This is a genomic window from Shinella lacus, from assembly GCF_010994755.1.
GTDB classification, from domain to species: domain Bacteria; phylum Pseudomonadota; class Alphaproteobacteria; order Rhizobiales; family Rhizobiaceae; genus Shinella; species Shinella lacus.
In genome coordinates, this window is sequence record NZ_WHSB02000008.1 from 57,178 (window position 1) to 114,000 (window position 56,823).

Annotated in this window: 53 protein-coding genes (1 of these 53 only partly in view); 23 read left to right on the forward strand and 30 right to left on the reverse strand. The window is 66.0% G+C overall.

The genetic code is table 11. The features are described from left to right. The first annotated feature begins 93 nt into the window (after window positions 1-93). A complete protein-coding gene (locus tag GB927_RS20850; protein WP_256119136.1) occupies window positions 94-675 on the forward strand; it encodes an amino acid synthesis family protein in 582 nt (193 codons plus the stop codon). Between the two features lie 44 nt (window positions 676-719). Next, window positions 720-2,150 (forward strand): aldehyde dehydrogenase family protein, encoded by a 1,431-nt coding sequence (locus tag GB927_RS20855; RefSeq protein ID WP_256119137.1) that lies wholly within the window; start codon window positions 720-722, stop codon window positions 2,148-2,150. A 62-nt stretch (window positions 2,151-2,212) separates the two neighbouring features. Here GB927_RS20855 and GB927_RS20860 read toward each other — a convergent pair whose 3' ends face one another. Together GB927_RS20860 and alr are read right to left on the reverse strand one after the other, a co-directional pair. Continuing rightward, entirely contained in the window at window positions 2,213-3,463 is a 1,251-nt protein-coding gene (locus GB927_RS20860; RefSeq protein ID WP_256119138.1) for a D-amino acid dehydrogenase, read from the reverse strand. Window positions 3,464-3,487: 24 nt separating this feature from the next. Further along, window positions 3,488-4,621: an alanine racemase gene (gene alr, locus GB927_RS20865; protein ID WP_256119139.1), complete on the reverse strand. Its 1,134-nt coding sequence runs from the start codon at window positions 4,619-4,621 to the stop codon at window positions 3,488-3,490. 124 nt (window positions 4,622-4,745) lie between these two features. Here alr and GB927_RS20870 point away from each other — a divergent pair, with 124 nt between their 5' ends. From GB927_RS20870 to repC, 4 genes are all read left to right on the forward strand, one after another. Then, a complete protein-coding gene (locus GB927_RS20870; protein ID WP_256119140.1) occupies window positions 4,746-5,219 on the forward strand; it encodes an Lrp/AsnC family transcriptional regulator in 474 nt (157 codons plus the stop codon). Between the two features lie 560 nt (window positions 5,220-5,779). Further along, window positions 5,780-7,030, forward strand: a complete 1,251-nt coding sequence (gene repA / locus GB927_RS20875) for a plasmid partitioning protein RepA (RefSeq protein ID WP_256119141.1) — start codon at window positions 5,780-5,782, stop codon at window positions 7,028-7,030. Then, window positions 7,030-8,097 carry a plasmid partitioning protein RepB gene (gene repB / locus GB927_RS20880; RefSeq protein ID WP_256119359.1) on the forward strand — a complete coding sequence of 356 codons (1,068 nt, stop codon included), beginning with the start codon at window positions 7,030-7,032 and terminating at the stop codon, window positions 8,095-8,097. Before repA ends, repB begins: the two co-directional genes overlap by 1 nt. 261 nt (window positions 8,098-8,358) lie before the next feature. Then, on the forward strand, window positions 8,359-9,567 hold the full coding sequence (gene repC / locus GB927_RS20885) for a plasmid replication protein RepC (protein ID WP_256119142.1): 1,209 nt from the start codon (window positions 8,359-8,361) through the stop codon (window positions 9,565-9,567). 225 nt (window positions 9,568-9,792) lie between these two features. Here repC and GB927_RS20890 read toward each other — a convergent pair whose 3' ends face one another. Both GB927_RS20890 and GB927_RS20895 read right to left on the reverse strand, forming a co-directional pair. Beyond that, window positions 9,793-10,392, reverse strand: a complete 600-nt coding sequence (locus GB927_RS20890) for a pentapeptide repeat-containing protein (RefSeq protein WP_256119143.1) — start codon at window positions 10,390-10,392, stop codon at window positions 9,793-9,795. After that, window positions 10,389-11,231 carry a MurR/RpiR family transcriptional regulator gene (locus GB927_RS20895; protein ID WP_256119144.1) on the reverse strand — a complete coding sequence of 281 codons (843 nt, stop codon included), beginning with the start codon at window positions 11,229-11,231 and terminating at the stop codon, window positions 10,389-10,391. The genes GB927_RS20890 and GB927_RS20895 overlap by 4 nt, the downstream gene beginning before the upstream one ends. Window positions 11,232-11,385: 154 nt before the next feature. Here GB927_RS20895 and GB927_RS20900 point away from each other — a divergent pair, with 154 nt between their 5' ends. Together GB927_RS20900 and GB927_RS20905 are read left to right on the forward strand one after the other, a co-directional pair. Beyond that, window positions 11,386-12,843 carry an MFS transporter gene (locus tag GB927_RS20900; RefSeq protein WP_256119145.1) on the forward strand — a complete coding sequence of 486 codons (1,458 nt, stop codon included), beginning with the start codon at window positions 11,386-11,388 and terminating at the stop codon, window positions 12,841-12,843. A gap of 7 nt (window positions 12,844-12,850) precedes the next feature. Then, window positions 12,851-13,528, forward strand: a complete 678-nt coding sequence (locus tag GB927_RS20905; protein ID WP_256119146.1) for an aspartate/glutamate racemase family protein — start codon at window positions 12,851-12,853, stop codon at window positions 13,526-13,528. Here GB927_RS20905 and GB927_RS20910 read toward each other — a convergent pair. Beyond that, the gene (locus tag GB927_RS20910; protein ID WP_256119147.1) at window positions 13,525-14,109 is read right to left on the reverse strand and encodes a tyrosine phosphatase family protein; all 585 of its coding nucleotides are present in this window, start codon (window positions 14,107-14,109) and stop codon (window positions 13,525-13,527) included. The two genes, GB927_RS20905 and GB927_RS20910, sit on opposite strands and share 4 nt — an antisense overlap. Window positions 14,110-14,243: 134 nt before the next feature. On the opposite strand from GB927_RS20910, the gene GB927_RS20915 reads away from it, so the two are divergent. Next, window positions 14,244-15,104, forward strand: coding sequence for an NmrA family NAD(P)-binding protein (locus GB927_RS20915; RefSeq protein WP_256119148.1), 861 nt, complete (start codon window positions 14,244-14,246; stop codon window positions 15,102-15,104). Between the two features lie 18 nt (window positions 15,105-15,122). Here the strand turns inward: GB927_RS20915 and GB927_RS20920 are convergent, their stop codons facing one another. The 12 genes from GB927_RS20920 to GB927_RS20975 form a co-directional block, all read right to left on the reverse strand. Next, window positions 15,123-15,917: an ABC transporter permease gene (locus GB927_RS20920; protein WP_369431696.1), complete on the reverse strand. Its 795-nt coding sequence runs from the start codon at window positions 15,915-15,917 to the stop codon at window positions 15,123-15,125. Between the two features lie 11 nt (window positions 15,918-15,928). Next, window positions 15,929-16,810 carry an ABC transporter permease gene (locus tag GB927_RS20925; RefSeq protein WP_256119150.1) on the reverse strand — a complete coding sequence of 294 codons (882 nt, stop codon included), beginning with the start codon at window positions 16,808-16,810 and terminating at the stop codon, window positions 15,929-15,931. Next, the gene (locus GB927_RS20930; RefSeq protein WP_256119151.1) at window positions 16,807-17,874 is read right to left on the reverse strand and encodes an ABC transporter ATP-binding protein; all 1,068 of its coding nucleotides are present in this window, start codon (window positions 17,872-17,874) and stop codon (window positions 16,807-16,809) included. Before GB927_RS20930 ends, GB927_RS20925 begins: the two co-directional genes overlap by 4 nt. 16 nt (window positions 17,875-17,890) lie before the next feature. After that, window positions 17,891-18,946, reverse strand: a complete 1,056-nt coding sequence (locus GB927_RS20935) for an ABC transporter substrate-binding protein (RefSeq protein WP_256119152.1) — start codon at window positions 18,944-18,946, stop codon at window positions 17,891-17,893. Window positions 18,947-19,004: 58 nt separating this feature from the next. Then, window positions 19,005-19,667, reverse strand: a complete 663-nt coding sequence (locus tag GB927_RS20940) for an RraA family protein (RefSeq protein ID WP_256119153.1) — start codon at window positions 19,665-19,667, stop codon at window positions 19,005-19,007. Window positions 19,668-19,678: 11 nt separating this feature from the next. Continuing rightward, on the reverse strand, window positions 19,679-20,482 hold the full coding sequence (locus GB927_RS20945; RefSeq protein WP_256119154.1) for a carbon-nitrogen hydrolase family protein: 804 nt from the start codon (window positions 20,480-20,482) through the stop codon (window positions 19,679-19,681). A 105-nt stretch (window positions 20,483-20,587) separates the two neighbouring features. Continuing rightward, window positions 20,588-21,484 carry a LysR family transcriptional regulator gene (locus GB927_RS20950; protein WP_256119155.1) on the reverse strand — a complete coding sequence of 299 codons (897 nt, stop codon included), beginning with the start codon at window positions 21,482-21,484 and terminating at the stop codon, window positions 20,588-20,590. A 60-nt stretch (window positions 21,485-21,544) separates the two neighbouring features. Continuing rightward, complete coding sequence (locus tag GB927_RS20955) at window positions 21,545-23,041, reverse strand: amino acid permease (RefSeq protein ID WP_256119156.1); 1,497 nt, start codon at window positions 23,039-23,041, stop codon at window positions 21,545-21,547. Window positions 23,042-23,066: 25 nt separating this feature from the next. Beyond that, a complete protein-coding gene (locus GB927_RS20960; RefSeq protein WP_256119157.1) occupies window positions 23,067-23,426 on the reverse strand; it encodes a DUF1937 family protein in 360 nt (119 codons plus the stop codon). 38 nt (window positions 23,427-23,464) lie between these two features. After that, window positions 23,465-24,856: an FGGY family carbohydrate kinase gene (locus GB927_RS20965; protein ID WP_256119158.1), complete on the reverse strand. Its 1,392-nt coding sequence runs from the start codon at window positions 24,854-24,856 to the stop codon at window positions 23,465-23,467. Next, entirely contained in the window at window positions 24,857-26,077 is a 1,221-nt protein-coding gene (locus GB927_RS20970; protein ID WP_256119159.1) for an NAD(P)/FAD-dependent oxidoreductase, read from the reverse strand. A gap of 190 nt (window positions 26,078-26,267) precedes the next feature. Next, window positions 26,268-27,671: an NAD(P)/FAD-dependent oxidoreductase gene (locus tag GB927_RS20975; RefSeq protein WP_256119160.1), complete on the reverse strand. Its 1,404-nt coding sequence runs from the start codon at window positions 27,669-27,671 to the stop codon at window positions 26,268-26,270. Window positions 27,672-27,932: 261 nt separating this feature from the next. Here GB927_RS20975 and GB927_RS20980 point away from each other — a divergent pair, with 261 nt between their 5' ends. Then, window positions 27,933-28,703, forward strand: a complete 771-nt coding sequence (locus GB927_RS20980) for a DeoR/GlpR family DNA-binding transcription regulator (RefSeq protein WP_256119161.1) — start codon at window positions 27,933-27,935, stop codon at window positions 28,701-28,703. 31 nt (window positions 28,704-28,734) lie between these two features. On the opposite strand, the gene zwf is transcribed toward GB927_RS20980, so the two are convergent. Beyond that, window positions 28,735-30,192, reverse strand: coding sequence for a glucose-6-phosphate dehydrogenase (gene zwf, locus GB927_RS20985; protein ID WP_256119162.1), 1,458 nt, complete (start codon window positions 30,190-30,192; stop codon window positions 28,735-28,737). 201 nt (window positions 30,193-30,393) lie between these two features. Continuing rightward, entirely contained in the window at window positions 30,394-31,182 is a 789-nt protein-coding gene (locus tag GB927_RS20990; protein WP_256119163.1) for a DUF4394 domain-containing protein, read from the reverse strand. 239 nt (window positions 31,183-31,421) lie between these two features. On the opposite strand from GB927_RS20990, the gene GB927_RS20995 reads away from it, so the two are divergent. Together GB927_RS20995 and GB927_RS21000 are read left to right on the forward strand one after the other, a co-directional pair. Further along, complete coding sequence (locus GB927_RS20995) at window positions 31,422-31,976, forward strand: sigma-70 family RNA polymerase sigma factor (protein ID WP_256119164.1); 555 nt, start codon at window positions 31,422-31,424, stop codon at window positions 31,974-31,976. Then, window positions 31,973-32,671: an anti-sigma factor gene (locus GB927_RS21000; protein ID WP_256119165.1), complete on the forward strand. Its 699-nt coding sequence runs from the start codon at window positions 31,973-31,975 to the stop codon at window positions 32,669-32,671. The genes GB927_RS20995 and GB927_RS21000 overlap by 4 nt, the downstream gene beginning before the upstream one ends. Window positions 32,672-32,679: 8 nt before the next feature. Here GB927_RS21000 and GB927_RS21005 read toward each other — a convergent pair whose 3' ends face one another. From GB927_RS21005 to GB927_RS21015, 3 genes are all read right to left on the reverse strand, one after another. Then, the gene (locus GB927_RS21005) at window positions 32,680-33,579 is read right to left on the reverse strand and encodes a DMT family transporter (protein ID WP_256119166.1); all 900 of its coding nucleotides are present in this window, start codon (window positions 33,577-33,579) and stop codon (window positions 32,680-32,682) included. Window positions 33,580-33,611: 32 nt separating this feature from the next. After that, window positions 33,612-34,958 carry an NAD(P)/FAD-dependent oxidoreductase gene (locus GB927_RS21010; RefSeq protein ID WP_256119167.1) on the reverse strand — a complete coding sequence of 449 codons (1,347 nt, stop codon included), beginning with the start codon at window positions 34,956-34,958 and terminating at the stop codon, window positions 33,612-33,614. 122 nt (window positions 34,959-35,080) lie between these two features. Beyond that, on the reverse strand, window positions 35,081-36,016 hold the full coding sequence (locus tag GB927_RS21015; protein WP_256119168.1) for an AraC family transcriptional regulator: 936 nt from the start codon (window positions 36,014-36,016) through the stop codon (window positions 35,081-35,083). 152 nt (window positions 36,017-36,168) lie between these two features. On the opposite strand from GB927_RS21015, the gene GB927_RS21020 reads away from it, so the two are divergent. Then, a complete protein-coding gene (locus tag GB927_RS21020) occupies window positions 36,169-37,227 on the forward strand; it encodes an NAD(P)-dependent alcohol dehydrogenase (RefSeq protein WP_256119169.1) in 1,059 nt (352 codons plus the stop codon). Between the two features lie 13 nt (window positions 37,228-37,240). Here GB927_RS21020 and GB927_RS21025 read toward each other — a convergent pair whose 3' ends face one another. The 4 genes from GB927_RS21025 to GB927_RS21040 form a co-directional block, all read right to left on the reverse strand. Continuing rightward, window positions 37,241-38,224 carry a Gfo/Idh/MocA family protein gene (locus GB927_RS21025; protein WP_256119170.1) on the reverse strand — a complete coding sequence of 328 codons (984 nt, stop codon included), beginning with the start codon at window positions 38,222-38,224 and terminating at the stop codon, window positions 37,241-37,243. An 8-nt stretch (window positions 38,225-38,232) separates the two neighbouring features. After that, complete coding sequence (locus tag GB927_RS21030) at window positions 38,233-39,396, reverse strand: adenosylhomocysteinase (RefSeq protein ID WP_256119171.1); 1,164 nt, start codon at window positions 39,394-39,396, stop codon at window positions 38,233-38,235. A gap of 66 nt (window positions 39,397-39,462) precedes the next feature. Beyond that, a complete protein-coding gene (locus GB927_RS21035) occupies window positions 39,463-40,416 on the reverse strand; it encodes a LysR family transcriptional regulator (RefSeq protein ID WP_256119172.1) in 954 nt (317 codons plus the stop codon). 69 nt (window positions 40,417-40,485) lie between these two features. Then, window positions 40,486-40,995, reverse strand: a complete 510-nt coding sequence (locus GB927_RS21040; protein WP_256119173.1) for a hypothetical protein — start codon at window positions 40,993-40,995, stop codon at window positions 40,486-40,488. Window positions 40,996-41,133: 138 nt separating this feature from the next. Here GB927_RS21040 and GB927_RS21045 point away from each other — a divergent pair, with 138 nt between their 5' ends. From GB927_RS21045 to GB927_RS21070, 6 genes are all read left to right on the forward strand, one after another. After that, a complete protein-coding gene (locus GB927_RS21045) occupies window positions 41,134-41,796 on the forward strand; it encodes a TetR/AcrR family transcriptional regulator (RefSeq protein ID WP_256119174.1) in 663 nt (220 codons plus the stop codon). 251 nt (window positions 41,797-42,047) lie between these two features. Then, a complete protein-coding gene (locus GB927_RS21050; RefSeq protein ID WP_256119175.1) occupies window positions 42,048-43,301 on the forward strand; it encodes a sarcosine oxidase subunit beta family protein in 1,254 nt (417 codons plus the stop codon). Between the two features lie 99 nt (window positions 43,302-43,400). Further along, window positions 43,401-43,685: a sarcosine oxidase subunit delta gene (locus tag GB927_RS21055; protein WP_256119176.1), complete on the forward strand. Its 285-nt coding sequence runs from the start codon at window positions 43,401-43,403 to the stop codon at window positions 43,683-43,685. Beyond that, window positions 43,666-46,473 carry a 2Fe-2S iron-sulfur cluster-binding protein gene (locus GB927_RS21060; protein WP_256119177.1) on the forward strand — a complete coding sequence of 936 codons (2,808 nt, stop codon included), beginning with the start codon at window positions 43,666-43,668 and terminating at the stop codon, window positions 46,471-46,473. The genes GB927_RS21055 and GB927_RS21060 overlap by 20 nt, the downstream gene beginning before the upstream one ends. Beyond that, window positions 46,466-46,987, forward strand: coding sequence for an aminomethyltransferase family protein (locus GB927_RS21065; protein WP_256119178.1), 522 nt, complete (start codon window positions 46,466-46,468; stop codon window positions 46,985-46,987). The genes GB927_RS21060 and GB927_RS21065 overlap by 8 nt, the downstream gene beginning before the upstream one ends. Window positions 46,988-47,041: 54 nt before the next feature. After that, window positions 47,042-48,157, forward strand: coding sequence for a branched-chain amino acid ABC transporter substrate-binding protein (locus GB927_RS21070; protein ID WP_256119179.1), 1,116 nt, complete (start codon window positions 47,042-47,044; stop codon window positions 48,155-48,157). A 110-nt stretch (window positions 48,158-48,267) separates the two neighbouring features. Here GB927_RS21070 and GB927_RS21075 read toward each other — a convergent pair whose 3' ends face one another. Both GB927_RS21075 and GB927_RS21080 read right to left on the reverse strand, forming a co-directional pair. Further along, window positions 48,268-49,443, reverse strand: coding sequence for a M20 metallopeptidase family protein (locus GB927_RS21075; protein WP_256119180.1), 1,176 nt, complete (start codon window positions 49,441-49,443; stop codon window positions 48,268-48,270). Further along, window positions 49,443-50,402 carry a threonine/serine dehydratase gene (locus GB927_RS21080; protein WP_256119181.1) on the reverse strand — a complete coding sequence of 320 codons (960 nt, stop codon included), beginning with the start codon at window positions 50,400-50,402 and terminating at the stop codon, window positions 49,443-49,445. Before GB927_RS21080 ends, GB927_RS21075 begins: the two co-directional genes overlap by 1 nt. Before the next feature lie 164 nt (window positions 50,403-50,566). Between GB927_RS21080 and GB927_RS21085 the strand changes: the two genes are divergently transcribed. Continuing rightward, a complete protein-coding gene (locus tag GB927_RS21085) occupies window positions 50,567-51,175 on the forward strand; it encodes a helix-turn-helix transcriptional regulator (RefSeq protein ID WP_256119182.1) in 609 nt (202 codons plus the stop codon). After that, window positions 51,172-52,134, forward strand: a complete 963-nt coding sequence (locus GB927_RS21090) for an ornithine cyclodeaminase family protein (protein WP_256119183.1) — start codon at window positions 51,172-51,174, stop codon at window positions 52,132-52,134. The genes GB927_RS21085 and GB927_RS21090 overlap by 4 nt, the downstream gene beginning before the upstream one ends. Before the next feature lie 6 nt (window positions 52,135-52,140). Here the strand turns inward: GB927_RS21090 and GB927_RS21095 are convergent, their stop codons facing one another. Both GB927_RS21095 and GB927_RS21100 read right to left on the reverse strand, forming a co-directional pair. After that, complete coding sequence (locus tag GB927_RS21095; RefSeq protein WP_256119184.1) at window positions 52,141-52,860, reverse strand: YopT-type cysteine protease domain-containing protein; 720 nt, start codon at window positions 52,858-52,860, stop codon at window positions 52,141-52,143. A 208-nt stretch (window positions 52,861-53,068) separates the two neighbouring features. Then, window positions 53,069-54,103 carry a helix-turn-helix transcriptional regulator gene (locus GB927_RS21100; protein WP_256119185.1) on the reverse strand — a complete coding sequence of 345 codons (1,035 nt, stop codon included), beginning with the start codon at window positions 54,101-54,103 and terminating at the stop codon, window positions 53,069-53,071. Between the two features lie 354 nt (window positions 54,104-54,457). On the opposite strand from GB927_RS21100, the gene GB927_RS21105 reads away from it, so the two are divergent. Then, window positions 54,458-56,011, forward strand: coding sequence for an ABC transporter substrate-binding protein (locus tag GB927_RS21105; RefSeq protein WP_256119186.1), 1,554 nt, complete (start codon window positions 54,458-54,460; stop codon window positions 56,009-56,011). A 99-nt stretch (window positions 56,012-56,110) separates the two neighbouring features. Continuing rightward, window positions 56,111-56,823: the 5' portion of an ABC transporter permease gene (locus GB927_RS21110; protein WP_130520143.1), read on the forward strand. 277 nt of this gene lie beyond the right edge of the window; only the first 713 of its 990 coding nucleotides appear in the window; the start codon lies at window positions 56,111-56,113; its stop codon lies off the right edge, out of view.

Below are 56,823 nucleotides of genomic sequence, written 5' to 3' on the forward strand. Positions count from 1 at the left end.
ACGTCATCGCAAGCTTCCTCTTTTTTGAGGAAGATCATGCGCCCTGTTTCCCTAGTCTTTGGCCATCCGAAAGCCAGGCATGGAGGTTGTGTGATGGCGCCCGCAATTCGAAAGTTCGTGACGTTTATCGAGGAGACCTTCATTGAAGGGGGACGACATTCAGACCGGCCCGTCACCGCCGTCGGCGTCGTCGCCATTCTGGAAAACCCCTGGGCGAACCAGCCCTTCGTCGACGATCTCACCCCGATCATCAATGCCTATGCGCCTATTCTCGGCGAGGAGATGACACGTCGTCTCGTTGCCCTGCTGCCGGCGGAGCGCATCGAGGCCTATGGCAAATGCGCGGCCGTGGGGCTGAATGGCGAGGTCGAGCACGGCTCGGCGCTCATCCACACCCTGCGGTTCGGCAATATCTTCCGTCACGCGGCGCAGGGCACCAGCTATTTGAGCTTTGCCAACACGCGCAATGCTGCCGGCGCGCTGCTCTCGCTGCCGATGACGCACAAAAGCGTTACGGGCACCCGCTCGCACTTCCTGACCCTGAACCTGCAGGTGGCGGATGCGCCTCGGGAAAACGAAATCCTCATCGCGATCGGCGCGTCCGATGGCGGCAGGCCGCATGCACGCATCGGCGACCGCTTTCGCGACATGGAGGAGATGGGGATCAAGGCGTGACCTTGAACCCCGCAAACGGCAAGTGCACGGAGAGGGCGGACGGGATGCTGGACAGAAGACAATTCTATATCGACGGAAAATGGTGTGCGCCTGCGCAGGAAAGGACGATGGAGGTGCTCAATCCGGCGACGGACGAGCCCTTTGCCGTCATTTCCTCCGGCTCGGAGCAGGATGTCGACCGGGCCGTCGCCGCTGCCCGGTCCGCCTTTGCGTTCTGGAGCAAGGTCGGACTGACGGAAAGGCTCGGCTATATCCGCCGGATCGTCGATATCTACCAGTCCCGTCTCGCCGAAATGGGGAAGGCCATCTCGCAGGAAATGGGCGCGCCGATCGACTTCGCGACCCACTCCCAGGCTGAAGCCGGCCTCTACCACGCAAGGGCCTTTCTGGCGGCGCTCGACGAGTATCGTTTTGAAGAGCTCTTGCGGCCGGACCTGCCCGACCAGAGGATTCTTCACGAACCCATTGGCGTCTGCGGCCTCATCACGCCGTGGAACTGGCCCATGAACCAGCTGGCGCTGAAAGTCATACCGGCAATCGCGACGGGCTGCACCGTTGTTTTGAAGCCCTCCGAAATCGCGCCGATTTCCTCCATGCTGTTTGCCGAATTCGTCGACGCAGCCGGGCTTCCCGCCGGCGTCTTCAACCTCGTCAACGGGGAGGGGGCGATCGTCGGCGAGGCGCTGAGCCGCCATCGCGACGTCGACATGATATCGTTCACGGGCTCCACCCGTGGTGGCGCGGCAGTGTCGCGCGCCGCTGCGGCAACCGTGAAGCGTGTGTCGCTGGAACTCGGAGGCAAGTCGCCGTTCATCGTCTTTGCCGACGCGGATGTGCAGACCGCCGTGGCACGCGGCGTCATGCAATGTTTCAACAATACCGGGCAATCCTGCAACGCCCCGACGAGGATGCTCGTCGACAAAACGGTGTATGACGAAGCCGTCGCGGTCGCAAAGGCGACAGCCGAGGCCGTTGCCATCGGCCAGCCGGACGAACCGGGCGATCATCTAGGCCCACTAGCCTCGCACGGCCACTATGCACGGGTCCAGGACCTGATCGACGTCGGCATAAAGGAAGGCGCGCGCGTCGTCGTCGGGGGGCTTGGCCGTCCCGATGGTTTCGAGAAGGGAAGCTTTGTCCGGCCGACGGTCTTTGCCGATGTGGACAATACCATGACGATCGCCCAGGAGGAGGTGTTCGGCCCGGTCCTCACGATCATTCCGTTTTCCGGCGAAGACGAGGCTATCGCCATAGCCAATGACACTCGCTTCGGCCTTGCCGCATTCGTCGAAACCGCGGACCTCGACCGGGCGCAGCGGGTGGCGCGACAATTGCGCGTCGGCATGGTCCAGATCAACGGCACGCCCAAGGCGGCCGGCAGCCCGTTCGGTGGCTACAAGCAATCCGGAAACGGGCGCGAAGGCGGCAGATGGGGCCTTGAGGACTACCTTGAGGTCAAGCTCATCAGCGGTTGAACCAACGGCTGATCGCGACATGGAAATGGTCGCGATCGGCGTTCACTCCGTTCCAGCAGCCGTCAGGCGTATCGCGCAACGGCAAGGTCAGTGGCATCAATATCCGGTTTTCTGCCAGAGACGATGTCGGCAATGACGCGGGCGGAACCCGAGCTCATCGTCCAGCCGAGCGTGCCGTGGCCGGTGTTGAGGAAGAGGCCGGCGATCTTCGTCGCGCCGATGACCGGCGTGCCGTCCGGCGTCATAGGCCGAAGGCCCGACCAGAAGGTGGCTTTGCCGGTGTCCCCGCCAGGGAACAGATCCATGACGGAATGCTCAAGTGTGCGGCGACGGGTAAGGCCGAGGTCATTAGTGTAGCCTGATATTTCTGCCATGCCGCCGACGCGGATGCGATCGCCGAGGCGGGTGATCGCGATCTTGTAGGTCTCGTCCATCACGGTCGATTCCGGCGCACGCGCCGCGTCGGTGATCGGGATGGTCAGCGAATAGCCCTTGACCGGATAGACCGGCAGGCGAATGCCGAGGGGACGAACCAGCAGCGGCGAATAGCTGCCGAGCGCCACAACCACCGCGTCGGCCGAAAGCTTTCCCGTGCCGGTCGTGACGCCACGCACCCTTCCTGCATCAACGTCGAGGGCATTGATTGCAGTGTTCCACATAAAGCGAACGCCGAGCGCCTCTGCATTCGCCGCCAACGCATTGGCGAACTTGAAGCAATCGCCGGTCTCGTCCTTCGGCGTCAGCAGGCCGCCGACAATTTTTTCGCGCACATGCCTGAGCGCCGGCTCCACGCGGATGCAGCCCTCGGGGTCGAGCACCTCATAGGGAATGCCGTCGGCGGCGAGCGCCTTGACGTCCTTGGCGGAGGCGTCGAGCTGTGCCTCGGTGCGGAAGAGCTGCAGCGTACCCTGCATGCGCTCGTTATAGGCGATGCCGGTTTCCTCGCGCAGGGCGGCGAGCGCGATGCGGCTGTAGTCGGCCAGCCGCAACATGCGGCTCTTGTTGATGGCGTAGCGCCGCGAGGTGCAGTTGGCGAGCATCTGCGCCATCCAGGAAAGCATGGTGGCATCGATCTTGGGCCGCAGGATGAGCGGCGCGTGCTGCATGAACAGCCACTTCATCGCCTTCATGGGAATGCCGGGAGCGGCCCAGGGCGAGCAGTAGCCGAAGGAGACTTCGCCGGCATTGGCGAAACTCGTCTCCAGCGCCGGGGCGGGCTGGCGGTCGACAACCGTGACCTCGTGGCCGGCCCTGGCAAGTTGATAGGCCGACGTGACGCCGATAATGCCGGCGCCCAGAACGATGACTTTCATGGATCCTCACTTGGAAAGAAGGGGTCAGCAATATTGCCGTTCGTATCGGCGGCCGAGACCGGTCAGAATTTCGTAGGAAATGGTGCCGGCGTCGCGTGCGACATCCTCAAGCGTCTGGTGAGGTCCGAGCACCTCCACGAGACTGCCGCATATCAGGCGGCCCGCCGGCAGGGCGGAGATGTCGATGATGATGCTGTCCATCGAGACGCGCCCGATGATTGGCAGGCGGATACCGTCGCAATAGACCGCGCCCCGGCCACCGAGACTGCGCGGCAGACCGTCCGCATAACCGGCGGCAATGGTGGCAAGCCGCATTTCGCCCGTCGTGACATGGCTGGCGGCATAGCCGACACGCGTGCCAGCCGACACGGTGCGTGTCTGCACGACGGCGACATCGAGGCGCACGACCGGCTCCATCGGATTGTCACGCCCGGCGGTTGGCGCGCCGCCATAGAGCGCGATGCCGGGGCGGGCGAGCGCGCCGTGGTAGACCCTTCCGAGAAAGATGCCGCCCGAATTGGCGAAGCAAACGTCGAATTCAGGAAACTCGACCGAGATGCGCTCCATCTCGGCACGTTGGTCATCGTTCTGGTCGCTGTCGACATCGTCGGCGGAGGCGAGGTGACTCATGATGAAGAGGACCTCGATCCGGCCGTCGGCCTCGACGTATTCTGAAAGCATCGCCCGGTCTTCCGGCGGCACGCCGAGGCGCGACATGCCGGTGTCGAATTGCAGCACGGCCGGCAGCGTGCGGCCGAGCGTCTTTGCGGCGGCACACCATTGCCGCCACTGGCCCAAAGAATTGATCACCGGCACGATGCCGCTGCGTGCGCAGGCGAGTTCGTTTTCGGGCTGCAGGCCGTTCAGCACGAAGACCGCGGCGTCCGCGGCAAGAAGCGGCCGCAGGCGAAGGGCTTCGACAAACTGGGCGACGAAGAAATGACGGCAGCCCTGCGCGTAGAGCCTGGGTGCGACCCGATCGGCGCCGAGGCCATAGGCATCCGCCTTGACCACCGCCGCCGCGCGCGCCGGGGCCACCTCTTTCGCCAGCTTTTCGTAGTTGCGGGCAAGTGCGGCTAGATCAATGGTCAGATAGCCCGTTGCGCCGCCCGTGCGGATCGCGTCGCTCTGCCCGTCTTCATGAATTCCGATATGCATGTCCAGCCCCCGACTTCAGCGGAGCCTATTGAAACGATCACGAAATTTGGCACTAAATGGCGCTTGATTATTGTGCTAGATCACGATTTTTGAATGAAACGACGAAGATTTGGAATGTTCTGCGATGATGGCTCTGGACGCAATCGACCGCAATATCCTGAGGCTCCTCCGGCTCGATGCGCGCATGAGCAATGCGAGCCTCGCCGTCGAAGTGGGTCTTTCGCCTTCGGCGTGTTTGCGTCGGATCAAGCTGATGGAGCAGACGGGCGTCATCCGTGGCTATACCGCCCTCGTGGATGCGGGAAATGTCGAGTCCACAATTGCCGTCATCATCAACGTCACGCTGGAACGGCAAACGGAAGACTACCTCGATCGCTTTGAGGCGGCCGTGCGCAAATATCCGGAAATTCGAGAGTGCTTCCTGATGACGGGCGGCTCGGACTACCTGCTGCGCGTCGAGGTCGCCAATGCAGGCGAGTTCGAGCGCATCCACAAGGAAATCCTCTCGGCCATGCCGGGTGTTTCGCGGATCCATTCAAGCTTTGCGATCCGCAACGTGCTCGCGACACGGCCAAGGAGACAATCAAAGCGCGTCTGAATGGAAACAGGTGGGGCTGTTGCGATGCCACAGTTGGCGGCGACGGCGACGCCTCCTGATCCACAGCGCGCCACAGCCAGTGCTTCTTGCCGCGGATCGAAACGAAATGGCTTGATCTCGTGTCATCCATGACGCCGAGTCTCGCCGTGGAAGAGAATCGCGTCCAACGACCTTTCGGAATCGGTTCGCGCGGATCGATTCATGCGCGTGATGGGTTCGCGATGTTAACAGGTGTCAACGCGGCCGTGGTGAATCCGGTGGATGACCGCGGCGGCGCCAGGGGCGAAAAGCCCGGTTTTCCAGCCTCGCGCCGGGTTCGGCGTTAAGATTTCGTTAACCAAAAAACGCTTGACGCGACTCGGAAGCTGCCGCACCGTCCCTAACGGAACCGGGCGAAGATTGTAACTTTCGCCGTAACTGCCAAAAGCATCTGTAGATTCTCCCGTCCCCGCATATCCCCGGGGTGGAGAATCGGAGACACTATAGGCGAGACGATCCGCCCGATCATGACGGGACAGGGGGATTGAGCCCAAAGACTGGGCAAGGAACGGAGACTGCGGATGGCCAAGCCGTCGGAGACAGCGTTGGGAGAACAGGTGCCGCTTCGCCCGGCCGACGAGACCATTGCGGAAGATGCGCATGCGCTTTCCGTGCAGCTCCAGGCGATGCGCGACCGGCTCTTCCCGCCGACCTCGCAGAAGACGCTGCGCAGCTTCACCTCCGGCGAGGCGGCGCGGCTGATCGGCGTGTCGGACGGCTACCTCAGGCAAATCTCGCTGGCGGGGGAGGGGCCTGAACTTGCGACCGGCCCCGGCGGCCGGCGCATGTATTCGCTCGCCGACATCGACGCGCTGCGCCATCACCTCGCCGAGCAGGCCCGCGCCAAGGGCAATGCCGCCAAGGCCCGCGCCTATGTGAAATGGCGCGACCCCGCGCGCGGCGAACACCTGCAGGTCATCTCCGTCACCAATTTCAAGGGCGGCTCCGGCAAGACGACCTCTTCCGTGCATCTCGCCCAGCATCTGGCCATGACCGGCCACCGGGTGCTCGCCATCGACCTCGATCCGCAGGCCTCGCTCTCGGCGCTCTTCGGCTACCAGCCGGAACTCGATCTCGTCGGCAACGACACGATCTACGGCGCGATCCGTTACGACGCAGAAGTGCGCCCGCTCTCGGCGATCATCCGGAAAACCTATTTCCACAATCTCGACCTGGTGCCGGGCAATCTGGAGCTCCAGGAATTCGAACATGCGACGCCGCGTGCGCTGACCGAGCGCAAGGCCGGCGAGGCGCATGGCCTGTTCTTCACGCGGGTGCAGGCGGCACTCGCCTCGGTCGCCGACGATTATGACGTGGTGGTGATCGATTGCCCGCCGCAGCTCGGTTACCTGACGCTGTCGGCGCTCTGCGCCTCGACCTCGGTCATCGTCACCGTGCATCCGCAGATGCTCGACGTCGCCTCGATGAGCCAGTTCCTGTTCATGACCTCCGACCTGCTCGGCGTGGTGCGCGAGGCGGGCGGCCAGCTCAATTTCGATTTCCTGCGCTACCTCGTTACCCGCTACGAGCCGCATGACGGGCCGCAGGCGCAGATCGTCGGCTTCCTGCGCTCGCTCTTCGGCAACCGGGTCCTGACCTCGGCCATGCTGAAATCCACCGCCGTCTCGGATGCCGGCCTCACCAAGCAGACGCTCTACGAGGTCGGCCGCGAGAATTTTTCGCGCGGCACCTATGACCGGGCGATGGATTCGCTGGAGGCCGTCAACAGCGAGATCGAACAATTGCTGCACACTGCATGGGGACGCGCATGATGACCGGCCGCGACCGCAAGAATTCCATCAAGGCCTTGTTCGGCGGCGATATCCTGCCGGCCGGCGAGGTGGCACCCGAGACGAAATCGCTGCCCGCCGCCGGCGAGCCCGGCCGCACGTCGTCGGGCGCCGTCAAGGCGATGGGGCTGACGCTGTCCTCGATCACGCGGGAAGCCGAAGAGGCGCGCGCGCTCCGCCAGGCGCTGGAGGAGGGCGAGCGCATCGTCGCGCTCGATACCGACCGCATCGAGGCGTCCTTCGTCAACGACCGGCTCTCCGACGAGGAGCGCGACGACGCGGATTTCCTGGCGCTGGTCGACAGCATGCGCGACAGCGGCCAGCAGGTGCCGATCCTCGTTCGCCCCGCACCTGTTACGGACGGAGGAGGGGAGGGCCGCTATCAGGTTGCCTATGGTCATCGGCGCCTGAAGGCTGCGCGCCGCCTCGGCCAGAAGGTCAAGGCGATCGTGCGGGCTTTGTCCGACGAAGAGCTGGTGCTGGCGCAGGGCAAGGAGAATGCCGAGCGGCGCAACCTGAGTTTCATCGAGCGCGCGCTGTTTGCCCAGGCGCTGGTGGCGCGCGGCTTCGAGCGCCGGCTTGTCGGTGATGCGCTCGCCGTGCAGAAGAGCGAGCTGTCGCGCCTGCTTCAGGTGGCCGACAGCGTGCCCATCCGTTTCGTGCGCGAGATCGGCCCGGCGCCAAAGGCGGGGCGCGAGCGTTGGATGGCGCTGGGGGCGCTCTTCGAGAACGGCAACGGCGCGGAAATCGAGAAGGCGACCGACGAGGTCACGTCCGAGCAGTTCCGCCGGGTCGGCAGCGACGAGCGGTTCCAAAAGCTGTTCGACCGGCTGATGCATCGCGCACCGAAGGCGGTCGCGGCGGTGGAGGAAGTCCGCAAGGCCGATGGCGGGCTTCTCGCCAAGGTGGAGCGCAAGGGCAAGGCGGTGCGCATCGCGTTCCCGCCGGATGTCGACCCGGCCTTCATCGCACGGCTCACGGCGCGGCTGGAAGAGGATTATGCAGCCTTTCTCGCTGCCCGGAAGGGCGAAATGGCGGGCAAAAGCTGAGCGCAAGTCACACTGATTCGGCCGTGTGAACGGCCGGCAACACCCAGAGAAACCAGCGGAAGGAAGCGCGGAGACAAGAAAAAAGGCCCCCAAAACGTCACCATTTCGGAAGCCCTCTTCTATGTAGCAATTCGAGAGAATCACTTCCAAGGGTCAAAGTCAAGCGCCGTCGGCATCTGATGCTGCACGGCACAAGGGACTTCGCCTGCCTGACCGGCGGCGTTGACGGGACCTCCTTGCCTCTCAAAAGAGGACCCGACCATGATGGAGCAGATTGCAACGACGCCTTTCGGCGGCGGGCGGATGAGTGCGCGCCTTTTCATGCGGCAGCGCGAGGCGGCGGAGCGGCAGGAAAAGCTGCGCGCCGGCGGCGGCGGCAATGACAATGGACGCGCCGACAAGTGGCAGCTGATGCGCGCCGTGACGGAGGCGCGCGGCGTCTTCGGCATCGGCGACCGTACGATCAGCGTGCTGGAGGCGCTCGTCTCCTTTGCTAACGAGCGCGAGCTCGACGGCACGGCGCCGATCATCGTCTTCCCGTCCAACCGCGAGCTTTCGCTGCGGGCGCGCGGCATGGCCCCGGCGACGATAAGGCGGCATCTGGCGGCGCTCGTCGAGGCCGGCCTGATCTTCCGCCGCGACAGCGCCAACGGCAAGCGCTTCTGCCGGCGCGACGAGAAGGGCGCGTTGGAGGATGCCTTCGGCTTCGATCTCGCGCCGCTGGCGCTGAAGGCCGGCGAAATCTTCGAGGCGGCCGAACGTGCGCGCGCCGAGGACAGGGCCATGCGGGCGCTGAGGAGCGAAGTGACGCTGCACCAGCGGGATATCGCCAAGATCATCGCCACGGCGCTGGAAGAGGGCAGGGCGGGCGATTGGCTCGGTCTTGCCGACCGTCTCGCAGATCTTGTGGCAGGGCTCGGACGCCGCACCGCCGCAGACATCCTGGCCACGCGCCGCGATGGCCTCCAGCGTCTCAGGGCCGAAGTGGAAAACGCTTATCTCTCAAGCCTTTCAGAGCAAGAAATGAGCGGCAGTGCGCATCAATCTGAGCAGCATATTCAGAATTCAAACACAGACCAACCTATTGAACCATATGGCCGGGAAAATGAAACGGCGAAGGCGGCACCCGAGCAGAAGATGGCGATCAGTCTCGACCGGCTGATGCGGCTCTGCCCGCAGATCGCCGATTATGCCCGCAACGGCGTGAAAAGCTGGACGGACCTCGTGGCGGCGGCGGATCTGGTGCGCTCGATGCTGGGCATTTCGCCCGATGCCTGGCGCAAGGCGAAGGCGGCGATGGGGGATGCGGCGGCTGCGGTGGTCATCGCCGCCCTGCTGGAACGCGGCGAAGCCATCCGCTCGCCCGGCGGCTATCTGCGCGACCTCACCGATAAGGCGGAACGTTCGGCCTTCAGCATCTATCCGATGGTGCAGGCGCTGGAACGCGGGCAGGGGCGGGGGCAAGCGTGAGGCGGTTGACAGCTCCCGGCAAATTGCGCGCAAAAAAAAGGGCCGACGGAAAACCGTGGCCCTTGAAGTGTGAAGGTCAAAAACCTCCAGAGGGGAACAGCTGATGCGATGGACTGGGAGGAACCATCACGTGCATCAACTGCAGGCACTATGCCCAACTTTTGACCTTTTGATAAACATTTTTTGTGCAGTGCAGCTATGCAGGAACGCGAGGGCTGGTTGCCCTCACTTCAGCCGCACATCCAGCCCGAGCGCCTCGGCGATGAAGATGGTCTGGTCGATGGTGATGATGGCGTCCTTGAGGTGGATGGTTTTGAGCTCGATGGCGCTGAGATCGCTTCCCCGGAGGTCGCAGCCGTTGAAATCGGCATTGTGCAGCAGCGCGCCGGAGAGGTCGGCATTGCGGATCGAGCCCGAGCGGCACTGGGCGCCCGTCAGGTCCGCCTCGCGCAGCCTCGTGCCGGAAAACGAGGCGCGGCCGAGATCGGCATGGGCGAGGCCCGCAAAGGACCAATCGCCCTCCACCACCTTGATCGTGTCGAAGGCGCAATCCTCGAAGCGGCTGCCGACGAATTTGCAATTGGTGAAGCTCGCATCGAAGAACTTGCAGGCGATAAAGGTGCAGTTGACGAAAGCGGCATCGCGGTGGGCCGAGGCGTTGAAGCGGGCGCTGCGGAACACGCAGTCGGAAAAGACACTGCCGATATTCTCCGCCTCCGTCAGGTCGAGATCGGAAAACAGCGTGTCCGCATGACGCTCCCGCTCCAGTTTACGGCCGTACCAGTCGGCGCGGGTGATCGTGGTCTCCGGACGCTGGCTACTCACAGCTCCTCCAGCGTATCGCCGAAGCGTTCGATGCCGCGCAGGCGGGTGCGGCCGGCAGCACCTGCCCGTTCGATTGCGCGGGTGGTGATGAGGTGGCAGACGGCCATGACGGAGACGTGGTTGAAGAGGGGGCCGGGGGCGAGCGTCTGGCAGCGGAAATGCCAGGTGGCGCTTGCCCGGTGGGCGACGCCTTCGTCGGTAATGTAGAGCAGTTTCGCGCCGCTTTTCTCGATGGCCGAGAGGATCGCCTCCATCTGCGCGATGCGGCGGCGCAGGCCGAAGACGATGGCGACGTCGTGGTCGGTGACGCTCACAAGATGTTCGCCGAGCGTCTGGCCGGCGCCGGGGATGGCGACGATGTTTTCGGCGACCTGCGTCATCTGCCATTGCAGATAATCGGCAAAGGGGTGTGAGCTGCGAAAGCCGACGACCCAGGTCTTGCGCGCCTCCAGCACGGCGTCGGCCACGGCGTTCACCTGCGCGTCGGTGATGGTGGCGAAGGTGCCTTCGAGATTGGCGATGCCCTGGGCGACGTGGGCGGCCACCGACTGGTCGCCGGCCGCATCCGTCGAGGTGGCCAGAAACAGGCGCGAACCGGTCTGCCGCTCGTCGCGCGCGTGGCGGCGCGCCTCCTCGTAGTTCTCGTAGCCGAGGCGGCGCACGAAGCGGGTGACGGTGGCGTTCGAGACCTGGGCGAGCCGCGCCAGTTCCGAGGCGGAATAGCTCGCAAGTTCACCCGGAAAATCGCAGACGAAATCGCCGAGCCGCCGCTCCGCCGGATGCAGGTCGTCCAGCGCATCCCTCACCCGGAACAGGAACGAACGATCCGTCGAACTCATCTCACCCCAAACCCTCGTTTGCCATCGCCTGCTTGTAACGGAGGGACCGGCCTTCGGGAAGAACAGGGCGCTCACAAGTTTCTCTTGAAAAGATCATTTCTTGAAGGCATAGTATGAAAATTGATTTTCACGCTGATGCCAGGAGGAGGAGACTATGGCAGCAGAAGGTATGGTGCAGTCCGGCAAATCATCGCCGGTCATTCGGCAACTGGAAGGCGCGCTCACCCGGATTGGAGTGACCGGGGCGCACAAACAGATCATCGCATTGGTGCTGATCGGCTGCCTGTTCGACAGTTTCGAGCAGAACACGATCGGCGTGTCCGGCCCGCTCCTGAAGGAGCACTGGGGCCTGACGGGCACGGATATCGGCTTCCTGAACACGATCACCTTCGGCAGTGCGGCCATCGGCCGCCTGCTTTCGGGCATTCTCGGCGACCGCTACGGCCGCCGCGTCATGCTCACCGTCAACCTGCTGCTGTTCTCGTTGGGCTCGGCAGCCTGCGCGCTGGCGCCGGACTTCATGTTCCTGTGCATTGCGCGCGCCATCGTCGGCTTCGGCGTCGGCGGCGAGATTTCGACCGCCGTGACCATGCTGTCGGAATTCTGCTCGCCAAAGTTCCGCGGAACGGCGGCCGGCCTCGTCAATGTGGGCGCCGGCGGCTTCGGCAACTTTCTCGCACCCGTCTACGGGCTGATGATCTTCAGCATCTTCCCTGGTGAAGATAGCTGGCGCTGGCTCTTCGCCTCGCTGGCGCTGCCCGCCCTGCTCGTCGTGTTCTACCGCCGCTACGTGCCGGAAACACCGCGTTTCCTTGCCTCGCAAGGGCGGATAGACGAGGCGAACGAGGTGCTCTCGGTGCTGGAATCCGGGTCGCTGCGGCCGAAGAACCTGGTGGTGCGCGAGCACCTGACGAAGGACCAGGCGACGGACGCGCCGCCGACCAAGGGCGCCTGGAAGGAACTGTTCCGCGCGCCCTTCCTCGGCCGCATCGTGCCGGTGTCCATCGCCATCCTGATGAGCTATGGCGCGCAGCTTTCCGTGCTGACGCTGATGCCCGTCATCTTCGTCTCGATGGGTTACACGCTGCAGGGCAGCCTGCTCTACAGCATGATCATCCAGAGCGGCAGCGTGCTCGGCGCCATTGCGGCCTCGATGTTCGGCTATTACTTCCCGCGCAAGCGCGTGCTGACCGTCGGCGCGATCTGCGCCTGCCTGGCGGCGCTGTCGATCATGTATCTCGGCACCACCATCTATCTGGTGCTGTTCTTCGGCGCGCTCTTCCAGTTCTTCGTGCTCCTGCTCAACACGTCCATCTGGATCTATGCGCCGGAACTGTTCCCGACCCGCATCCGCGCCTTCGGGGTGGCCTTCATCCTGGCTTCGGGCTCGGCGGCCGGTTCCTTCGTGCCCACCATTTCCGGCGCGCTGTTCGACCATTACGGCATGGTCGGCGTGTTCGGCCTGGCGGCGGCCATGTATGCGGTCTTCGCGGTGTGCATTCGTCTCGGACCGGAAACCTACGGCATGTCGATGGAGGACATCACGCAGCGCGCCGATGCCACCACCGAAAGCCCGGAGCTTGCCGTGCAACCCCTGAAAGCTGGAGCTTGAACCAAGCATGACCCCGCACATCCTGTTGATCAATCCCAACAGTTCCGAGGCGACGAGCGAGATGATGCACGCCATCGCGCTCAACGCTCTCGCCGGCAGGCTGGCGGTGAAAACCGTCACCGCCAGCCGGGCGCCCTCCATGATCGTCACGCCCGAGCAGCTCACGGCATCCGCCGCCGAGGTGGTCGAACTGGGCGCGGCACATGGACGGGAGTGTGTGGGGATCATCGTCAGCGCCTTCGGCGATCCCGGCCTTGCCGAGCTTCGCCGCAAGGTGGCCGTTCCGGTGGTCGGCATCTGCGAGGCCTCGATGATCGAGGCTTCGGAGGGCGGGCGCCGGTTCGGCGTGGCGACCTCCACGCCGGATCTGGCCGAAGCGATCGGCCAGCGGGCGCATGATCTCGGCCTTGCCCATCTCTATACGGGCATCCGCTGTACGGCGGGCGATCCGGTGGCGCTTGCCGCCGATCCGGCCCTCCTCATCGAGGCGCTCGCCGGTGCGGTCGGCGCGTGCATCGGGGAGGACGGCGCGCAGGCCGTGGTCATCGGCGGCGGCCCGCTCGGCGAAGCAGCCAAGGCGCTCCGCCCCCGCTTCGGCAAGCCGGTGCTGGGACCGATCCCGTCGGCCGTCGAGCGTATCGTCGGCCTCATTGGCGAGGCCGACCGGGTGTCCAGGGCGATCTAGTCGAGGATCGCCATCTTCAGCTCGGCGTCGCGGCCGAGCGTCGTCATCCATTCGGTGAACTGCGGCCGGCTCTTGATCTGCCGGCCGTAATGGCGACGAAGGGCGGCCGTCAGGTCGCCCTTTCGGCTGAGCTGTTCATCGGCAAAACCCACCATCTGCGAATTCGGCCAGGCCTGCGGGCGGATGGCGACGAGGCGGGCGAACAGGCTTTCGGCCGGCTCGTCCGGGTTCGCCTGCGCCATCAGCGTCAGCATGGCGGCCGTCGAGCGCGACACGCCCATATGGCAATGCACCAGCAGGTGGCTCGGCCCCTTGGCATCCTGCCGGGCGTGGAAATCCGTGCCGAAGCGCAGGATTTCCTGCGTGTGGTCCGGATGCGGCATCACGCGCTCCGGCGCGGCGGCGATGATGTCGTGGAAGCGCAGCGTCGTGCGGTGATGCGTGCCATAGGCCAGGAAGGCTTCCAGCTCCGGATAGTCCGGATCGATGATGGAGAGCACATGGGTGACGTTGCGCGTGCCGTGGCCCGGCAGTTCATCGATCCCGCACACCGTCAATTCCGGCGTAAAAACCACATCCATGTCCATCTCCAACACTGCGTTTCGGCTTTGCCGCAGATAGCACCTGCACCGCCCGCCCGGCAAACCTATTCGGCCCGGTTTTGGAACCCTGTCGCGGCAAATGGGTTTTTTCGGGGAAGACCAGGAGGTGACCCATGTTTGTCGTTCTCGGAGCAACCGGCCATATCGGCGCAAACCTCGTGCGCGCGCTCGACCAGGCGGGCCAGCGGGTGATCGCCGTGCTGCACGATGCGGACAAGGCCGGCGCCATCGCGACGGCAAGGGTGGAGCCGGCGGTGGTCGACATCACCGACACCGAGGCCCTGCACAAGGTGCTGCGTTGCGGCCACCGCGCCTTCCTGCTCAACCCGCCGGCCGATACACGCGGCGACAGCGACGCCGCCGAGCTTGCGACGGCGCGCAGCATCACGGATGCGCTGGAAGGTTCGGGGCTGGAAAAGATCGTCGTCGCCTCGACCTATGGCGCGCAGAAGGGCGAGGCGATCGGGGATCTCTCGGTGCTCTACGACTTCGAGCAGCGGGCGAAGGCGAGCGGCATTCCCACCGCCATCGACCGCGCGGCCTATTATTATACCAATCTCGACATGCTGCTGGACCCGGCGCGCGGCGGCACGCTGCCGACAGCCTTTCCGGCCGACATGGTGCTGCCGATGGTCTCGCCGACGGATCTGGCGGAGGCGGCCTATCGCCGGCTGGTGAGCGGGCTCGACGATGTCGGCATCCGCTATGTCGAAGGCCCGCGGGCCTATACGTTCCAGGACGTCGCCAACGCCTTTTCCGCCACGCTCGGCCGGCCGGTGGTGGTGGAGACCACGCCGCGGGAAGGCTGGGAGCAGAGTTTTCGCGAGGCCGGCTTTTCCGCCGAGGCGGCGCGCGCCTATGCCCGCATGACCGCGGCGACGGTGGACGCGCCGGCGCGGCCGGACAATCCCATCCGCGGCACGGTGACCTTGCAGGCCCATATCGACAGCCTGGTCGCCTCCGGCACGCCGTGAGCCGGAGGCGAGGGGGTCCTACTTTACGAAGGCTTTGCCGAGGCCCATGGCGCGTTCCACGATCATGATGACGGCGAGCGTCAGGAGGATGAGGAGCGCGGAGGCGGCGGCGACGAGCGGGTCGGCCTGGTTGTAGACGTAGTTGTAGAGCTCGACGGGCAGCGTGCTGATTCGCGGTCCGGTGAGGAACAGCGTGATCACCACCTCGTCGAACGAGACGAGGAAGCACAGCGCCGCCGCCGCGACGATGCCGGGGGTCAGCATGGGCACCGTGACGCGGAAGAACACGGTGAGCGGCTTGGCGCCGAGCGTGCGCGCCGCCTCCTCGCAGGCGCGGTCCTGCGTGCTGAGCGACACCGCCAGCACCCGCAGCGCGTAAGGCAGCGTCACCACCAGGTGGGCGAAGACCAGGCCGTGCATCGTCGCTAGCAGCCCGAAGGAGGCGAAGACGATGAGGATGGCAAGGCCGAGCACGATGGTGGGCAAAAGCAGCGGCGCGGTGAAGAGGTTGAACAGCAGGTCGCGGCCGGCGAAGGTGAGCCGCGTCATGACCCAGGCGGCGGGCACGGCGATGACGATCGACAGGGCCGTGACGATCGCCGCGAGCGACAGGCTCGTCCAGAAGGCCTGCAGCATCTGGCTGTTGGCGAAGAGGGCCGAATACCAGCGCGTCGACCAGAAGGACGGCGGGAAGCGCAGCACCTGGTCGCCCGAAAAGGACAGCGGGAAGACGAGGATGACCGGCGCCAGCAGGTAGACGAAGAGCAGGAAGACGAGGATGCGCATCGGCCAGGAGGTCTTGTGGATTTCCATCATCTTTCCTCCTAGTCGAGACGCCGCAGCACGGCGGAGTAAGCCCATAATGCTGCACCGAAGACGATGAGCACGAGGATCGACAGCGTCGAGGCGAGCGGCCAGTTGAGCGTGACGATCGCCTGGTCGTAGATCTCCGTCGCCAGCAGGAACACCCGCCCGCCGCCCATCAGCTTGGGCGTGATGAAGGACGAGACGGCGAGTACGAAGCAGAGCAGGCAGCCGAGCGCGATGCCGGGCAGGGTCAGCGGCAGGATGACCTTCATGAAGGTGCGCGACGGCGTGGCGCCGAGCGTGCGCGCGGCCTCTTCCACCCGCGGATCGAGCCGGCCGAAGCCGGCCATCAGCGCGAGGATCATGTAGGGCATCAGGATTTCGGTGAGGCCGATGAAGACGCCCTTGATGTTGAACATCAGGCTCGGCGCCGGCAGGCCAAGCGCCTTGATGGCGCCGACCACCGGCCCGTCGTCGACGAGGATGGCGATCCAGCCATAGGTGCGCACGACGGCGGAGGTCAGAAGCGGCGAGATGACGAGCACGGTGAGGAAGGTGCGCCAGGCGCCGGACGCGCGGTGCAGGTAGAGCGCGATTGGATAGGAGACGACGAGCGTCGTCAGCGTGATCGCCAGGCTGATCCAGACCGAGTTGAACACCAGTTCGAGATAGAACGGGTCGCTCAAGAGCCCCGCCCAGTTCTCCCAGGTGAAGACGGCCTCGATGCCGCCGCCGACGCGCGATTTGTTGAAGGAGTAACGCGCGAGGTTCAGCACGGGCAGGATGAAGCCGATCGCGTTGATGAGCGCGATGGGCAGGAGCAGGAGCACGGCGAGTTCGCCGTCGCGCCATTGCCGGGGTGCCGCCGGCACGGGGGTGGTGGTGGGGACGGCGCTCATTGTTCGCCCGCCGGATAAACGAGCGTGTCTTCCGCCGACCAGCCGAGCGTGACCGTGTCGCCGACGGCAAGCGCGCTGCGGTCGCGCCGCGTCGCCTCTTCCACGACGACCTCCGCATCGCCGACGCGCACGGCATATTGCACGAGGTCGCCGATGAAGGTGATGCCGGAGACGGCGCCCTTCACCCGGTTGGCGGTCTCGGCAGCGTCATCGATGCGGATGCGGTGCGGGCGCACGAGGATCTCGACGGCGCCGGGCGGCAGCGTGGTGGCGGAACGCAGCTGGTGGCCGGCCGCCGTCAGCGTGCCCTCGGCGGTGATCGCGCCCTTGAGGCGGTTGGTGCGGCCGACGAAATTGGCGACGAAGGCGGTGGCCGGTCGCTCGTAGACCTCCGTCGGCGTGCCGAACTGCTCGACGCGACCGCCGCGCATCACCACGACGCGGTCGCACATCGACAGCGCCTCGACCTGGTCGTGCGTGACGAAGACGGCGGTGATGCCGCTCTGCTGCTGGAGCGCGCGGATCTGCACGCGCATCTCATCGCGCAGCTTCGCGTCGAGGTTCGACAGCGGCTCGTCGAGGAGCAGGATCGATGGCTCGATGACGAGCGCGCGGGCAAGCGCCACGCGCTGCTGCTGGCCGCCGGACAGTTCCTTCGGCTTGCGGTGGGCGAGGTGGCCGAGCTGGACCATGTCCAGCGCCTGCGCCGCCCGGCTTTCCGCATCGCGCGACGGGATGTTGCGCATCTGGAGACCGAACGCGACGTTGCGCGTGACGTTCATATGCGGAAACAGCGCATAGCTCTGGAACACCATGCCCATGTCGCGATCATGGATGGGAAGGCGCGTGATGTCGCGCCCTCCCACCATGATGCGGCCCCGGGAGGGTTTGTTGAGCCCGGCGATGATGCGCAGCGTCGTGGTCTTTCCGCATCCCGACGGGCCGAGGAAGGCAACCATCTCGCCCTTGCGGACCGAGAGGTCGAGCGCGGGGATGACGTTGACGGCGCCGAAGCTGACGCCGATCCCTTCCAGTCTGAGATGCTCTTCGGGTGCAGATGTCATCGGTTGCAGACCTCCATCAACGGCTGAGCGGGATGACGCGGCGGCGCCACTGCTCGGTGATGGCATCGCGGATCTTGGCGACCTCGAGCCAGTTGATGTCGATCATCTTGTCCATCGCGCCGGCGGCGGTGCGGCTCAGCGCCTTTTCCGAGATGAGGGCGGCGGCCTTGGAATTGGTCGGCGCGTAGAACATCTGCTCGGTGAAGGCGGCCTGCGCCTCCGGGCTCAGCGCATAATCGATGAATTTCTTGGCGCTGTCGCTGGCGGGGCCGCCCTTGACGAGGCCGATCACGTTGATCTGGAAGCCGCTGCCTTCCTCCGGCAGCACGACGCCGAGCTTGCCGTCGGAAAGATCGGCATAGACCTGCGCCCGGGCATTCCAGCCGATGCCGATCGCCGCCGTGCCGCTGGAAATCGGCTGGTAGACGTCCGGCCGCGGTTCCCAGGTCTGCACGAGGGGAGCGAGTTCGGCCAGCCGATTGATGCCGGCCTCGACGCTTTCGATGTAGTTGGTGCCGCCCGCCATCTTGTCGGTGATGATGGTGAAGGTCGTGCCCTGGATATCCGGCACGGCGGGAATGGAGACCTGCTTGGCATATTGCGCGTCCCACAGCGCATTCCACGAGGTGGGCACGGTCTTCACCTTGTCGGTGTTGTAGAGCAGGACGAGGTTGTCGAAGGTGACGCCGACGGCGTTGACGCCTTCGGCCTTGGCCTGCGGGTAGAGGTCGGCCAGATGCTTGGTCACGCTCTCGTCCATCGGCGCGAAGATGCCCTCGTCGGTCGCGGCCTTGGCGACGGAGACGTCCATGATGGCGATGTCGATCTGCGGGGCGCTGGCCTGGGCGCGCAGCGTGCCGAGCATCTGGGCGGAGTTGGGCATGCCGTAGAATTCGACGGTAATGTCCGGATTGGCCTTCATGAAGGGCTCGACGACGGCCTTCACGTAGTTTTCCTGGAAGATGCCGGAATAGGCGGTGAGCACCACCGTATCGGCCATCGCCACCGAAGTGGCGAGGGCCATGGCAAGCGCGGCAAGGCCGGCGCGGGTTGCGTGTCTGGTCTTGGTCATGAGTTTTCCTCCACTCTTGGACCGAATTGTTCCCATATGCTTATAATGTTGGGCCGCCTCAGGCGGCCGAGGCTTCCACGATTTTCGTGGCGCCGGATATGTCGGGCAGCTTCTCGCCCTTGCGCAGGCGTTCGAGCAGCACGAGTTCGCTTTCCTGCATGGCGAGCGCCTTGTCGACTGCCCATTCCGCCTTCGACGGATCGAGCACCAGCACGCCGCTTTCATCCGCAATCACGGCGTCGCCCGGATTGACCGTCTGCCCGCCGACCGAGACCGGCACGTTGATCGCGCCTTCAAGGCCCAGGATCTTGGTGGTGATCGGCGAGGGGCCGCGGCACCACATGGGCAGGTCGACGCGGCGGATCTCGGAGAAATCCGTCGCCGGGCCATCGATGACCGCGCCGACAATGCCGCCGAGCTTCATCGAATGGGTGACGACACCGCCCCAGCAGGCGTGTTTGTCATCGCCGCAGCGGTCGACGACGATGAAATCGCCCGGCCGCACCAGCTTGGTGAGATAGTGCAGGATGGTCGAATCCGCATGGGGCAGGCGCACGGTGACGGCCGTGCCGCCGACGCGCTTTTCCGGCAGGACGGCGCGCAGTTCCCGGTTCAGGAAGCCCGAATGCAGGAAATGGCCGACGGTCGCGGTCTCGACCTGTTCCATCTTCTTTATGAGTGCCGGAGCGATCTGCTGCGGCATGGGGTTGACGATGAACATGGCTCTTTCCTTCACAGAACGTGATGCTGGGCGACGGGCACGTCGCGGCGCACGCTGCCGATGCGATCGAGGTCGAGGCGGGCCGAGGCGGCGCTGACGCCATCCGAGCACTGGGCGACCATGTGGCCCCAGGGATCGATGACCATGGAATGGCCCCAGCACCACTTCTTGCCGTCCGCATGCGCACCCGCCTGGCCGACCGCGACGAAATAGGTCTGGGTCTCGATGGCGCGGGCGCGGGCGAGCACTTCCCAATGGTCCTTGCCGGTCATCAGCGTGAAGGCGGCGGGAAGCACGATGACGTCGGCGCCCTTGTCGCGCAGTGCGCGGAACAGTTCCGGGAAGCGGATGTCGTAGCAGATGGCGCAGCCGACCGTGGTCTCGCCGACCTTGTAGGTCACCACGTCCTCGCCGCGGCCGATCGTGTCGGATTCGCGGTAGGAGACGCCGCCGGGCGTGTCGACGTCGAACAGGTGGATCTTGCGGTATTTCGCGATTTCCTTGCCCTCGGGGCCGAAGACCACGGTGGCATTGTAGTGGCTGTTGCCGGCCTTCTCGACCATCGAGCCGGCATGCAGCGTCACGCCGAGTTCCTTGGCGAGTGCTGCGAAGCGCTGGTAGGTCGGGCCGTCCGGGAAGCTTTCGCCGCTGCCGTGCACCGCATCGCGGCCCTCGCCGAGAAAGGCGAAATATTCCGGCAGAACCACCAGGTCCGGCCCTTCCGCGGCCACTACGTCGCGCACCATGCGCTCGGCGTCGTCGAGGTTTTTCGCTTTGTCGGAACCGGAATTCATTTGCACAATACTGATCTTCATCGAAGTCCTCCAAGTCTCAGTCCGGGTATCGTCAGGCCAGAAGATTGGAATGACAAACGACAAAGAATTGTCGTCCCTGATAGAAAAAACTTGTGTGGACGACCTTTAGGCCGAGATGCCGGTCGTGTCGAGCGAAGCCTCTCTGGCGATGACGGAAAGCATTGACGGAATTAGGTTTTCCGGGTCGTCGGCATAGACCGCGTGGAGCTTGAGGGCCGGAAATTGCGGGGTGATCGACAGGCGCTCGACCACGCCCTCGGCGATCATCGGCACCACCATGGGCACCGGCAGCAGCGCGACCCCGATGCCGTCACGGGCCAGCCGCAGCATGGCGGAGAGCGAGTTGGAATTGGAAATGACCGGCGGCTGCACGCCCATTTCCTCGAACTGCCGCAGCAGCCAGATATGCGGCACGCTGTTGCGCGAGAAGGTCAGCACGGGGTGTTCGGCGAGGTCGTGCAACGTGAGCTCGCGCCCGCCGAGACCGAAGGACGGCGTCGCCACCCAGGCGCATTCCATGGTGCCGAGATCGATGTTCTTGAGGCCGGGGGTCAGCACCGGGCCCATCAGCAGCGCGAGGTCGAGCCGGCGTTCGCTGATGTCCTTGCCGATCGCCAGCGACGTGTCGACGTTGAGATCGAGGCCAAGCGCGGGAAAGCGTTCCTTCACGCGCTCGATGAAATTGGGCAGCCAGGCATGCACGATGGAATCGATGGTGCCGATCGACACGGTGGCGCGCAGATGCTGCGGGCTGCCGATCGCCACCTTGAAGCTGGTCGCGGCCTTCAGCAGTTCCTCCGCCGGCTGCATGGCGCGCTGGCCGATGGTGGAGAGCCGCACGCCGCCCGGCACGCGCTCGAAGAGTTCGCAGCCCATCTCCGCTTCCAGGCTGGCGATGCGGTTGGAGACGGCTGCCTGGGTGGCGTTCAGCCGGTCGGCGGCGGCGCGAAAGCTGCCGAGCCGGGCCACCCAGACGAATGTTTCGACGAAACGCAGGTTCATGGCATGTCCCCCCGTTCCGTCGATACAGTCACAGCCGCGCGGTTTCCACGCGTTTTTTCGCTACTCGGCGGGTGTCGCGTTGAAATCGGCGCCGCGATCGGCGTCGAGGATCGCGTCGATGGCGATCAGCTCCGGCATCTTCAACCCCTTGGCGCCGCCGCGCGAGGCGAGCAGGTAGCCGAGATAGACCGCGCCGATCGCAAACATGATCGCCACATAGGACCAGGGTTTTGCGAAGGAGGCATCGCGGAAGATCGCGAGCTCGAAGGCGAGCCAGGCGATGGCGAGCACCAGCACCGGCACCTCCCATTTGCCGAGCGAAAAGCCCTGGCTCGGCGGCAGCTGGTGGCGCTTGGCGGCATACATCAGCACGGTCACCGCATAGATGATGGCCGGCAGCAGGGTGGCGGCGGAAAACAGCGAGAACAGCGCATCCGTCTGCTGCGAGAACAGCGCCAGGATGATTTCGCCGATGGCGGCGACGAGGATCGTCGCATTGACCGGCGTGTGCAGCGTCGGGCTGATCTTGTGCCAGAGCTGCCAGCCCGGGAAGCGCTCGTCGCGCGACATGGCCCAGACGAGGCGCGTGCCGGAGAGAAGGATGACGAGGCCGCAGGAGAAGATGGAGATCACCACCAGCACCAAGAGGATATTGCCGACGACCGGGCCGAGCACGCGGGAGATGACATCCGCGATGGGGGTGGCCGAGCTGCCGATTGCCGCCGGATCGCCCAGAAGCGCGGTGATGGCGATGAGGAACAGCATGCCGATGATGCCGAGGCTCAGCACCGCCTGCCACATGGCCTTCGGCACGACGCGCGCCGGCTCGCGGGTTTCTTCCGCAAGGTTGGCGGCGGATTCGAAGCCGACGATGGTGAAGGCGCCGAGCAGCGTGCCCATGATCCACGGACCGACCTTGGTCAGTTCGCCAAACCCATAATAGCCCTCCGGCGAGATGGTGCCGGTGCTGACGAGGTTGGAGAAGTCGAGTTCGTTGTTGAGGTAGCCGGCGGCGAAAAGCAGCACGACGAGGCCGATCATGCCGACGAGCTGGATGGTGACGGCGACGGCGTTGAAGCGCTGGGTAAATTTCGTGGAGAACGCGATCATCACCGCCTGCACGACGATGACGAGGCTGGTGATCCACCAGGCATTCGTCGGCGTGCCCTCATAGCCGAACAGCACCGGCAGCACGGTGGAGGCGATGGTGTAATCCACCGCGCAGAGCACGATGGCGAGGAAGGTGAAGCTGATCCAGCCCATGATCCAGCCGAAGACCGGATTGGAGATGCGCGAGGCCCATTGGTAGACATAGCCGGTGACGGGAATGCGCGCGGAAAGCGAGCCGAGGATGAAGGCGACCATCAGCTGGCCGACGACGACGACCGGCCAGGTCCAGATGCCCATCGGCCCTGACGTCGAGAGCATGGCGCCATAGGCGGTGAAGATGCCGGTGGCGATCGATACGAAGCCGAAGGCGACGGCGAAGGACTGGAAGGCGGTGACGTCGCGTTTCAGCGTGTCGTGCTCGCTTGCATGGTGTGTCGTGCTGTTCATGGTTCCCCTCCTGTTGAAAATTCAGTCATGCCGGAAAGTCGCGCTCGGCCTCGCTCCACAGGCTGACCCGGCGGCCGCGGTCCCTGAAGAAGTCGATCTCGCGGGCGACCCCGGCACTTTCCTTCCAGCCCGGTTCGTCGATGACGATCAGCTCCTCCATCGCCTCCATGAAGAGCGCATCGACCGGCGCCCAGAGGCGGCCGATCGCCGCCTTGTCGAGATGGGCGAGCTGGCCGTTGATCGGGTGCGACATGGAGACCTGGCTGAAGACGGCCGCCCCATTCGCCACGATGCGGGCGGCGACCGCGTTGGAAATGTCGAAGCGCCGTTCCACGACGGCTTTGTCCGCATGCCCGTAGGGGCACGCGAGGAAGATTTTTCGCATGTCTGGCTCCGTGAGGTTTTGGGATGCGGCTGGCGGCGTCACCGCCAGGCGCGCGCCCTTTCGATGGCTTTGGCGAAACGGGCATGGTCGGCGGCCCCGACCGTGCCGTCCGGCTTGAAGGTTTTGGCGGCGGTGCGCGCGCCGCGAACATCGACGCCGGCGAGTTCCGCAAGGCCGAGCGCCGTCAGCTCGTGCATCGGCGCCACCGTGATCGCGCGGTTGCTGGCCGACGCCAGGAACTGCGCGAAGTAAGCGCTCTGCGACAGGCCGCCGTCGATGGAGATGCTGGGACCGAGTTCGCCGACCTTGGCGGCCGCCTCGATCAGCCCGACGGTCAGCATGGCGATGCCCTCCAGCACCGCGCGCACCAGGTCGCGCCGGTCCGTCGCATGGTCCATGCCGATGAAGAGGGGGGCGGCCTGGCGGTCCCAATAGGGTGCCGCAAGGCCGGACAGCGCCGGCACGAAGACGATGCCGCGGCTGAGCGCGGAGGGGCCTTCGAAGCTGCCGAGCTCCTCCATGGCCGAAAACAGGCCGATATCGCGCGCCCATTCCAGCGCCGAGCCCGCATCATAGACGCCGCCCTCGATGGCGAAGGTCGGGCCTTCGCCCGTCAAGTGCCAGGCGATGGTGGGCAGGAGGTCGGATTCCGCCGGTCGCCGGTCGCCGGCGATCGCCAGCAGGAAGGCACCCGTGCCGAAGGTGATCTTGCAATCGCCGGGCTTGCGGCAATCATGCCCGAAGAGGGCGGCCTGCTGGTCGACGATCGAGACTTTTACCGGCGTGCCGCCGATCGCGCCGAAGCCGGCATCGACCGCGGCGATCTCCGGCAGGCACTGGCGCGGCACGCCGTGCAGCGCGCACATTTCCTCGCTCCAGGTGCCGGTTGCCAGATCGATCAGGCCGGTGCGCGAGGCGGTGGCGAGATCGGTGCGGAAGGTGCCGCACAGCCGGTCGAGGAAGAAGGCGTCCGTGGTGCCGAGCCGCAGGCGGCCGGCCTCAAGGGCGGCGGCGACGGCGGGCAGGGTCTTTACCAGCCAGGACAGCTTGCTGGCGGAAAAATAGGGATCGAGCGGCAGGCCGCTCACCGCCTTCGAGCGCGCTTCCGCCTCCGGGGGCAGGTCGGCGAGAGCCTCTGCCGTGCGCGAATCCTGCCAGACGATGACGGGCGACAGCGGTTTTCCGGTCTCCGCATCCCAGGCAAGGCAGCTTTCGCCCTGGTTGGAAATGGCGATGGCATCGACGGGGCCGGCCCCCTCCAGCACCGCCTCGATATTGCGCAGCAGCTCTTCCGGATCGTGCTCCACCCAGCCGGGGGCGGGGTGGTGCTGCGCATGGCGGCGCGTGCCGGCGACGCGCCAGGCGCCGCCATCCTCGATGACGAGGCAACGGGTGGATGTCGTGCCCTGGTCTATGGCGGCTACCCGCATCTAGTCTTCCTCCCTGAAACGAAAATGCACGTTCTGCGCCTGTGGCGCATCCGGCGGAATGGGCACGAGGATGCGCCGCTCGGGCATCCAGAGACCGCGCGCCTGCCAGACTTCGCGCCCGTCGAGTTCCAGCGACAACCGGCCGCGCACGCGCCGCAGCACGCGGAGCTGGAACTGCCGGAAGGCCGGGGCGGACGCGGTGCGGCGCAGGATATTCGGCACGACGAGTTTTATCGGCGCATCGAAGGTGACGGGCACCGGGACGCCGTCCTCGGGTTCGCGTCCAAAATCCTCGGCGATGGCCCTGCCGATGGCGCGGCCCTCGCGAAACGCCCAGCCGCCGGTCTCCACCGCGCGCAGGACATTGCCGGCGGCGAACATGCGCGGATCGAGCGAGCGGCCCTGCTGGTCGACCGCAGGCCCGGCGCTGCCCGGGTCGACGCCCAGGGCCGATTGCAGGAACAGCGCGGATTCCGGGGTGAACTGGCCGGTGAGCAGAACGCCGTCGCAGTCCAGCGTTTTGAGCTTTCCGCCACGGCGGATGGTGACGGCCTCGACGCGGGTTCGGCCGAGAATGTCGACGATCTCGGCGCCGCGGTGAAAGGGGATGCCCATCAGGCTCGGGAACCAGGCGAGCGGCGCGCGGGCGAGCGCATGGGCGCGCGGCTCGATCATCGCGACGGGCCTTGCGCCATGGCTGAGGCAGGTCAGCACCGCCGAGAGCGAGACGAGCTCGGAGCCGACGATCAGCGGGCGGCGGAAGGGCAGGAGGCCGTGGAAGGCGAGATAGGATTGCAGCGTGCCCGTGGTCACGACGCCGATCGGCCGGTCGCCGGAGAGCAGGCGGGCGGAGCGCGGCTTTTCGCGCGCACCCGTCGTGACGAGGATGCGCTCGGCCGTCAGCTTTTCCACACCGGGGCCGGTCGTGACGAGCACCGAGCCGTCCTCGCAAAGCTCCACCACCGAATGCCCGGTGCGGATATCGACGCCGGCCTTTTCCGCCTCGCGCGTCAGCTTGCGGCCATAGGCGGCGCCGAAATAGACGCGGCCGAATTCCAGCATGCCGAAGGGCGAATGCGCGCAATGCCGCGTCGCCCCGCCCAGCGCCGGCTCGCGATCGAGCAGGATGACCCGCCGGCCCTGCCGCCGAAGCTCGATCGCCGCCGCCACCCCGGAGGGTCCGCCGCCAACGACCAGCACATCCGCATCGAGAGCGCTCATCGGCCAGCCTCCGTGTCGTGGGGTCTTTGCGACGGGTGCGTCACCCCCTCATCCGCCTGCCGGCACCTTCTCCCCGTGGGGGAGAAGGGGAAGATAGCAAACGTCTCGTTTCTCCCTTCTCCCCCGCGGGGAGAAGGTGGCCCGAAGGGTCGGATGAGGGGGATGTCGCAAGCATGGACAGCAAACACGCTCATCGCCCGCCCTCCGTGTCGATGGCGAGCGGCGTGGCGAGCTTGCCCTTGGTCATCTCGGCGAGCCGCGCATTGCAGTAAAACCCCTGGCAGCGCCCCATGCCGGCGCGGGTGCGGCGGCGCAGGCCGCCGAAATCGCCGGGAGGCACGGGGCTCGAAAAGGTCGCTTCGATCTCGCGGCGCGTCACCAGTTCGCAGTGACAGACGATCTCGCCGTGGTCCGGCCGCTGCCAGTCGCGCTCGCGGCATTCGGCGAGGTTGGGTGTGGCGATGTCGGGCACTTGCGCCGGCGGCGTGAAGGGTTCGGCGAAATCCGCATGGAGCTTCAGCGCATGCTGGGCGAGGCCGAGGGCGGAGCTGAGGCCCGTCGAGCGGATGCCGCCGAGCGTGATGGCGCGCTGGTCCGGCCGCACGAAGACGCGGTAGCCCTTCTCTTCGCTCGCGGGCCTGAGCCCGGCATAAAGCGCGGTGACGGGCATGCCCGCCAGCGCCGGCACGATCTCCGCCGCACGGGCAACGAGGGCTTCGAGCGTCTGCGTCTCGACGGTGGCGCGCACCCGGTCCTCCTGCTCCTCCGCCGTCGGGCCGACGAGCACGTTGCCGAAGGCCGTGGGACAGACGACGATGCCCTTGGTCACTTCCGTGGGCACGGGCAGGATGATGCGCGGCACATGGCGCGCGGCCGCCTTGTCGAGCACGACGAACTGGCCCTTGCGCGGCTTGATGCGAAATCCGGGGGTGAAGCCGAGGCGGGTATCGACGACATCGCCATAAAGCCCCGCCGTGTTGACCACCGCATCGGCGAGGATCTCGCCCGCCGTCGTCTCCAGCCGCCAGATGCCGTCGAACGTGCCCTTGATCAGTTCCGCCCCGCGCAGGAACCGTGCGCCGAGCGCCACCGCCTGGGTGAGATAGGCGAGCGGCGCCGACCACGGATCGATGATATGTTCGCCCGGCACTTCGAGTGCCGCGACGAGCCGGTCGGAGAGCGACGGCATGGCCGCGCGGGCCTCGCCGCCGGAGCGCAGCACGACATCCGTCGTGCCGTTGTCGCGCGCCTGCCGTTCGATGCCGGCGAGTTTTTCGGCTTCCTGTGCGTTCCAGGCGCAGACATAGGCGCCGGTCGTCACCAAAGCGAGGTTCAGGCTGTCCCTGATCTCCAGATATTCCTGCCGGCCGGCGCGCACCAGCTCCAGTTCGAGGCTGCCGGGCGGCGCGTCGAAGCCGGTATGCAGGATGGCGCTGTTGGCCTTGGAGGCGCCCGACAAGATATCGGCGCCCTTCTCGATCAGGATCACCTTTGCGCCCGCCAGCGAAAACCGCCGGGCGACCGCACAGCCGACGACGCCCGCGCCGATGATGGCGACATCGTAGGTCTCCCCGGTCTGCGGCTGGCGTGGCACGGCATTCTCTCCCGTTCGGTCACATTGTGACTGAACGGTATAAAATAAATGACCGAATGTAAAGCGCGATGGTAGAGCGAGAAGGCCACGAGACGCTCGCAAGGGATGCGAAAGCGCGATTTCTGGGGCAAAGCAAAATACGTCAAAATGACTGAACGGTCGGAATTCAGTCATTGACTTGACCGAACCGCAGGATACAACGGGAGAAATTCTGCAAATCGCGCGAATCCTTACGCGAATCTGTGCTTGCAAGGGGGCGCCGTGAGGCCGGCCGATCGCCACGAAAAAATTGTGAAGCTCGTGCACAAGGCGGGCGAAGTGAGCGTCGACGACCTCGCCCAGACGCTCGGCGCCTCGCGCGAGACGATCCGCCGCGACCTCGCCAATCTGGACGCCATGGGCCGCCTGAAGAAGTTCCACGGCGGTGCGCGCGTGCGCTCCAACACCGCGGTGGAGCCGGCGGTGGAGGGGCCGTTTGCGCTGCGCATGGCGGAAAACCTGCCGGCCAAGCGCCGCATCGCGCATGCTGCGGCCAGCCTGCTTGCGCCCGGCGATGCCGTCTTCATCGACACCGGCACGACGACGCTGATCCTCGCCGAAGCGCTGGTCGACCTGCCGGCGCTTGTCGTCGTCACCAATTCCTGGCGCATCGCCGCCACGCTGTCAGCCAATCCGGACCACAAGGTTTTCCTGATCGGCGGCGCCTATGGCGCGGATGCGGGCGAATCGCTCGGCCAGTTCGCGGTGGAGCAGATCCGCAAATTCCGCGCCCGCCACGCCTTCCTCACCGTCGGCGCGGTGGACGAACATGCCGTGATGGATTTCGACGCCGAGGTGACCGAGGTGGCGCAGACCATGATCGAGCGCGTCGACAGCGTCACGGTGCTGGCGGACGCCTCGAAATTCGGCAAGCGCGGCATTTTCGAAGTCGCCCCCTGGGGCAATATCGACCGCCTCGTCACAGACGAGGCCCCGCCCGCCGCGATTGCGGAAGCGCTGAAGGGCGCGGGCACCGAAATTGTCGTCGCCTAGGTCAGCCCGACGATTTGATGCGGGCCGCCCGCTATTCCTTCGCCGAATCCCGCCAGGCGCGCTCGAACGGCAAGCGCCAGGCATGGGGGGCGATGAGCTGGTGGATCGACTTCGGCCCCCAGCCGCCCTGGTCGTAGAGCCGCACCGGCGGCGGGTTGTCGAGCAGCGGCTGGGAGACTTCCCAGAGCCGCTCGATGCCCTCGGCGGTGGTGAACAGCGTGTGGTCGCCGCGCATCGCATCCAGGATCAGCCGCTCGTAGGCCTCCAGCACTTCGCCGATCAGGCCGGTCTCGCTCATGGCGAATTGCAGCGACAGCTTGTCGAGGCGGAAGCCGGGGCCGGGGCGCTTGCCGTAGAAGGACAGCGAGACCTTGGAGGCATCGGCAAGGTCGAAGGTGAGATGGTCCGGACCCTGCGCGCCGACGCCGGAGCCCGCCGGGAACATGGATTTCGGCGGTTCGCGGAAGGCGATCGAGATGATGCGCTGCCCTTCGGCAAGGCGTTTTCCCGTGCGCAGGAAGAAGGGCACGCCGGCCCAGCGCCAGTTGTCGATGGCGCATTTGAGCGCGATGAACGTGTCGGTGTCGCTCTCCGGGTCCACCCCCGGCTCCTTGCGGTAGCCGATATATTGGCCGCGCACCACGTCGCGCGGCTCGATCGGCAGCATGGAGCGGAACACCTTGTTCTTCTCCTCGGAGATCGGCGCCGGCTCCAGCGCGGTCGGCGGCTCCATCGCCATGAAGGCGAGGATCTGGAAGAGATGCGTCACGACCATGTCGCGATAGGCACCGGTCGTCTCGTAGAAGGCGGCGCGGGTCGCAAGGCCGAGCGTTTCCGGCACGTCGATCTGCACATGGTCGATGAAATTGCGGTTCCAGATCGGCTCGAACAGGCCGTTGCCGAAGCGGAAGGCCAGGATGTTCTGCGCCGGCTCCTTGCCGAGGAAATGGTCGATGCGGAAGATCTGCTTCTCGTCGAAGACCTCGTGCAGCTTCTTGTTCAGCTCTACGGCGCTGGCGAGGTCCGTGCCGAAGGGCTTTTCCATGATGATGCGGCAGCGCTCCACCAGCTGCGCCTCGGCGAGAAGCTGCACGGCGGGAAGGGCGGCCTTCGGCGGCACGGATAGGTAGTGCACGCGCCGTGTCTCCGGCCCCAGCGCCTCCTCCGCCCGCTCCACGGCCGCCCTCAGCGCGCCCGCGCCGGCATTGAGCGGCACATAGTCGAGCGAGGCGGCGAAGGCCTCCCATTCGGCCTCCGTGAACTTGCGGGTCAGGAACTTGTCCAGCGATTCGCGGGCGATGGTGCGGAAGCTGTCCGCATTGATATCGTCGAGCGAGACGCCGACGATGCGGCAGCCCGGAATGAAGCCGGCATTGATGAGGTGGAACAGCCCCGGCAGCAGCTTGCGCCGGGAGAGATCGCCCGTCGCACCGAACAGCACGACGACCTGTGGAAAGCCGGGACCGACCCGGGTGGAATTCTTGCGCAAAGTGCCCGTCCCCAACTCTTGCCTGATGCTCTCGGCACCAGACGCGACCACGCCCGGCCTGCGCCGTCGCGAAGCAGTCGTCTTCGTGCCTGAGGCCACAACAAACCCTCACCGATTTCAGCTGGAGTAGACGCATGGATTGGCAAGCCGATCAAGGGGGTATCGAAGCCGGCGGGTGCCGGCTCCGATCGTGTTCGTTCGTTACATCGCCGGCAGCACCGCGATGTCGCGCAGGTCGCTGTCGACGCCGCTGATATCGCCGACTTTCGTCGCGGCGCCGGTCTCCAGGTTGACGGTGTAGAGCGTCTTGCCGGCGGCGAGGAAGGCGGTGTTCGTGCCGTCTTCCGTTGCCTGCACATCGAAGGCGTAGGCGGCGGGCATCGGCTCGATGCCGAGCTTGCCGATCGCCTTCAGCGTGCCGTCGTTCGGCTTGGTCTGCTGGATGAGCGCGCCGATCGTGGCATCGAGATTGTACATCGCCGTCTTCTCCGGCTTGCCGAAGGAATTGGTATAGGCGGCGGCGACGATGTTCGGGGTCTCGCCCTTGTGCATGTCGCCCTCCTCGTAGGCGAGCGTGCCGTCCACCGTGACGGCGCCTGTATCCGGGTGGACGCGGTGGTTGGTCGTGCCGGTCATGAAGCGCAGGCGATCGGCCATCGGGTTGAAATCGACGACGACCGGCGCTTCGGAGAGATCGAGCGTCTTGTCCATCTTCGCGACGTCGGTTGCCGCGCCGGTGTTGAGATCGATCGAGACGATGCGGTGGTCCGTGGTGACGCCGATGACGGTCTTGTTGCCGGGGCGGAAATCGATGCCGAGGAGCTTGTCGACGCCGCCGACCTCCATGGTTTTCGAGACGGCGGGCTTTTCCGTGTCGAACAGCACGAGCGTCTTGTCGCCGGCAAGGCCGAGGACGGGCGCGGCAGACGCGGTGGTGGCGAGAAGGCCGATGGCGAGGGAGGCGGTGAGGGCGTGGAAGGGCTTGGTCATGTCGTTCTCCGGTGCTTTTGGCGTTAGAGAGAGGAAATGCTCTCCATCCGAAGACACATGGCGGGTGGCCTTTGGATGCAGCGTGCAAAAAAATATTTGCACGCTGCATCCAGCAGGGCTGTCCGGGTGTCTTCCTGTCACCAATGCCGGAGAGATGACTGGACGAAATCATGCGGATGATGGCAATTGCTTTTCAGGAAACCGCGGCCGACTGCAATGTTCGACGGAAAGAGGGTGGCTTGGCTTTTAGACCTGACGATCCGGACGAACTGGAAGCCGCAGTACTTGCCTGCGCCAGGGGAGAGCGAAGCGGGCTCCGCGTGATCTTCGATCGCGAAAGCGGCCGGCTGGTCGCCGTCGCGCAGCGCATCGTGCGCCGGCGCGAGCTTGCGGAAGAGGTCGTGCAGGAGGCCTTCATCCGCATCTGGACCCATGCGCACCAATATTCGCGGGAGAGAGGTTCGGCGCGGGGCTGGATCTATGCCATCGTTCGCAACCGCGCGCTCAACCTGCTGCGCGATGGCGGGCGCGAGGAGGCGGTCGACGACATCGAGGCATTGCAGGACCGCGACCATGCCAATGAGGTCATGGCCGCCTGGCAGATGCTCGACCGCGACAGCCGCCTGCGCGAATGCCTCGACGGGCTGGAAGAAACGCGGCGCAGCGGCATTCTCATGGCCTATGTGGGCGGCTACACCCACGGCGAAATCGCCGGGCGCCTGCGCCTGCCGCTCGGCACGACCAAGTCGTGGATACGGCGCGGCCTTTCGGCGTTGAGGGAGTGCATGTCATGACCGGCGGCAGAGAGGACGTTCTTTCGCTTGCGGACGAATATGTGCTGGGCCTGCTGGATGCCGGCGAGGCGGCGGCCGTGGATGCGCGCATCGAGCACGATGCGGCCTTGCGCGCGGCGGTCGCGGCCAGCCGCGAGCGCTTCCTGCCGCTCGACACCCAGCTTGCGCCGGCCGCCGTCGACGATGGCCTGTGGCGCCGGATCGAGGCGAACCTGCCCGCGCGCGGCGAGGCCCCTCCGGTTGCCGCTCCGGCAAACGACAACAGGCGCTCCGGCTGGCGGCTGGCGGCGCTTTCCTCCTTTGCCGCCACGCTGCTCCTGGCGGCGGGTCTCGTCTGGAGCCTCGGCCGCACGGTCGAGCCGGTGGTGATCGCCGTCCTCCTCAACGAGGCGGGCGAGGTGCAGGCGGTCGTCGAGGACTTCGGCAATGACACGGCCAATGTGCGGCTGCTCAGCGCCTTCGAGGTGCCGGCCGACAAGACCATCCAGGTCTGGACGCTTCCCTCGCGCGAGCTCGGCCCCGTTTCGCTGGGCCTTCTGGACGGCAGCCGCTCCGCCCGGCTGGAAGGGCCGACATTGCCCGATCCGAACGAAGACCAGCTTTACGAGCTGACGCTCGAACAGGCGGGCGGCTCCACGTCAGGCCGTCCCACGGGGCCGATCCTCGCCAAGGGCTTTGCCAAGGCGGTGCACTAGGACCGCGCTCAGGGTGAGGCGATATTGCGCGGCGACAGCGCGACGCGGCGCTCCCAGATGACGAGGACCATGCTGGCGGCGACGATGAGGAAGGCGCCGATGAAGACGTTGAGGGCGGGGATTTCCGCCCAGATGGCATAGCCGTAGACGAAGGCCCAGATCAGGCCGGTATATTCGACGGGCGCCAGCGCGGAGGCGGGCGCGTAGCGAAAACCCTCGTAGAGCAGGAACTGCCCGAGCGTCGCCACGAGGCCGAGCGCGAACATCAGCATCCACCCTTCCGCATCGGGCGTCTTCCACATCCAGGGGAAGGTGGCCGCACAGGCGATGCCGAAGAGCAGGCTGGTGGCGAACATCTGCGTGAGCGTGCTCTCGCTGCGGCTGACAAGGCGGATGAGGATGGTGCTCCAGGCCCAGCAGAAGCCCGCGACAAGGCACATGGCGGCGGGGATGAGGTTGGGCGAATGGGACGGGTTGGCCGCGATGATGACGCCGACGAAACCGCCGACGCAGGCGATCCAGCGTCCCGCGCCCACGGCCTCCTTGAGCACGAGGATCGACAGGAACACCGTGATGATCGGCGCGGAGAAATAGAGCGTGGTGAGTTCGGCGAGACCCAGATAGCGCGCGGCATTGTAGTAGAGCAGCCAGGCGACGAGCATCAGCGCGGCGCGCAGCACCACGGTGCCGCGATAGGGGCTCTTGAGGATCGAGGGGTGGCGGTAGACGCGGATCAGCACGCCGGAGACCAGCACGATGACGAGGCTGCGCACGAACAGGATCTGCGGAACCTCGTAGGTCGCCACCATCCATTTCACCAGCGCATCCTGCATGGCGAAACAGGCATAGCCGGCCGAGGCCAGCGCAATGCCGGCCAGCGGTTTCGTGTCGATCAGTCCGGAACTCATGATGGCCTCAAGATGTCATGCCTTTTCGCCCGTCAAAGCCCGGGGCCTGGCCGAATGGCGCTTCCATCGCTGAAGCGCGCCAGCCGGAAACGGTGGAGACGATGGCCGGGATCGTTGCCCTGGATGAGATCCGCGACGACGCGCCCGATGCCCGGCCCGATGCCGAAACCATGGCCGCTCATGCCGGTCGCAACGAAGAGGCCGTCGATGGCCTGCGCGCGGTCGACGATGGGCACGACATCCGGCATGGCATCGATCATGCCCGCCCAGGTCGTCCGCAGCGAAACCGGCCCGATCTGCGGGAAGAGCGCCTGGAAGTCGCGCTCGATCGCGTGGAGGCGGGCGTTTTCCGGCGCGGGATCGAGCACCCGCATCGCCTCGAAGGGGCTCGGGCCGTCCGGCGTCCAGTCGCGCGGCGTCGTCCAGCCGTCGGGAAACGCCGTCGGCGCGGCAAGGCGATAGCGCATGCCCAGCGGGTTGGCCTTCAGGACGGGAAGATATTTTGGCGCGTGGCGGAAGGCATCCGGCCCGAGGGAGAGCTGGCTGCTGCCGCCGGGGGCGAGCGTGTATCCGCCATCCTGCCGGCGCCGGAAGGCGATTTGCGCATCGGCCGCCGCACCCGCATGGATCTCCGGCAGCGGCCCGGTGGCGGCCACGGTGGCGCGCACGCTGAGCTGCGGAATGGAAATGCCGTGTTTGCGCAGGAAGAGCGACGACCACGCGCCGCCCGCGACCAGCACGCTCGACGTTGCGATGAGGCCTGCCTCCGTCCACACGCCGCTGACCCGGCCGGCCGAAAGCTCCAGCGCCCGTGCGGCGCAGTTTTCCACGATCCTGACGCCGTGGCGCACGGCAAGGCGGGCGAGCGCCGGCACGGCGAGCCACGGCTCGGCGCGCATGTCGGAGGGCGTGACCATCGCGCCGGCATAGCGGCGTGCGGCGCCCTCGAAGAGGCTGGCGGTCTCGTCCCCATCGATGAGGCGGGTGTCGAGGTCGTGCTCGGCGGCGATCTTCATGAAAGCGTCGAAGCCGGCGAGGTCCTTTTGCGACCGGGCGAGATAGGTCACGCCCGTCTGGTTCAGGCCGATATCCTCGCCGCTTTCCTCGGCCAGCGCCCGCCAGAGGCGGCAGGCCTCGATGACGATCGGAAGCTCGTCCGCATCGCGGCCCTGCTTGCGGATCCAGCCCCAGTTTCGCGACGACTGCTCGGCGGCGATGCGTCCCTTTTCCACCAGCGTGACGGATATGTTCCGCTTGGCCAGGAAGAGCGCGGTGGTGACGCCGATGACGCCGCCGCCGATGATGACCACATCGGACGCCTGCGGCGGCGGCCCGGGATAGCGGATGGGATCGGCCAGGGAGAAGGGAAAGGTGAGCACGGGATGCATTCTGGGGCAGGAGAGTCGCTGCCTTGGCAGTACCAGATAAACCGCCGCCAAACTACTGGCTTCCACGCGCAATCATGCCCCGGAATATCGGTCACGGGAGGGTAAAAACCGGCTCAGCGGCCTTGCAGGAGCGCGATGTCGCGGATCGGCGGATTGCCGAACAACCGCCTGTATTCGCGGCTGAACTGGGTGACGCTTTCATAGCCGACACGGAAAGCCGTGGTGCCGGCATCGAGCCGCTCGGTCAGGAGAAGGCGGCGCGCCTCGTGCAGCCGGATCTGCTTCTGGTACTGCAGCGGGCTCATGCGCGTGATGGCGTTGAAATGGTGGTAGAAGGTCGACACGCCCATGCCGGCCATGTCCGCCAGAACCTCGATCGAGGCCGGCTCGGCATAATGCGCGCGCAGCCAGCTGATGATGGCCGCGATCCGGTTGTGCTGCGTGCCGTGCCGCGCGATCTGGCGAAGCTGGCCGCCCGCTGGTCCCACCAGCAGGTGGTAGATCACCTCGCGCAGCACCATGCGGCCGAGGATCGGGATGTCGCGCGGCACATCCGCAAGGGCGGCCAGCCGCAGGATCGCGTCGAGCAGGCCGGCCGTCACCATGCCGATCGTCATGCCGGTGCCGGCATCGCTTGTGGCGATGCCCTCCAGGTCGATCTCGGCGCCGACCGCCTGCACCGCCGCAAGGTCGAGCTTCAGCATGAGCGACAGGAAGGGATGCGCCTCGCTGCCGTCGAGCACCTGCGCGATCGTCGGCAGGTCGACGGAGGTCAGCATGAACCGGCAGGCGTCGTACTCATAGACATTCGCGCCGACCATCACCCGCTTGCGCCCCTGCACGACGAGCGAGAGGCTTGGCTCGTAGAAGGCGGACGCCGGGTCGCAGGCCGAGCCGCGGCGATAGAAGGACAGGCCGGGAACGCCGGACTGGCGGTCGTCCGCGCCGGCAAGATCATGCAGGATACGGTCGGCCAGCCGGGCGCGCGCGATCGCCCTCTCGTCGGGATGGCCGGCCGGGCTGTGTTTCTTGTCGTCGGGGCGCAACATGCCGGGCAGAGTAGCGTCGCGCCCGCCCCGCAGCAAGCGGCCGGGCGGCGGGCAAGAGGATTGGGCAACAATCCGGAAGGATTGAGCTACCGCGGCGGGGCAGGCTGCGGCTAGCTTCTCCCCATCTTCCCGAATGTGAACGGAACCTCCCCATGCAAACGACCGGATACGCCGCCTACGACGCGGACACACCCCTTGCCCCCTTCTCCTTCGCCCGGCGCGAGCTGCGCGACAACGACGTGGCGATCGAGGTGCTCTATTGCGGCATCTGCCACACGGACCTGCATATCGCGAAAAACCTCTGGAAGGACTGGTTTCCGACGAGCTACCCGACCGTCCCCGGCCACGAGATCGTCGGGCGCGTCGTGGAGGTGGGCAAGGACGTCACGCTGCATGCCGTCAACGACCTGGTTGCCGTCGGCACTATCATCGACAGCTGCCAGCATTGCGACCAATGCCGCCGGAACGAGGAGCAGATGTGCCGCCAGGGGCCGACGCTCACCTATGGCGGGGCCGACCGGATCGACCGCAGCATGACCTATGGCGGCTTTTCGAAACATATGGTCGTGCGCGACAATTTCGTGCTGAAGCTGCCGGAGGGGCTGGATGCCGCCCGCGTCGCGCCGCTGCTTTGCGCCGGCATCACCGTCTATTCGCCGCTGCGGCTGTGGAATGTCGGCCCGGGCAGCCGGGTCGGCGTCGTCGGGATCGGCGGCCTCGGCCATCTCGCCGTGCGCTTTGCCGCAGCCCTTGGCGCCAGCGTCACGGTCATCACGCGCTCGGCGGCGAAGGGCGAGGAAGCGCAAGCGCTCGGGGCCGACAGCGTGCTGATCTCGACTGCGCCCGACGCCATGGCGGCCGCGGCATCGTCCTTCGACGTCATCATCGACACGGTGCCCGTCGGCCACGACATGTCGCCCTATATCGACCTGCTCGATGTCGAGGGCGTGCTGGTGATCGTGGGGGCGCTCGATACGATGAAGGGCTTCAGCTCCCTGCCGCTCATCACCGGGCGCCGGCGCATCACCGGTTCGCCCTCGGGCGGCATCGCCGAGACGCAGGAAATGCTCGATTTCTGCGCCCGAAAGCAGATCCTGCCCGATTGCGAGATCATCGAGATACACGAGGTCAACGACGCCTTCGACCGGCTGGAGCACGGCGACGTCCGCTACCGCTTCGTCATCGACATGGCGTCGCTTGCCGTGGAATAGGCGATACCGGGCTTCACGCGCGGCAATGCTGCTCCCAGTCGACGAGCATCGACAGGATTTCCAGCGAGTCGGAAAGGCGCGGCGCCGGGCGGGGTGGCCGCATCGCTCCATCGGCGAGGCAGGCTTCGACCGTGCGGAGCTGGTAGTCGAAGGCATCGCCATCGGCCTCGACGATGATCTCCTCGAAAGGGCCGTCATGGTCGCGGATTTCGATCCGCGAAGGTCCGGCCTGCGGCAGCCAGGGATTGGCCGGCAGGCGCAGGCTCGCCCTCTCGCCATGCATGGCGAAATCGTGGGTGAGCCCATAACCGTCGCTGCATTGCAGGCTGGCCAGCACGCCGTTGGAAAAGCGCACGGTCAGCGCGGCATCGATGAGATTGCCGTCCGGGGCAGCGTTGCCAAGGCCCGTCACTTGCCGGGCGGCGAAGGCTTGCGGTCCGCAGGCGGCCTGCACCACGAAATGCAGAAGCGAGACGGGATAACAGCCGAGATTGAAGAGCGTGCCGCGCCCGGCCGGATTGGCGACGCGCCAGATATCGGCGGCGTAGAAGCCGGTAATGGCGCGCAGCGCGCCGAGCCGGCCGGAGGCGAGAATCTCGCCCAGCCGCGCCATCAGCGGGTGGGAGAGATACATCAGTCCTTCCATGAAGAAGACGCCGCTGTCCTCCACCGCGCCCGCCAGCGCCTGCGCATCGGCAAGCGTGGTGGTCAGCGATTTTTCGCACAGCACCGCCTTGCCGGCCTTGGCGGCGGCAATGACCGCCGCGTGGTGCACATGGTTCGGCAGGCCGACATAGACCACGTCCACATCGGGATCGGCGAGCAGCGCCGCGATGTCGCGGTAGGTATGGGCGACGCCGTGGCGGGCGGCGAAGGCGGCAAGCCGGCCTTCGTCGCGCCCGGCGACGGCCTGGATGCGCGAGGCCGGGCTTTTCGCGATCGCGCCGGCCATGGTGTCGGAAATGAAGCTCGTGCCCAGAATGCCCCAGCGCAGCATGGTCGCTCCTATCGGTTGAGATCAAGGAAGGCGCCGGCCACGGCGCGGTCGATATCGGCGGGCACGGGCACGAGGCAGGCGTCTGCGCCCAGCGTGCGGCCTGCCACCCGCTCCAGGCAGCGGGCCTGCATGGCAAAGCCCAGATCCATCGCCTCGATGCTGTTGCCGAGCGGGCGCGGGCCGGCGAGATTGGCCATGTGCCCGGCCGCAAGCAGGTGGATGCGGCGGCCATCCGCCAGGACAATCGTCTCGATGCCGTCTTCCGGCGACGATGCCACCGAGGCGACCGCGGGATTGGCGATAAGGCCGGCGCGGTCGATCTCGTGCGGGAAATGGCCGCCATTCATCAGGATGACGCCGTCCTTCAGGAGCGGCAGGTCGGCGGCGGTGACGATGCCCGGATGGCCGGTGACGGTGATGATCACGTCGGCCGCGCGGATGGCGTCCGCCCGATGCGGCGTCGAAAACCCGTCGAGATGGGCCTCCAGCGTCGTCACGGGATCGATATCGACGACGCTGACGGCGCTGTAGCCCTGGCGGAAGCAGGCGGCGGTGCCCTTGCCGCAGGCGCCGTAGCCGAAGACGAGGACGCGCTTGCCGTTGGTCGAGCGGTTGGTGAAGCGCAGGAAGCTTTCGAACAGGCTCTGGCCGACGCCATGGCGGTTTTCGGCGAATTGCTTGATGGGACTGTCGTTGATGACGATGATCGGCCGCGCCAGCCTTTCGCGCAGCGGCGCCAGCCGCGTGCGGCCGGAGGTCGTCTCCTCCGTGCCGCCGATCAGCCCGTCATAGGGGCGTTCGAGGAAGCGGGCGAAAAGATCGCCGCCATTGTCGAGCAGCAGGTCGGGCTTTTCGTCGAGAAGCGCATCGATGAAACCGTGATGCGCGCCGGCATTGCGGGTCTGCTCGCCGATGATGGCGATGCCGTTGTCCGCGAGGAAGGCGGCCGTCGCCGGCTGGGTGCTGTTGAGATTGCCGGTCGCGACGATACGCGCGCCGCCGGCCTTCAGCGTCAGCAGCAAGGCGGCGGTCTTCGGCTCCAGGTGGATGGCGGTGCCGATCGTCAGGCCGGCAAAGGGCTGTGTGCGTGCAAACTCCGCCGCGATGCCCTTGAGCAGGCGGCAGCCCGATGCCACCCAGTCGATGCGCGAAAATTGCGGGTCCTGTTGCATGTTTCCCCTATCCGGTCTCGTGGTTCGATCCAGATAGAACTTTCCGCCCGCCCGGCGGCAGGGACATTATTCTGCGCTGCCGGGCAGTTTTCCTGCGCCCTCGCGCGTCAGCCAGGTCCTGAGCGCGAGGATCGCCTTGCCTTCGGCATCCATGCTGCGGCAGCACAGGCGGTAGCCGACGGGCCGGGCGACGAAGCCGAGCGGTGCGACGAGCAGGCCTTCCGCCAGTTCGCGCTCGATGGAGGCGCGGGGTGCTGCGACGATGCCGAGCCCCGCCTTGGCGGCGGCGATGGCAAGCTCCAGCGTCTCGGTTTCGAAGCGCTTGTGAAACCGCAGGGGCGGCGTGCCGCTTTCGCGAAACCAGTCATCGAGGAGGTACGCGACATCGCGCGCGACGATGGCCACGGCGGCCGACGCTTCGCCGCCGTCCACCGCGCTTTGCAGCTTGGCGGCCTCGGCCGGCGTTCCGACAAGGCCGAACTCGTCCTTCATGAAGCCGAAGGCGGCGATGTCGGGCAGCGGCCGGTATTCCCCGCCGACGATCAAGGCGTCGAGGTCTGGCCGGTCGGCGAGCGTGAAGGCGACGTCGACGGGGATGATGTCGATCTCCAGCGCCGGCAGGTCGGCCATCAGCCGCGGCAGGCGCGGGATCAGCCAGTTCGCGGCGAACGGCATGGGGGCACCGAGGCGGATGCGCCGGCGCCGCTCCGCATCCGTGATCTCATCGGCAGCACGGGTCAAAATATCGAGGGCGACGGCGACGGCGTCGGCGAAACGCCGGCCGGCATGGGTGAGCGCCACCCGCCCGCCCTCGCGGCTGAGCAGGGCGACGCCGAGGCTGTCCTCCAGGCTCGCCATCTGCTGGCGCACGGCGCCGGGCACGACGCGCAGTTCGTCCGCCGCCGCCCGCAGGCTGCCGCGCCGCGCCACCGCATCGAAGGCGCGTAGCGCATTGAGCGGCAGGGCTGCCGCCGCGCGCGGTCTGCCGGCAGGCAGGGACGGTGCGTCCTTCGCAGCCATGGTTGCCTCTCCTTCGCAAAGCTTCAGGAGTCTTTGCCATGGCCGGCGCGCGGGCAGAAGCGATTTTCGCTATTGGCGCTGGAGCGTGATCCGGCTCGTCGTCACCGTCTTGCCCGAGGCGGGGTCGCGGTCGGTGGTCGTGAGGGTCAGGCCGTCATTTCCGGCTTTCGCCACGGAGAGGCTTGCACGCCGGTCGCCGTTCACCTCCTTGGCCCAGCCGATGGCGAGGTTGAGCGTATCGCCCCGGCGCTTGCCGGACAGCGATGCCGGTCCCGAGCCCGCGCCGATATAGGAGCCGCGATAGGCGCCTCCGGAAATCTTCAGGTCGACGCCGACGGCCCTCGACACGACGAGCAGGCCGCGGCAGCGCCCCTTGAGCGACAGCGAATTGCCGGATGCCGTCGAAGTGAAGGTGCAATCGACGTTGATCGGCTCCTTGTTGGTGCGAAGCCGCACCTGGCCCTGGCCCGCATACTGGCCCTCAAGGCCGCCCAGAAACTGTTCTTCGCTGGCATGGGCGCCCGCGAAGAGCAATATCGGCGCACAGCAGGCCAGCACGGCCGGAATGATGCGATTCATGATGTTTCTCCCAAAACCGGAGTAAGGCTGCTGACGTAACCGCCAGGCACCCCGCGAAGTTCCCCTGAACTTGATATCCCGTCCGGCATTGCGCAACATAAGCCCGCATGGAGCGGCGAAACCGGGTGAGACGACATCGTGAATGAGAAGAAGCCCCCGGGCGCAAGAGCCGGCGCCGCGAAGCAGACGACCGGCCGCATGACGCGGGAGGCCTGGATCGAGGCGGGCATCGGGGCGCTCGCCGCGGAGGGCATCGCCAATGTGAAGATCCAGGTCATGGCCAAGACGCTCGCGGTGTCGCGGTCGAGCTTCTACTGGTTCTTTGCCGATCTGCAGGAACTGCACCGGGAACTGCTGGACTATTGGCTGCGCAAGAACACCAGTCCCATCATCGAGCGTGCCCTTCGCCCCGCGCAAACCGTGACGAAGGCCGTGTGCCACATCTTCGAATGCTGGGTGGACCCGGCGCTGTTCGACCCGCGGCTGGACGCGGCGGTCAGATCCTGGGGGCAGGTGGATGCGGCCGTGCGCGGCGTCGTCGACCAGGCGGACGACCAGCGCGTCGATGCCGTGGCACGCATGTTCCTGCGCTACGATTATCCGCAGCAGGAAGCCTTCATCCGCGCCCGGGTGCTGTATTTCACGCAGATCGGCCATTACACGCTCGGCATGCGCGACGACCGCGACATGCGGCTGCGGCTCCTGCGGCCCTATCTCCTCAGTTTCACGGGGCGCGAGGCCCCGGACGACGAGGTCGAGGCTTTCGAAAGCCTGGTGCGACGCGTGCAGCCCGACGGCTGACAATGGACAGGCCTGTACGGCTTTAAAAACCCCCCTGCCTGCTGGTCAAGGTCATGAACGCGCCTTTGGGCGTTGCAGCCTGTCGCGCTCTTCTGGACATCAGTGTCCAGATGTTTTATTGAGATCACGGGATCAATCAAAAACGCGGCCCAGAAGGCCGGTTCCGCCATGCAGGGGCAGCGCATGAAGCAGCACTCAGCCTTCCCGGTTTGCCGTTGCGCGCTGGCGTGCGCGGGCAGTGGGGCCATGCGATGACGCGGCATTATTCGGCCCTCTCGCTGTTGAAGGAAGGTCTGAGAAGCCAGCAGGGATGGCAGCAGGCCTGGCGTTCGCCGGAGCCCAAGCCACGCTATGACATCCTCATCATCGGCGGCGGCGGGCATGGGCTGGCGACGGCCTATTACCTCGCCAAGGCGCACAATATCCGCAACATCGCGGTCATCGAGAAGGGCTGGCTCGGCGGCGGCAATACCGGGCGCAACACGACGGTCGTCCGCTCCAACTATTTCTTCCCCGAAAGCACGGCGCTCTACGACCTGGCGCTGCGGCTCTACGAGACGCTCGGCCGCGACCTCAACTACAATATCATGCTGTCCCAGCGCGGCATCGTCACGCTCGCCCACAGCGAGGCGGAGATGGAAATGGCGGCGCGCACCGTCAACGCCATGCAGATCAACGGCACGGATGCCGAACTCTTCGGCGTGGACGAGGTGCGCCGCGTCCTGCCGCTGCTGAACGTTTCGCCCGAGGCGCGTTATCCGGTCTTCGGCGGGGTCTGGCAGGGCAGGGCCGGCACGGCGCGGCACGATGCCGTCGCCTGGGGCTATGCCCGTGCGGCCGACCGGCTCGGGGTCGATATCATCCAGTCCTGCGAGGTGGAGGAATTCCTCATCGAGGGCGGGCGCTGCCGCGGCGTGAAGACCAGCCGCGGCGAGATCCGCGCCGAGCGCACCGCCATGGTCGTCGCCGGTCATTCCTCGCATCTTGCGGCCAAGGCCGGCTTCCGCCTGCCGATCACCTCCTATGCCCTGCAGGCCTGCGTTTCCGAGCCGATCAAGCCGGTGCTCGACACCGTCGTGCTGTCGCCCGGAACCGGCACCTATGCAAGCCAGTCCGACAAGGGCGAGCTGGTTATCGGCGGCGCGCTCGACCGCGTTCCCTCCTACGGCCAGCGCGGCAACCTGCCGATGCTGGAAGGCGTCGTGTCGGGCCTGCTCGAAATGTTCCCGAGCTTCCGGCAACTGCGGCTGATGCGGCAATGGGCCGGCATCGTCGACGTCACGCCGGATTCCTCGCCCATCCTCGGCGAAAGCCCCCTGCCGGGGCTGTTCCTCAATTGCGGCTGGGGAACGGGCGGCTTCAAGGCGATCCCGGCCGGCGGCACGCTGCTCGCCCATCTGCTCGCCACCGGAAAACACCATGATATCAGCCGGCCCTTCGATCCCGACCGCTTTGCACGCGGGCGGCTGATCGACGAAGCCGCCGGCTCCGGCATCGCGCACTAGAGCAAATCCGGCGGACCGGACTTGCTCCAGATTTTTGTTTGTACCGCATTGTCCGACGCCGAAGCGACGCTTCGGCCGGAAATGCTCCAGGAGACCGCCATGCAGCTTTTTCCCTGCCCCTTCTGCGGCCCGAGAAGCGAGACCGAATTCCACTTCGGCGGCGATGCCGGCAACCGGCGGCCCGAGGGGTTTCGCGCGGTGACGGACGGCGAATGGGCGGCCTACCTGCACGATCGCAACAACCCGCGCGGCGCGGCCAACGAAATCTGGATGCACATGACCTGCGGCGAGGTGTTCCGCATGGAGCGCGATACGGTGCACCATGGCGTGGCGCAGGCCTTCGCCCTTTTGGAAGGAGGCGGCGATGACGGCTTGGCGCACTGAGGGCGGCACGGCGATCGACCGGACGCGGCCGCTGCGCTTCACCTTCGACGGGCGAAGCGTCGCGGGTTTTGCAGGCGATACGGTCGCCTCGGCGCTATTGGCGGGCGGCGTCTCGATCGTCGGGCGCAGCTTCAAATATCATCGCCCGCGCGGCCTGTGGGGTGCGGGCGTCGAGGAGCCGAACGCGCTTCTCGACATTGCGGGCGGCATGCCGAACACGCGCGCCACGCAGGTCCTCGCCGCCGATGGCCTTGCGGTGCGAAGCGTCAATGCCGAGCCGAGCGCGGAGAAGGATCGCCATGCCTTCCTCGATGCCTTTTCGCGCTTCATCCCGGCCGCCTTCTACTACAAGACCTTCATGTTCCCCGACTGGCACCTGTTCGAGCCGCGCATCCGCCAGATGGCGGGCCTCGGCACGCTGGATGGGGCGGTGCGCGCGCCGGCCTTCGCCGAACAGGTCAACCATCATTGCGACGTGCTGGTGGTCGGTGCCGGCCCCGCGGGCCTTGCCGCGGCCCGCGACGCCCTGCGCGCCGGCCGGCGTGTCGTGCTCTGTGACGACGGCCGGCAGGCGGGCGGCAGCCTGCTCTTCCGCGCCGCGACGATTGAAGGAAAGCCGGGCGCGGCCTGGGCGGCGGATGTGGTGTCGGAGCTGGAGCAGGCCGGCGCGCTGGTGCTGGCCGGCACCACGGCCTTCGGCATCTATGACCACCACCTCGCGGGCCTGAACCAGAAAGGCGAGGGCGGCGCGCCCGACCGGCTCTGGCGGGTCCGGGCGAAATCCATCGTGCTTGCCACGGGCGCCATCGAACGGCCGCTGCCCTTCGGCAACAACGACCTGCCGGGCATCATGTCCGCCGAAGCCGCGCTCGTCTACCTCCGGCGCTTCGGCGTCGCCGCCGGGCGCCGGGTCGTGGTGGCGACGAACAACGGGCTGGCCTATGAGACCGCGCAGGCGCTCTCGGCCGCCGGTGCCGATGTCACGGTTGTCGATTACCGCGCCGACGCCCCGTCGCCCGAGGGGCTGCGGGTGCTCACGGGCCGCACCATCGTCAAGGCCAGCGGCCGTGGCGCCGTCAGCGCCGTGCGGCTGTCCGATGGCAGCGTGCTGGAGGCCGATGCGGTGCTCGCCTCCGGTGGCTTCACGCCGACCGTCCATCTCTATTGCCAGGCGCAGGGCAAGCTCGACTGGCGCGACGACATCCTCGCCTTCGTGCCCGGCCGGCCGGTGGAGGGCGTGGAAGTGGTGGGTGCCGCCGCCGGTGACTTTTCGCTGCCGGCGGGGCTTGCGGAGGGCGCGGGCCAGGACCTCGGCATCGTCGCGGCCTGGCCGAAGTCACGGGCGAAGGAGCGTGTCTGGATCGACCTCCAGAACGACGTGACGGCGAAGGACGTGGAACTCGCCGTGCGGGAAAATTTCGTCTCCGTCGAGCACCTGAAGCGCTACACCACGCTCGGCATGGCGACCGACCAGGGCAAGACCTCGAACGTCAACGGGCTGGCGCTGGTGGCCGAGCTGACCGGCCGGCGCATTCCCGAGGTGGGCACGACGACCTATCGCCCGCCCTTCACGCCGGTTCCGCTCGCCTCCTTCGCGGGTGCCCGCTCCGGCACGCGCATGAGCCCGCTTCGCCGCCTGCCGCTGGAACGCGAGCACCGGGCGGACGGCGCGACCTTCCGGGAATATGGCGGCTGGTTGCGGCCGGCCTTTTACGGAAGCGGCGCGCCGGAAGACCGCATCCAGGCGGAGGCGACGGCCACGCGCGCCGGCGTCGCCCTGTTCGACGGCTCGCCGCTCGGCAAGATCGAGGTCGTCGGGCCGGATGCCGGCTCCTTCCTCGATTTCATCTATTACAACACCATGTCGACGCTCGCCCCCGGCCGCTGCCGCTACGGCTTCATCCTCTCGGAGGCGGGCAATATCTACGATGACGGCGTGCTGGTGCGGCTCGACGAGAACCGCTTCGTCGTCTCCTGCTCCTCCTCGCATGTGGCGGGCGTGCATGCCCTGCTGGAGGAATGGCGGCAGGACCGTTTCGACCGGCGGCGCGTCTTCATTCACAACGCGACCGCCGAAATGGCGACGCTGACGGTGACCGGCCCGCAATCGCGCGCCCTTCTCGAAGCAATCGGCCTCGGCCTCGATCTGGACGATGCCGCCCTGCCGCATATGGCCGTTGCCATGGGCCGTTTCGAGGGGCAGGCGGCGCGTATCGCCCGGGTCAGCTTCACCGGCGAGCGCTCCTACGAACTCTCCGTGCCGGCCGATCATGCCGCTTCTCTCTGGTCAAGGCTGAGGCGGGAAGGGCAGGCATTCGGCGCGACGCTGCTCGGCCTCGAAGCGCTGATGGTGCTGCGCGCGGAGAAGGGCTACATCGTCATCGGCAAGGACACCGACGGCACGAGCCGGCCGATGGATTTCGGGCTCACCGCGCCGCTGGAGAGGAAGAAGGTCGAGTTCATCGGCCGCCGTTCCCTGGTCACCGAAGATGCCGCCCGCCCGGACCGCCGGCAGTTCGTCGGGCTGGAGGCGATCGACGGCGCGGGTGTGCTGCCGACCGGCGCGCATGGCATAGAGCACTTGGCGGGCACGCCGCGCAGCCTCGGCTATGTCACGTCGAGCTATTTCAGCCCCGCGCTCCAGCGGCCGATCGCGCTCGGGCTGATCGAGCGCGGCCTCGATCGCATGGGCGACATCATCGAGTTGCAGCATTTGCGGGAGGTGCGGCGTGCCCGCATCGTCGCCGCCTGCGCCTTCGACGCTGAAGGAGGCCGCCTCCATGCTTGACAATTCCGGCAAGTGGCAGCCCGAACCGGACTGGGCGAGCGCCCGCCTTGCGGGCCGCACCATCGCGCTTCGCGCCGTTACCGGCCTGCCGCAACGCCTCGTCAGCGGCGATCTCGACCGCTTCCTCGCCGGGCATGGTCTCGGCAAGGATGTCGGCGCGCTCGGCCTCGCCACGGGCGCGCGCTATGCGGTGCGCCTTGCCCGCGACCGCCTCCTTGCGGTCGGCATTCCCGTCGACGACGGCTGGCACGAGGCGGGATATGCCGTCACAGGCGTCGGCTCGGCCTTGCGGGTCTTCGAGGCGCGGGGAGATGGTATCCGCGATCTCCTGGCGCGCGCGACGACGATCGATGTCGACAATCCGGGGCCGTGCGCCGCCCTGTCGTTTTGCGGCGTGACGGCGGTCGTGTATTTTCACGAGGACACGCAGACATTGCGCATCCACGCCGATCGGGGGCTTGCCGTCTATCTGTGGGAATGGTTCGAATGCCAGCCGCTGCTGTCGGCGCGATAGGTGTTTTTTGGAAGGAGCAGCCGCGCTGGTGCGGCTGCAAAGAGGGAGTTGAGAATGAAGAAGATCCTGATTATCGGCACGGCCATCGGCCTGCTCATCGGCGGTGCCGCCCGCGCCGAAGACCTGACCTTTGCCGTGGCGGGTCCGCTGACCGGGCCGCTCGCCACGATCGGCGACCAGTTCAAGCAGGGCGCGCAGGCGGCCGCGGACGCCATCAACGCCAAGGGCGGCGTGCTCGGGCGCCAGATCAAGCTCCAGTTCGAGGATGACCAGTGCGACCCGAAGCAGGCCGTCTCGGTGGCAAACCGCATCGCGGCCAGCGGCGTCAAGTTCGTCGACGGCCATGCCTGCTCGGGCTCCAGCATTCCGGCCTCCGCGGTCTATGCCGAAAACGGCACGCTGATGATGAGCCCGGCCTCCTCCAACCCGGTCATGACGGACGATGCGGCCGCCAAGGGCTGGACCAACATCATGCGCCTCTACACCCGCGACGACGCCCAGGGCGCCTTCATCGGCCCGTGGATCGCCAAGGAATATGCCGGCAAGAACGTCGCCGTGCTGCATGACAAGACGGCTTACGGCCAGGGCGTGGCGGATGCGGTGCGCGCCACCATGAACGAGAACGGCCTGAAGGAAGTGCTCGCCGAGGGCATCAATGCGGGCGAGAAGGACTATAACGCGCTCGTCACGAAGCTGAAGGACGCCAAGGTCGATGTCGTCTATTTCGGCGGCTATCACCCCGAAGCGGGCCTCATCCTGCGCCAGGCGGCGGAGCAGAACTACAAGTTCCAGCTGATCATGCCCGATTCCATCGCCTCGCCGGAATTCTGGCAGGTCGCAGGCCCGGCCGGCGAAGGCACGCTCTTCGTCTTCCCGTCCGATCCGCAGGCCAAGCCTGAAGCAAAGGAAGCCGTGGAAAAGATTTCCGCCGGCGGCTTCAAGCCGGAAGGCTTCACGCTCTTCTCCTATGCCGTGATCCAGGCCTTCGCCCAGGGTATCGAGCGCGCCGGCTCGGACGACCCGACCAAGGTGGCCGAGGCGCTGAAGAACGGCCAGTCCATCGACACCGTCGTCGGCACCATCACCTTCGACGAAAAGGGCGACCTGAAGGACGCCAGCTACGACATCAACCGCTGGCACGACGGCAACTACGCACCGATCAACAAGTAAGGTCTGCCCTTATACGAAAACCGGGCCTGGCAAATTGCCGGGCCTTTTTTGTTTGTCACCCGGCATGAAGCGGGAGATGACCTCGCCCTGCCTTTCGATTGGCCGCGGACTCACGCAGTCCTGGTCTGAAGGCTTGCCTCGGCGGTCCGGGCGAGCAGTTCGGCTGCGGTCGTAAGGATGGCGTCGTTGAAGTTGTATTCCGGCTGATGCAGGCCGGCGCTGTCGGTGCCGTTGCCGATCCAGGCGTAGGCGCCGGGGCGTTCGGTGAGGAAAATGGCGAAGTCGTCGCCGGCCATGGAGGGTGGGCAGGATGTGAGCTGCTGCGAACCCAGCGTCGTTGCGACGTCGCGCATGATCTGCGCTTCGCGGGAGCTGTTGACGACGGGGGGAAAGTCGGGGCCGTCGAGGGTGAATTCGGCGGTGACACCGCTCATGTCGGCGGTGGCGCGCACGGCGTTTTCGAGCCGTGTGCGGATATGGGCGAGCATGTCGAGCGAGAAGCCGCGATAGGTGCCGCGCAGCCGCGCTTCCTTGGGAATGACGTTCTGCGCCATGCCCGCATGGAACGAGCCGACCGTGACGACGGCCGATTGCAGCGGATCGACGGCGCGCGAGACGATCTGCTGCAGGCCGGTGAGGAAATAGCCGCCGGCGAGGATGGGGTCGGCGCTCAAATGTGGCATCGCGCCGTGGGCGCCATCGGCCCGGAAGACCACCTCGAATTCGTTCGAGCCGGCCATGACCGGGCCGTCCGCGACCGACACCGCGCCTTCGGCCAGCCCCGGCCAGTTGTGGAACGAGAAGATGCTGTCGAAGGGAAAGCGCGCGAGCAGGCCGTCGTCCAGCATCGGCTGCGCGCCGCCGTAGCGTTCCTCGGCGGGCTGGAACACCAGCAGCACGCGGCCGTCAAAATTCCGGGTCGTGGCGAGATAGGCGGCGGCACCCAGCAGCGCTGCGGTGTGCCCGTCGTGACCGCAGGCATGCATGCAGCCCGGATGGCGCGATGCATAGGCGAGCCCCGTCGCCTCCTGGATCGGCAGCGCATCCATGTCCGCCCGAAGGGCGACCATCGGCCCCTCCGCCCTGCTGGCGATCTCCGCGACCACGCCGTAACCGCCGATATTCTCGTGGGGGACGAGCCCCAGCGCGCGCAGTTCCGCGGCGACGAGCCTTGAGGTCTCGACCTCCTGGCGGGACAGTTCCGGCATGGCGTGGAGTTTCTGGCGCAGCGCCGTCAGGCGCGGCAACTCGGTGGCGAGGAAACCGGCGGCGGTTGCGTCGGGCATCAGAGAATGCCCTTCAGCACCGGAATGCTGACATTGCCGCCGCACACGACGATTGCCACCGGGCCTTCGATGAGGCCGCGCTCCGCCTTGATGGCGGCGGCGATGGCGACGCCCGCGGCGCCCTCGCAGAGCATGTGGTGATGCTCGACGAACAGCTTCATCGCCTGCGCGATCTCCACCTCGGAGACGTCGATCCAATGGTCGACCAGGTCGCGGCAGGGCGCAAACGTGATGGTGTCCGGCTCCACGCCGCCGGCCGTGCCGTCCGACAGGGTGTCGTCGGAATCGAGGTCGAGCACGCGCCCGGCCGCAACCGAGGCAGCCATGACGCGGGAGGCCTGTGGCGAGCAGCCGACGATCTTCACCTGCGGGGCTGCGGCCTTGAGATAGGTCGCGATGCCGGCGATCAGCCCGCCGCCGCCGACGGAGGCGATGACGGTGCGTACGTCCGGCAGTTGGCGCAGGATTTCCACCCCGAGCGTGCCCTGGCCGGCCATCACATCGATATCGTTATAGGGCGGCACGTAGACGCCGCCTTCGGCCTCGGCGAATGCCCGCGCATGGGCTTCCGTCACCGCGGAATCGGTGCCGTGGAAGCGGACTTCCGCGCCGAGGCGGCGGATGGCGGCGACCTTTGCCTCGGAGGCATTTTCCGGAACGAAGACGATGCCTTCGCCGCCGACCTGTCTCAGCGCGAAGGCGACGGCCGCGCCGTGGTTCCCCGACGAGGCGGTGACGACCCGCGTGGTCGCGGCGGCGCTCCCCAGCGACAGGATCTTGTTCAGCGCACCCCGCAGCTTGAACGAGCCCGTATGCTGGAGGTTTTCCAGCTTGAGATGCACGTCGAGGCCGATCGTCTTCGACAGATAGGGCGAGGCTTCGAGATAGGTCTCCCGCACGAAGGGCCGGACGCGCGTCTCGGCGTTCCGGATGGCATCGATTGCAGTGGTGGATTCCATGGTTGCCGCCCTCAAACTGGTGTGGACTGAATGTCCATGTAACACAATGCGTCCACGATAGGAGCGGCGTTTTCGGGGAAAGTCAAGCGGCGTGGATAAAATTTCTATTCTGGACAAATTTGTCCACGAATGGCACTGTCGCGCTGAAATGTGAGGCCAAAGACGTGAACCAGCAACTTGAGAGTTACGCCCGGATCTGCGACGCCGTCGCCCTGCTCTTCCAGCCGTTTGCCGAGGTCGTGCTGCATGATCTGGCGACCGAGACGGTCGTCTATCTCGCGGGCAATTTCTCCAAGCGGGAAATCGGCGAACCGTCGCTGCTGCACGAGATCGATTTCCAGCCGGACGAACGCCTGATCGGGCCTTACGAGAAGGTGAATTGGGACGGCCGGTCGATCAAGGCGATCAGCGTGGTGCTTTCAGACCATCTCGGAAAACCCGCCGCGGTGCTCTGCATCAATGTCGACCTGTCGGATTTCCATTCGGTCATGCGCACGCTTTCGACGCTGATCCGGCTGCCGGAGGACAAGGCGAAGCCCGCAAGCCTCTTCAAGGAAGACTGGCACGAGCGGATCAACGAATATATCCAGCAATGGACCCATGCCCGCGGCATCCGCATCACCGACATGACCCGCCAGCAGAAGCGCGAACTCGTCGTGGCGCTCTCCTCCGACGGCGCATTCTCCGCGCGCAACTCCGCGCCCTACATTTCCCGTGTGCTGGGGCTGGGGCGCGCGACCGTCTACAAATATCTCAATGAAGGCAATGCATGATGATCAGCCTCACGCTGGACGACCTCAAGCGCCTGCCGATTGCCGCTTTCGCGGTCGATGCCATTCGGGACGCCTATGTCGCGATCGTCGACGGGCGGGCGAACATTCCGCCGGTCGGCTATCTGCGGCTCGAAGCGCAGAATGCCGACTGCCACATCAAATACGGCTATATCGCGGGCGACGATGTCTTCGTCGTGAAGATCGCCTCCGGCTTCTACAACAACCCGCGCCGCGGCCTTCCGTCGAGCAACGGCATGATGATCGCCATCTCCTCGGACACCGGCCAGGTGGTCGCCACGCTCTATGACGAGGGCTGGCTGACCGACCTCCGGACCGGTTTTGGCGGCGCCATCGCGACGCTGGCGCTCTGCCGGCGCGACAGCCGGTCCATCGCGATCGTTGGATCGGGCACGCAGGCCCGCCAGCAGATCAGGGCCCTGTCCGCCATCGCGCAGCATCCGCTCACCTTCCGCAACTGGGGCCGCGACGGCGCCAGGGCTAAGACCTTTGCCAGCGAGATGACGGCCGAAGGATTCTCCGTCAAGGCGGAGCCGGATCTTGCGACGCTGTGCGCAACGGCGGATGCGATCATCACCACGACACCATCGGCCGCGCCGATCGTCATGGCCGAGTGGGTCCGGCCCGGCACCCATATCACCGCGCTCGGCGCCGACGCCCCCGGCAAGCAGGAACTGCACCTCGACCTCCTGTCGCGTGCCGCGGTGATCGCGGTCGATCACCGCGCGCAATGCGCCGACCATGGCGAGATCGCCACGGCGGTCGCGGCCGGCCTGCTCGATCCGTCCGCATGCCCGGAGCTCGGCGCCATCCTCAACGGATCGCAGCCGGGGCGGACCGCCGACACGCAGATCACGATCGCCGACCTTACCGGCGTCGCGACGCAGGATATCGCCATCGTCCGCGCGGCTCTCCAGGCGGTGAAACAGGCATCAACCTGAAGCGCCTCAGGCGGCTGCGACATAGGTGCGGGGACGAAGGCTCTTGTAGCTCTTGGAATAGGTCTTGGCCCAGAAGAACTTGAACCAGGTGGTCAAGGCAACTTTTGACGGAAACCAGAATTCGCCGTAGTTGGGATCCATGAACAGCGCATCGGAACCATCGTACCAGGCGCTCACGGCATGCCCGCCACCGGCGCCCGAATTGGTCTTCTTCAGGCTGATCATCTTGTAGCCGTTGACCGAGGTGATCAGGGCGGCAGCCTGGTCCGTGGTGCCGGCCGTCAACGGCATATAGGCGTTCGGCAACTGCCCGCCCGATATCGACTTGTTGCGCAATTCCACCCCGAACTTCTTCATGAAGTTGTCGAAATAGATGAGCTGGTTGCCGGACGACTGGTGATGTTCGACGACGATATTGGTGGCCGCGCCCGTGTTCAGCCCGCCGTCGTTGAACAGGTAGTCCCAGACGGACCGTCCCTTGGTGAAGGCGCTGCCGCCCTTCTTGTCCTGCATGGCATGGAACACCACCCAGAAGGCGCACATGGTCATGCAGACGCCACCCATCGGCTGGCCGTTTCGCAAGACCATCTTGTACATCTTGCCCTGGCTGGGATCGTCCGTCTCGATGACCTTGAAGGCGTTGGCCTGGCTGAAATCGTAGGCCCTGAAGCCCCCCACGGTCTTGGCGAATGCATCAAGCGCGTCACTGGTCGGGCTCTTACCCATGTTCAGTTCCCCCGTTGCCGTTGAGTTCTTAAATAGCCGTGCTTCTGCACGCTTCGCGCGAATGGTTGCATACACGCTCCCGCAGCACAATGAGCGCTGAGGGCAGCGGCGCGAAAACCTGCTTGCGATGGTAACCAGGTTCTTCCCGGCGGCTTGGGGGGACGATCGGGGAGGGCGGGCAGCGGCGTTCAACGCCTCCGCCAGGGCCTCACTTCATCTGGTATTTCTTCGGCGCGATGCCGAACTGTTTGCTGAAGGCGCGGGTAAAGGCGGAGATTTCGGAATAGCCGACCTGCTGGGCGACCTCGCTCACCGACATCTGGCGGTTGACGAGCAGGTCGCGCGCCTTCTGCAGGCGCCAGTCGCGCCAATAGGCCTCGACGGAGGTGCCGTAGACCTCCTTGAAGGTGGTGACGAGCTTGGTGCGGTTCATGCCGACGCGCCGCGCGATATCGGCAAGCGAATCCTTCGAGGCGGGGTTCGACGTCAGGTAGCTCGCCACCGCCTCGACCTTGCGATGGTCGCCGTCGCCGCAGAACGAGCGTTTCTGGTTGGCCTGGTCGACCAGCGACTGGTAGATCGTCGATAGGAGTTCCAGATATTTGGAGCGCACGAAGGCACGGCGCACGCCGCCGGAAAAATTGCAGGCCAGCACGTCGTTGACCGCATGGTACATCTGCGTCGTCAGCGGTATCGAGGCGTAATAGACCCGGTCCACGCGCCCCGCCTTCAGCCAGAACAGCTCGTCGGGAATGCGCGATTCCGTCGTTTCGAGCATTCTCAGCAAGGCCTCCGGCTTGAACCATAGACAGGCGATCTTGTATTGCCCGTCGAGCCGCGACATGCGGTCGATCACCGATTTCGCCGGATAGCGCGTGATCGTGCACTCGTAGCGCTCCTGCTCGACCACTTCCTGCCCGAGCACGTTTTCGCAAATGGCAGAGTCCAGACAGAGCGTGAAGTGGATCCAGTCCTCGTCGCCGACGGTCTGGACGTGGTGGCGCACATTGGGCAGCGGAAACGGGCTGCCGAAGCCGGCAAAGGCGAGCACGTCCGGCTCGAACTGGATCAGGTCCTGGCGGAACGGGCCGCCGTCGACATGGGTGCGCACCACCATCCCGCGGTCGTCGTCATAGTAGCGTCCGGCAGGCTCGGGCTCGACGCCATAGTAGATTTGCGCCGTTTTCCGATCGAAAAGCATCTCATAGTCGATACGCGATGACAGATCGATAACGCGTTCCATTCGTAACCCTTCGACGCATTGGCAGTTCGGGAGGTTTGACGTCGGGCGCCTCGCGCAGCCCGTTCGTCATTTTTTCATCATGATTGCCGGTGCCCGGCCGAATCGCAAGGCCTTTTGCCGCACGCGGTGACAAAAGACGGTTGGCGGGTTGCCGCGCTGGTGCAACGGCACGACCGCCGGTTGCTGCCCTGCACAAATCCGTTGCTGCAATCCTGCCGTTGCGACAAAAAAGACGTACGCGGTGTCAAGCCGGGAGTGCCGTGCGGCTGCTAACGTTGCTGCAATTGGAAGGGAACGGGGGTCGGGAAAGCCGCCGCTCTCCTCCGGCAGGTCAACGATAAAGGGAACCTATCCATGATTACACGTCGCGAACTGCTTGCGAGTGCGGGTGCTGCCGTTGCGGTGGCGGGCCTTGCCTCGATCGCCGGGCCTGCCGCAGCGCAGGCGAAGAAGACCGTGGTCCTCGCCTCGATGGGTCCGGTGACCGGGAACTGGGACCCGACATCGCACACCACGCTCGGCCAGTCCAATTTCGAAAAGTTCGTGTTCAGCCACCTGACCCGCTGCCAGATGGAAGAGGGCAAGGTTCCCGAGCTGGAGCCGGACCTCGCGGTGAGCTGGCAGCTCATCGACGCCAACACGCTGGAATTCAAGCTGCGCGACGGCGTCAAGTTCCATGACGGCAAGGATTTCGGCGCCGAGGACGTCAAGGCGACGATGGAATATGCCTCCAACCCGGAACGGCCGGCCGCCTCCTTCTATCCGGGCCGCGTCGATGTCGAGGTCGTAGACCGCCTGACCGTGCGCCTCAGCACCGCCAAGTATGGTTATCCGGCATCGGCCTACTGGTTCATCTCCAGCTTCCTCCCGATCCTGTCGGCCAAGGACGTCGCCGATCCGGCGACCCTGCAAAAGCGTCCGAACGGCACCAATGCCTTCAAATATGTCGAGACGGTCGGCGATCGCAGCATGCTGGCGGCCAATGACGCCTATTATGGCGGCCGGCCGAAGATCGACGAGATCGTCTATGCCTATGTGCCGGATGCCAATACGCGCCTGCTCGGCCTGATGAACGGCGAATACCAGATCGCCGAGCGCCTGGAGCCCGAGCAATATGCCACGCTCGCCGGCAACGACGCCATCGTCGGGCACCGCGGCCTTTCCACCGAGAACAAGTACTTGCATTTCCGCTGCAACAAGGCGCCTTTCGACGATCCGCGCATCCGGCTTGCCGCCTGCCATGCGATCGATCGCGAGCAGATCCTCATGCTGATGGGCGACGCCGCCTCGGCGACGAGCTGCTTCATCTCGCCGATGAAGTTCGGCTTCAAGGACATCGAGACCTATCCGAAATACGACCCGGAGGAATGCCAGCGCCTTTTGGCGGAAGCCGGCTTCCCGAACGGCGAGGGCCTGCCGCCGCTCGAATATATTACCTCGATCGGCTTCTACCCGAAGACCAAGGAATATGGCGAGATCATCACCGCGATGATGGCCGAGCAGGGCTTCAACGTGCAACTGACCGTGCTGGAGCCGGCCGCCTGGGAACAGGCGATCTATCGCGCCGCCGACGGCCAGGGCCAGGGCCATATGTGCGACGTGGGCTGGATGACCGGTTCGCCGGAACCGGACCTGGTGCTGCGCCCGAACTGGCATTCGAAGGCGGCGCTCATCACCGGCGTCAACGATCCGGAGATCGACGCCGTGCTCGACGAGGAGCGGGGTGCCGCGACGCCGGAAGAGCGCCTCAAGATCCTTCAGGAAAAGGTCTTCCCGCTGATGGCGCAGAAATCGCCGAGCTTCTCGCTGTTTTCCGCCGTCAACTTCCACGGCGCGGCGAAGGGCCTTCAGGGTGCCTACTACTTCCCGAACGGTCCGATCGATCTCAGCAAGGCGGATCTGGTCTAAAGCATTTCCAGCCGAAGCGGCATCGCTTCGGCGTCGGATAATGCGGCAGAAACAAAAAGGTCCGCCGGCAGACTGTAACGGCATCGCGGGGTACCCTACATGCTCTTTGCTCTCGATTTCTTCATGCGAAGAATAGCGCAGGGTCTCATCATCGTTCTCCTCGTGGCACTGCTCATCTTCACCTTGTTGAGGGTGGTGCCGGGAGACCCCGTGCGCATCATGCTGGGGCCGATGGTGTCGCCATCGGTCGCAGAACAGACGGCCAAGGAAATGGGGCTGCGCGACCCGGTGCTCGTGCAGTTCGGCCGTTATGTCGGGCAAATTGCCCAAGGCGATTTTGGGCGTTCGTTCGTGCGCAGCGCCCAGGGTGCCAGCACCGGCGGCACCCGCGCCGCCGATACGTTCAATGCCGCCAACCGGGCGTCGGTCATCGGGCTCATCGCGACGGCAGTGCCCTACAGCCTGCTGCTCGCCGGCCTCGCCTTCGTCTTTGCGCTCGCGCTGGCGGTGCCGATCGGCATCTATGCGGGCCTGCGGTCGGGCAAGTGGCCGGATCGCTTCGCGCTCTATTTGAGCTCGATCTTCGTCTCGCTCCCCAATATCTGGCTGGCGCTGGTGCTGATCTTCCTCGTCTCGGCGAAGGCAGGCTGGCTGCCGGCGATCGGCTACAAGGGTTTCAGCTACGCCATATTGCCGGCGATCGTGCTGGCGGTGGAACTGGCGCCGGTCTTCATCCGCTCGATTGCGGTGTCGGTCAGCGGCAACCTGATGGAGGCCTATGTCTCGGTCGGCCAGATCCGCGGCCTGTCACG

Coding starts and splice junctions, on each gene's coding strand:
- GB927_RS20850 (WP_256119136.1), top strand. CDS start 94: ATGGCGCCCGCAATTCGAAAGTTCGTGACGTTTATCGAGGAGACCTTC.
- GB927_RS20855 (WP_256119137.1), top strand. CDS start 720: ATGCTGGACAGAAGACAATTCTATATCGACGGAAAATGGTGTGCGCCT.
- GB927_RS20860 (WP_256119138.1), bottom strand. CDS start 3,463: ATGAAAGTCATCGTTCTGGGCGCCGGCATTATCGGCGTCACGTCGGCC.
- alr (WP_256119139.1), bottom strand. CDS start 4,621: ATGCATATCGGAATTCATGAAGACGGGCAGAGCGACGCGATCCGCACG.
- GB927_RS20870 (WP_256119140.1), top strand. CDS start 4,746: ATGATGGCTCTGGACGCAATCGACCGCAATATCCTGAGGCTCCTCCGG.
- repA (WP_256119141.1), top strand. CDS start 5,780: ATGGCCAAGCCGTCGGAGACAGCGTTGGGAGAACAGGTGCCGCTTCGC.
- repB (WP_256119359.1), top strand. CDS start 7,030: ATGACCGGCCGCGACCGCAAGAATTCCATCAAGGCCTTGTTCGGCGGC.
- repC (WP_256119142.1), top strand. CDS start 8,359: ATGATGGAGCAGATTGCAACGACGCCTTTCGGCGGCGGGCGGATGAGT.
- GB927_RS20895 (WP_256119144.1), bottom strand. CDS start 11,231: ATGAGTTCGACGGATCGTTCGTTCCTGTTCCGGGTGAGGGATGCGCTG.
- GB927_RS20900 (WP_256119145.1), top strand. CDS start 11,386: ATGGCAGCAGAAGGTATGGTGCAGTCCGGCAAATCATCGCCGGTCATT.
- GB927_RS20905 (WP_256119146.1), top strand. CDS start 12,851: ATGACCCCGCACATCCTGTTGATCAATCCCAACAGTTCCGAGGCGACG.
- GB927_RS20910 (WP_256119147.1), bottom strand. CDS start 14,109: ATGGATGTGGTTTTTACGCCGGAATTGACGGTGTGCGGGATCGATGAA.
- GB927_RS20915 (WP_256119148.1), top strand. CDS start 14,244: ATGTTTGTCGTTCTCGGAGCAACCGGCCATATCGGCGCAAACCTCGTG.
- GB927_RS20920 (WP_369431696.1), bottom strand. CDS start 15,917: ATGGAAATCCACAAGACCTCCTGGCCGATGCGCATCCTCGTCTTCCTG.
- GB927_RS20925 (WP_256119150.1), bottom strand. CDS start 16,810: ATGAGCGCCGTCCCCACCACCACCCCCGTGCCGGCGGCACCCCGGCAA.
- GB927_RS20930 (WP_256119151.1), bottom strand. CDS start 17,874: ATGACATCTGCACCCGAAGAGCATCTCAGACTGGAAGGGATCGGCGTC.
- GB927_RS20935 (WP_256119152.1), bottom strand. CDS start 18,946: ATGACCAAGACCAGACACGCAACCCGCGCCGGCCTTGCCGCGCTTGCC.
- GB927_RS20940 (WP_256119153.1), bottom strand. CDS start 19,667: ATGTTCATCGTCAACCCCATGCCGCAGCAGATCGCTCCGGCACTCATA.
- GB927_RS20945 (WP_256119154.1), bottom strand. CDS start 20,482: ATGAAGATCAGTATTGTGCAAATGAATTCCGGTTCCGACAAAGCGAAA.
- GB927_RS20950 (WP_256119155.1), bottom strand. CDS start 21,484: ATGAACCTGCGTTTCGTCGAAACATTCGTCTGGGTGGCCCGGCTCGGC.
- GB927_RS20955 (WP_256119156.1), bottom strand. CDS start 23,041: ATGAACAGCACGACACACCATGCAAGCGAGCACGACACGCTGAAACGC.
- GB927_RS20960 (WP_256119157.1), bottom strand. CDS start 23,426: ATGCGAAAAATCTTCCTCGCGTGCCCCTACGGGCATGCGGACAAAGCC.
- GB927_RS20965 (WP_256119158.1), bottom strand. CDS start 24,856: ATGCGGGTAGCCGCCATAGACCAGGGCACGACATCCACCCGTTGCCTC.
- GB927_RS20970 (WP_256119159.1), bottom strand. CDS start 26,077: ATGAGCGCTCTCGATGCGGATGTGCTGGTCGTTGGCGGCGGACCCTCC.
- GB927_RS20990 (WP_256119163.1), bottom strand. CDS start 31,182: ATGACCAAGCCCTTCCACGCCCTCACCGCCTCCCTCGCCATCGGCCTT.
- GB927_RS21000 (WP_256119165.1), top strand. CDS start 31,973: ATGACCGGCGGCAGAGAGGACGTTCTTTCGCTTGCGGACGAATATGTG.
- GB927_RS21005 (WP_256119166.1), bottom strand. CDS start 33,579: ATGAGTTCCGGACTGATCGACACGAAACCGCTGGCCGGCATTGCGCTG.
- GB927_RS21015 (WP_256119168.1), bottom strand. CDS start 36,016: ATGTTGCGCCCCGACGACAAGAAACACAGCCCGGCCGGCCATCCCGAC.
- GB927_RS21020 (WP_256119169.1), top strand. CDS start 36,169: ATGCAAACGACCGGATACGCCGCCTACGACGCGGACACACCCCTTGCC.
- GB927_RS21025 (WP_256119170.1), bottom strand. CDS start 38,224: ATGCTGCGCTGGGGCATTCTGGGCACGAGCTTCATTTCCGACACCATG.
- GB927_RS21030 (WP_256119171.1), bottom strand. CDS start 39,396: ATGCAACAGGACCCGCAATTTTCGCGCATCGACTGGGTGGCATCGGGC.
- GB927_RS21035 (WP_256119172.1), bottom strand. CDS start 40,416: ATGGCTGCGAAGGACGCACCGTCCCTGCCTGCCGGCAGACCGCGCGCG.
- GB927_RS21040 (WP_256119173.1), bottom strand. CDS start 40,995: ATGAATCGCATCATTCCGGCCGTGCTGGCCTGCTGTGCGCCGATATTG.
- GB927_RS21050 (WP_256119175.1), top strand. CDS start 42,048: ATGACGCGGCATTATTCGGCCCTCTCGCTGTTGAAGGAAGGTCTGAGA.
- GB927_RS21055 (WP_256119176.1), top strand. CDS start 43,401: ATGCAGCTTTTTCCCTGCCCCTTCTGCGGCCCGAGAAGCGAGACCGAA.
- GB927_RS21060 (WP_256119177.1), top strand. CDS start 43,666: ATGACGGCTTGGCGCACTGAGGGCGGCACGGCGATCGACCGGACGCGG.
- GB927_RS21065 (WP_256119178.1), top strand. CDS start 46,466: ATGCTTGACAATTCCGGCAAGTGGCAGCCCGAACCGGACTGGGCGAGC.
- GB927_RS21070 (WP_256119179.1), top strand. CDS start 47,042: ATGAAGAAGATCCTGATTATCGGCACGGCCATCGGCCTGCTCATCGGC.
- GB927_RS21075 (WP_256119180.1), bottom strand. CDS start 49,443: ATGCCCGACGCAACCGCCGCCGGTTTCCTCGCCACCGAGTTGCCGCGC.
- GB927_RS21080 (WP_256119181.1), bottom strand. CDS start 50,402: ATGGAATCCACCACTGCAATCGATGCCATCCGGAACGCCGAGACGCGC.
- GB927_RS21090 (WP_256119183.1), top strand. CDS start 51,172: ATGATGATCAGCCTCACGCTGGACGACCTCAAGCGCCTGCCGATTGCC.
- GB927_RS21095 (WP_256119184.1), bottom strand. CDS start 52,860: ATGGGTAAGAGCCCGACCAGTGACGCGCTTGATGCATTCGCCAAGACC.
- GB927_RS21100 (WP_256119185.1), bottom strand. CDS start 54,103: ATGGAACGCGTTATCGATCTGTCATCGCGTATCGACTATGAGATGCTT.
- GB927_RS21105 (WP_256119186.1), top strand. CDS start 54,458: ATGATTACACGTCGCGAACTGCTTGCGAGTGCGGGTGCTGCCGTTGCG.